This is a genomic window from Kitasatospora sp. NPDC028961, from assembly GCF_055564815.1.
Genome location: NZ_JBVHVO010000004.1, coordinates 115,212 through 169,340 on the forward strand (window position 1 = coordinate 115,212; position 54,129 = coordinate 169,340).

A 54,129-nucleotide genomic window follows, 5' to 3' on the forward strand; every position below is an offset into this window, starting at 1 on the left:
GAGCCCACCACCCCCCCCCCCCCCCCACCCCCACCCCCCCCCCCCCCCCCCCCTCCCCCCCCCCCCCCCCCCCCCCCCCCCCCCCCCCCCCGGCCGCCGGGGTCTCCCCGCAGGTGGGCGGTGCCCGGGCGGGCGGAACCACCCGGTAGCGTTCGGGCGACCTATCACCGTGGGCGAACCGACGCCTCACCGCAGACCAGGAAGAGGACGACCACCGTGGCAGCAGCACACCCACCCCGCCGAGGGCCCCGGGCGGCGGCGCGCGGATCCGCCGTCGCCGTCCTCGGCCTGCTCGTGGCGCTGGCCGGGTGCGCGACCCCCGGGGAACTGCGGGACGCGGGGGCCGCCCGGCCCGTGACGCCGTCCCCCAAGCCGCAGCCGCTCTGGCCGGCGCTGGCCGCGGCGCCGTCGCCGACCTCCCCCGCCGCGTCCGAGACGGGCCCCGCCGAGCCGCCACCGGTACCGGTGCCGGGTGTCGCCGTGCCCGGCCCGGACCTCACCTCGGTGGACCTGGGCGCCCTGCTGGCCAAGGACCCGGCCCTGTCCGCGGAGGAGCGGCGCGCCCTGACCGGCTGTCCGGACTGCGGGGTCCGCGACCCCGAGTTCCGCGATCTCACCGGTGACGGCCGCCCCGAGCTGATCGCCGCGGTCGCCACCGGCGGCTCGGTCGTCCTGCACGTCTACACCCTGGGCGGCGGCGGGGTGGTGCCCGTCCTCCGGGTGGCGGTGCTCCGGGCGTTCAGCGCCGAGACCCTCGCCGCCGACCTCTGGCTGAACGAGGCGACCACCCCCTCCTCCCGCACCATCAGCCACTACGGCTGGAACGGCACCCGGCTCGTCCTCCTGGAGCAGCGGGTCGAGGCGATCGGTCCGGTCACGGCGCCCGGCCACGGCCCCACCCCCGCCGACCGGCCCTCCGAGCCGGCCGGAGCCGCCCAGCCGAGTGCCGCGCCGTTCTCCGCCAAGCCCGCGGTCTCGCCCTCCAGCGGGGTGGGCCAGCCCCGCCGCCCCGACCAGGCGGTCCCGGTCCCCGCCCCCCGCCCGGGCACGGCAGTGCCGACCACGGCTCCCCCGACCCCGGCCGCCCCGGAAGCGAAGCGATGACTCCCGCCCCCGTCCACCCGCACATCCTGATCGTCGAGGACGACGAGGTGATCCGCGAGGCCACCCGGATGGCCCTGGAACGCTACGGATTCCCCGTCAGCACGGCCGCCGACGGGCTGGAGGGGCTGGAGGCGTTCCACACCGCCCGCCCCGACCTGATCCTGCTCGACGTGATGCTGCCGCTCCTCGACGGGGTCGGCCTCTGCCGGCGCATCCGCGAGGAGAGCCAGCTGCCGATCCTGATGATGTCGGCGCGCACCGACCCCGTCGACGTGGTGTCGGGGCTGGAGGCCGGGGCGGACGACTACGTCGTCAAGCCGTTCGAGAGCGCGGTGCTGGTGGCCCGGATCCGCACGGTGCTGCGCCGGGTCCCGGTGGCACCGGCCGGAGCGGCACCCGCGCCCGAACCGGCGGCCGGCACCGGAGCGCCGGCCGCGACACCCGCCGGACCCGCCACGCCCACCGCCACGCCCACCGCGACACCCGCCTCCGCACCCGCCGACGCCGAACCGGCGCCGGCGGCCCGCACGGTGCGCGCCATCGACGGACTGGAGGTGGACACCGACAGCATGGAGGTGCGGGTGGACGGCCGCCTCGTCCCGCTCACCCCCACCGAACTGCGGCTGCTGCTGGAGTTCACCGCCGCGCCGGGCACCGTGCTGGAACGCTCCGGTCTGCTCGAACGGGTCTGGGACTACGACTGGGGGGCCGACACCAGGGTGGTCGACGTCCATGTCCAGCGGCTGCGCGCCAAGATCGGCTCGGGTCGGATCGAGACCGTCCGCGGCTTCGGCTACAAGCTGCGGCGCCCGGCATGACCCTGCGCCGTCAGATCGCCACCGCCGTCGCCGCGATCTCCGTCCTGGTCGCGTTGAGCGTCGGTCTGCTGGTCCACCAGGCGATGGTGCGTCAGCACGTCGACCAGGCCCGCCGGTCCGCACTCGGCGCGCTGGACTCCGCCCTCATCGCCTACGGCCGCAACGGCGAACCCGCCCGCCCCGGCGTCACGCTGGACGATCCGGCGCTGCCGCCCCGGCTGCGCGCGCTCGCGGCGGACGGCCGCCAGGGCTCCGTCCTGGCCACCGGCCCGCAGGGCGAGGCGATGTGGGCGGCCGCGCCCGTCGACGGCGCGGTGCTGTCCGTCCGGGTGGACTTCACCGCGGACCGCGGCGCCATCGGCGACCTCGACCGGATCATCCTGATCACCGTCACCGCCTCGGTCTTCACCACCGTCCTGGCGGGCGTGCTCGTCGCCGACCGGATCAGCCGCCGGCTGCGCACCGCCGCGACGGCCGCCCGCGAGATCGCCGCCGGGCGGACGGACACCCGGATGGGCGAACTGGGAGACGGCCGGGACGAGGTCGCCGACCTCGCCGCCGCCGTCGACTCGATGTCCCAGGCGCTGCACCGCCGGCTGGAGGACGAGCAGCGGTTCACCGCGGACGTCGCGCACGAGCTGCGCACCCCGCTCACCGGTCTGGTCACCGCCGCCGAACTGCTCCCGCCGGGGCGGCCCACCCAGTTGGTCCGCAACCGGGTCCAGGCGCTGCGCTCCCTGGTGGAGGACCTGCTGGAGGTCTCCCGGCTGGACGCGGACGCGGAGACGCCGTACCTGTCCCCCGTGCCGCTCGGCCGGGCCGTCCGGCGGACGGTCACGATCACCGGCCTGACCGTCGGCCTGTCCGTGCGGGCGGAGGGCGACGCCCCGACCGACCCGGCACCCGGTGCCGACGGACCGGTGGTGCGCACCGACCTGCGCCGGCTGGACCGGATCCTGGCCAACCTGCTGGTGAACGCGGACCGGCACGGCCGGGGCCCGGTGCTGCTGAGCGTCGACGGGCTGCGGATCACCGTCCGCGACCACGGCCCCGGCTATCCCGACGACCTGCTGCGGCACGGACCGCAGCGCTTCCGCACCAGCGTGCGCGAGCGCGGGCGCGGACACGGTCTCGGCCTGACCATCGCCCAGGGCCACGCCCGGGTGATCGGCGCGGAACTGACCTTCGCCAACCACCCGGACGGCGGCGCCGTCGCCTCCCTTGTCCTGCCGGCCGGGAGCGCCGGTGAGCCCCTCGCCGAGGAGCTCGGCCCCGGCGAGCAGACCGTCCCCGGCGAGCAGACCGCCCCCGCCCAGCCGGACGGCGCGCACCCGTAGGCAGCGGCACGACGCCGGGCGCCCCGGCCGCTCGATGCGGCCGGGGCGCCCGGGTGTCGGGAAGCCGTCGGTCAGCCGTTGCTCTTGCTGAACGCCTCCAGCCAGCTGAGCTTCGGGCCGAAGAGGCCGACCGAGGCCGCGCCCGCCGCCAGACCCGACGACGACGACGGCTGGGGCTCGCTGTGCGCCAGCGCCGCGGTCGGCACGGCCACTACGGCCGCGGCGGCCAGAACCGCGGTGACGACGAACTTGCCAAGGTTTCCACGCACGGACATCTCACGCCTTCCAAGGTCATCACTGCTCTGCCACCCGCCCTCACGAACGGGCCGGGCCCGGAACGGGCCCCAGAGGCACCCGGTGAGGGGCACCCGCGAAACGTTTGCACACGAACGCGGGCAAGTCGCCCTTTTCGCCACCCGAGCGGTACGAACGGGTGACAGACATGCCCCGGTCGGGTGAGCCGCCCCGGCGAACGGCCCAGCGCCCGGCGCGACGCGACCGCCCGTCGGTCGGCACGCAGGCGGCGGCAGGCAGCAGCACGCGGCGTCAGCGCGCGCACGGCGGTGCGGTGAACCGGCGGGTCGAGGCCAGCGCCCGGGCGATGCCGTGCGGCCGACGAACGACGCGTTCGGCTCCGGCAGTCCCGCCAGGGCCGGGTCCTGGGGCGCCGGCAGCTGGATGGTGACGTTCCGGCCCTGCACCACCGCGTGGAAGAACGTCCCGCCGTTGACCGTGTTCCGCATGCCGCCCCCGGCTCGCACCGTTGCCCGCCACCCCGCCGGCCGGTCGCCGTAGCGGGGTCCCCGCGGGCCAGGCTACGACGGAGGGGGCCGCCGGGAGGGCGGTTGCGGTGTCCGGCGCGGCCGGGTCGGTCGCCGGCTCAGGTCCGCGGCGGCGCCAACAGGGCCCGGGCGGCGGCGATCTCGGCGCAGGCCGCCTCCTCGACCGCCGTCAGGTGCTCGGCGCTGCCGGGCCCGACCGGTATCCGCACCGGGAGCGGTCCGGAGGCCTCGACGATCCGGAGCACCTGCCGGGCGAAGTCCTCGGGCCGGCCGACCCCGGGCACCTCGGCCAGCGCACCGAGCGCGCTGCGCATCGGGCCGGTGAACTCCGCGTAGTCCGGCGAGCGGCCGGCCGCGTCGGCGAGCGAGGAGCCGTACCGGGTGGCGTAGCCGCCGGGCTCCAGCGCGGCGACCCGGATGCCGAACGGGGCCGCCTCGGCCGCCAGCGCCTGGGTCATGCCCTCCAGGGCGTGCTTGCCGGTGACGTACGCGGCCAGGCCGGGGAAGGCCGTCCGGCCGGCCAGCGAGGAGACGTTGAGGATGTGTCCGCCGCGCTGCGCGCGCATCACGGGCAGCGCCAGGCGGGCCAGCCGCCACGGGCCCACCACCAGGATCTCCAGCTGGTCCCGGAGTTCGTCGTCGCCCACCTCCTCGACCGCTCCGAAGAGCCCGCAGCCCGCGTTGTTGACCAGGACGTCCAGCCCGCCGAGGCGGTCGACCGCCACCGCGACGGCCTCCGCGCACTGCCCGGGGTCGCGGACGTCCAGGGCGACCGGGACGACCCGGCCCCGGTGCTCGCCGACCAGGCCGTCCAGCGCCACCGGCTTGCGGGCGGTCGCCACCACGGTGTCCCCGGCGGCCGCCACCGCTCTCGCCAGCGCCAGTCCGAGCCCGGACGAACAACCCGTGACCAGCCAACGTCGTGCCATGACGGCCCCCCTGACCTCGTGTGCGGTGTGTCCCGCCACGGTCCCAGAGCCGTCCGCCGCCGCCCAGAGCCGGGACCGACCGCCCTGCGGCGCGCGGTGGCGCGAAGGGGCGTGGGAATCCGCCATGCGCCCCTCGGCCGGAGCGCCGCCCGGCCCCGAAAGGGGCCCCGGGGCCGGGCGGCGCTCCGGCCTCAGCGGCTCGCGAGGCCGTCGGCGCGGAGGGCCTCCAGGGTCTGGCGCCCGGTCGGGTCCGCGAGCGCGCGGCGGCCCCGGGTGTCTGTCACCCGTCATTTCCAGCAGTTCGGCCGCCTGACCGGCAAGTGGCCCGCGGGAGTCGGGGGCGCCCCGTGGCGGACCGCCGAGCAGTCTCACCCGGTGGCGCGAAGTCGCCTGCTCATGTCACACACCGTTGACAGTCATCACACATCCCCCTCAGGATTCACCCGCCCCACACAACTAACGGCACCTCACTCACCCGTCGGAGCCCAGCGGACCCCGTCGGGCCCGTGCAGCCCTCGCGCGCCACCGCCACCCTCGGAAGGACTCCCCATGCGCCGCACCACCTCCCTGCTGCTGACCTCCCTGCTCGCCTCCGCCGCCGCGCTGGCCGCCCCGACCGCCGCCGAGGCGCGGGCCGGCGCCGACAGCCCGACCACCGGCTCGTGCGTCGCCTACCCCTCGGGCCCGTTCGGCGTCGGCGTCTGCTCCGGCCTCGAACCCCGCCGGGCCTGGTCCGTCTCGGCCAAGTGCATGTCCGGCATCACCGTCACCAGCGGCCTGCGACTCGGCGACGGCACCGCGACCGCCAACTGCGGCAACAGCCGGGTCTACACCACCCAGGTCTCGATCGGTCCGATCCTCCCGTAGGGCCGGTCTCCGGACTCCGCCGGCCGAGCCGGCGAGCCGCCGGGCGAGGGTCACGGCCGGGCCGCGTCGGCCCGGCCGTGACCCTCAGGCGTGCGGCTCGGCCGGTCGACCCGCCGGGTGGGCCATGCCGAGCGGGGCCAGCACGGTCGCGGCCGCCGTCACCGCCTCGGCGACCAGCGCCGCGGTGCGGGCCGCCTCGTAGAGGTGCTCGCGGGCGTCGCGCGCGGCCCGCAGGGCCTCGTGGGCCCGCTCCCCGTCGAGCCCCTCGCCGCGGGCCGGGCCGACGCGCCCGGCCGCCTGCTCACTACTGAGGAACGAGGCGAGCTGGTCGAGGAGTTCGGGCAGCCGGGCGGTCACCCCGGCCAGCGCGGCGACGGCCTCGACCGCGTCCCCCGGGAGGACCAGGCCGGGCGCTCCCCCGGGTGCGCCGCTGCGCACCGCGGCGCTGAGCAACTCGGCCGCCTCCGAGGACAGTTCGGCAACGGACAGCGAGGGCGAGGGCGGTACGGCATCACTCACGGCGACTCCTCCTTGGCGATCGGCAACCGGGCCCGACCCGGGTGCCCGGGGCTTCTCTCCGGGTCCGACTGCCCCGTCGGCGCGCAGTCAGGCCTGCGCCGGCCGACCGTGGCAGGAACCGGTCACCACCGGCCGGCCAGGGCGCGGCGTGACCGCCGGCCAGGCGGCGGCACCCCGCACCACGGCCGGAACGGGCCGACCCTGGAGGAGCCCGGCCGACGCACGGTGGCGGCGGCCGACCGGGACCGGGCGGGCGACGGCACCGGTCGCGATCGCGTCGTCACCGCCCGGGAGAGACCCGCGACCGGCGGCATGGCCCCGAACACCGCAGCGGTCTCACCCGCGCCGCACCGCAACCTCCTGGGCGCCGCCGCCCCCGGACCGGCGGTGCGCCCGCACCCGGCCGCGCCGGCGGCGGACCCCACCCATGAGGCTCCGTCGGACCCGGCACGAACGGCCGGCGGACGTTCACCGGGACATGGCTCGGCGCCATTCTTTCCCACCGCCACCGACGTCAATCCGGCGACGGCGGACATTCTTCGGCAGCGCGGCTTCGTTCACCATTCGACCACACCACGGCGCCGCAATATCCTCAACAGCCATTGTGACACCGCATGTTCGAAGGTAGAGTCCCGGTCCGCCGAGCGCAAATGAGCGCTTGCGAGCATTCTTTGGGGCGGGCATGTCACATGACAACAGCACCACTGGAGTTCCTTCCGACTTACTTGACGCGTTCACGGAAACCGTTGGCCGCTTTCCGGAGCGCCCGGCGATTGTCCGGCACGGCCGGGCCATCGGCTACGCCCGTCTGCACGCGGCGGTGAGCGACCTGGCCAGGCGCCTCGGGCCCGATCCGGGGGTGGTCGCCGTGCAGGCGCACCACATTCCGGAAACGGTTGTCGGGCTGCTCGGCATCCTCGCCGCGGGCGGGGTCTACTGCCCCACCGATCCGGCATTCCCGGCCCACCGGTCGCAGACGATGCTCTCGGCGGTCGGCTGTCGCACAATGGTCGCGGCCGATCCCGGATCGGCACACCGACTCGGCCTCGATTGGATCGCCCCGGCCCCCCTGCCGGAATTCTCCGCAAACCTGGGGAGAACGGCCCGGGCGGGCGTTCCGAATTCGCCCGGCACCGCGCCGGACGCCGTTCCCGGCACCGCACCGGACACCCTTCGCCCGCCTCCGGCGGAGCCGGGCCGGAACGCGGACTCCGGCCGGAACACGGACACCGGCCCGAACGCGGACTCCGGCCGGAACGCGGACACCGGCCACAGCGATGCCCGCGACGGCGCCGGGAGCCGGAGCGGGACCGGCGGCGGGGAACCGGCCTACCTCCTCTTCACCTCCGGCTCCACCGGAGAGCCGAAACCCGTACTCACCCCCCGCCGGGCCCTCGCCGCCGTGGTGCCCTCGCTGCGCGAGCTCTTCGGCCTCACCCCCGACGACCGCGTGCTGCAGTTCGCCTCCCTCAACTGGGACACCTGCTTCGAGGAGATCCTGCCGACGCTCACCGCGGGCGCCACCCTGGTGTTCGACGACGAGGCGCACCGCGGGTCCTTCCCGCGGTTCCTGCGGATGGTCGAGCGCGAGCGGATCACCGTCCTCGACCTGCCGACCGCCTTCTGGCACGAGCTGGTGCTCCACCTGGCCGAGGAGGCCGCACCCCTGCCCGACTGCGTACGGGTGCTGGTGATCGGGGGCGAGCCGGCGAGCCCCGCCCGGCTGGCCGACTGGGCCGCGCTGGAAACCGGGCGGATCCGCCTGGTCAACACCTACGGCTGCACCGAGACGACGCTGATCACCCACGCCGTCGACCTGCACGGCCCGCAGGCGCCCCCGACCGGCTGGGACTGGCCCGGCGGCGCCCGGGCGCCGATCGGCCGCCCGCTCCACCATGTCGTCCAACTGATCAGCGAACAGGGTGAGTTGCTGATCGGGGGGCCGTCCGTGGCGCTGGGCTACCACGGCCTGCCCGCGGCCACCGGCGCCAGGTTCACCGTCGTCGACGGCGTCCGCTGCTTCCGCACCGGCGATCTCGTGAGCGGGTCCCCGGACGGCCTCCTCACCCACCGCGGCCGGCTGGACGGCGAGGTCAAGGTCCGGGGCGTCCGGGTGGACCCGGCGGAGGTGGAGGCGCACATCGCGGGCCACCCCGGGGTGCACGCGGTGGCGGTGGCCGCGGCGACGCTCGCCGGCCGGTCCGCCCTGGTCGCCTATGTGGTGGCGCGGGCGGACGCGACGGGAGGAACGCTGGACACCGACGTCCTGGCGTACCTGCGCGCGGAGGTGCCCGGCCATCTCGTGCCCAGCCGGATCACCGTGGTCCCCGAACTGGTGCGCACCACGAGCGGAAAGGTCGACCGGGCCGGCTCGCACCGGCGGTACGCGGCCCCCGAACAGGTCAAAGGAGACCTTCGATGAACGTTGACACCACCCTCTCCACCGCCGTCCACGGCATACCGGCAGCCGCCGCGGAGCGTTCCGCCGCCGGGGTCGACGGCCTGGTGGCCGTCTTCCGCCGGGTGCTGGAGACACCCGAGGTCGCGGCCGACTCCGACTTCTTCCAGCTCGGCGGCGACTCGCTGATCGCCACCCGGGTGCTCAGCGCGATCGCCCGCGACCACGGCGTGGAGCTGTCCTTCGACGACTTCCTGCTCGCGCCGACGCCCCGGGCGCTCGCCGAGAAGATCGCGGCCGGCAGATGACCGACCCCGACGACGCCGCGGCGGCACCCCCACCTCGGGAGCCCGGCCCGGTCAGGACCGCCGTCGTGGTCGGCGCCGGGCTCGCCGGCCTCACCGCCGCCACCGGGCTGGCGGCCCGGGGCATCGACGTCATGGTGCTGGAGGCCCGGACCCGGGTCGGCGGGCGCACCCGCGGCCTGCCGGTCGCGCCCGGCTGCCAGGTCGACGCCGGAGCCGCCTACCTGGGCGAGCGGCACACCGAACTCCTCGCCCTGGTCAAGGAACTGGGCCTGGACACCACGCCGACCACGATGCGGGGCGCCAGCCGGTTCGTCCTCGGCCCCGAGGGCACCACCCGGGACGGCCGGTTCCCGCCGCTCAACGCCGTGGCTCTCGGCGACCTCTTCGACCTACTGGACGAACTCACCGCGGCCGTCCGCCCCGACGCGCCGTGGCTCACTCCGGACGCCGAGCGGCTGGACACCCTCACCGCCGCCGAATGGGCCGACCGACGGCTGACCCACCCGGACGCCCGACTCTTCTTCCCGCTGTTCCTCGGCGAGATGATGGCCGCCGACCCGGCCGACGTCTCCGTGCTGCACATGGCGTTCTACCTCCGCTCGGGCGGTGGCGTCCGCTACCTCAACGCCTTCGAGGGCGGCGCCCAGCAGGACCGGATCACCGGCGGCGCCCACCAGGTGTGCGAGCGGCTGGCCGGCCGGCTGGGCAGCCGGGTCCGGCTCGGCGAGGCCGTCCGCGCGGTCCACCAGGACGACGCCGGGGTCACCGTCCACACGACGGCCAGCGCCCACCGGGCGGATGTCGCGGTGCTTGCGCTGCCGCCGCTGCTCGCCGACACCGTCGAGCACCGGCCGGCGCCGGCGGTGCCCCGGGCGGGCGACCGGACGGCGCGGGGCTGCGCCGTGAAGGCGACCCTGGTCTACCCCGCGCCGCTCTGGCGCGCGCACGGCCTCTCCGGCTGGTCGGTCAACGCCGAGGGCCCGCTGCTGTCGACGGTGGACGACTCACCGGCCGACGGCGGGGTCGGCGTCCTGACCGGCTTCGTCACCGGGGCCGAGGCCCGGCGGTTCGGCGCGCTGAGCCCGCGGCGGCAGCGCGCGGCCGTGGTGGAGCAGGCCGCCCGGATCTTCCCGATGCTCCCGCCGCCGACCGGCCTGCACATCACCGACTGGGTCGACGAGCGGTACAGCCAGGGCTGCTACGCGGCGCTGCGGGGGCCCGGCGACTGGCTCCGGTACGGGCCGACGCTGATCGCACCGCACGGGCGGGTGCACTGGGCCGGCACCGAGACCAGCACCGAGTACTTCGGGCTGATGGAGGGCGCCGTCCGCTCCGGCCACCGGGTCGTCGCCGAGATCCTCGCCCGGGACTGACCCCGCCACCCAGCCGGGTGCCCAGCCCGGCACCCACCGCGGCCCCGCCCCGGCCGGGCCGTTCACGGAGGCGCACCGGCAGCCGTCCCGCCCCGGGGCACCGCCACCCGGCGCCCCGTCGTACCCGCACGCCCGCACCACCCGGTCCGCGCCGCAGCGCGGGCCGGCCCCCCGCCCTCGCCCGGCCCGGTTCCACAAGGACCCCGCCGGGCCACTCCCCCAGGAGACCGCCATGAGCGACCGGAGTCCCCTCGCGCCCCTCGCCGCCCGGGAACGGCTGATGACCGAACCCGCCCTCGGCGCGGGCAACTTCCTGGACCACGCCCTCGCGGTCAACCCGAACCGCGCGGTCCCGTTCGCCTACAGCCACCACACCGACCACCGCGGCGCGGTCGTCCTGCGCGGCCACAGCCTGCTCGACCTCGCCGCCCTGCGCGACTGCTACGCCAGCTGGTACTGGGCCAACGGCGTGCGCCCCGGCGAGCCGGTCGGCATCGTCGTCGGCGAGGGCCTGGAACCACTGCTGCACTTCCTCGCGCTTACCGCCCTCGGCGCCGTCCCCGCCCTGGTCAACGATGCCATGCGGCACGACGTCATGGTCCGCTACCTCGACCACGTGGGAGTGGTCGGCATCGTGGCGGACGATCCCACCCGCCTCGCCTCGGCCTACCGCGAGACCCCGAGCCGCCGCCCCCGGTTCATCGTGCCGGCCGCCGAGATCCGGGCCTTCGACGCCGGCGCGGCCCGGCTCCCCGAGGTCTACCCGTACCGGCACGCCGACGCCGACGTGGTCGCCCTGATCCACTCCTCGGGCACCACCGGCACGCCGAAGTCCACGATGCTGGCGCACCGTCAGTTCTGGGACGGCAAGCAGCCGCGGATGGTGCGCTTCCCCGCGGAGCCGTACGACCGGCTGATGTCGATGATGCCGCACACCCACGCGGGCGGCCTCAGCTACTTCCTCACCGCCACCCTGCTCGGTCTGCCGACCGTGGTGATGTCCGACTGGCGGCGGGCGGTCGTGGAGCCGGTGATGGAGGCCTTCCGGCCCACCATGGTCGCCTCCTTCCCGCGCACCTTCGTCGAGCTGGCCACCGGCGAACCGCCCACCAGGGGCGCGGCCGAGGTGCACTCCTGGTTCAACACCGGGGACAGCGCGCACTACGGGCACATCCGGCGGCTGGTGCGGCTGGGGCGGCGGCCGGCCGGGCTGATCCGGCCGTGGCTGCTGCCCCGGCAGCGGGCCGAGCAACCCGACCTGCCCGGTTCGCAGTTCATCGACGGCCTGGGCTCGTCCGAGATGGGCATGGCGCTGTTCGGCCAGGTGACCACACCGGAGAGCGCCCGCGACGACCGCTGCGTCGGCAAGCCGCTGGAGGTCGTCCGGCGGGCCTCGATCCTCAGCGAGGACGGCGAGGAACTCCCGGACGGCACGGTCGGGTTGCTCGGTGTCGTCTCCCCCTCGCGGACCCCGGGGTACTGGAACGACCCCCGGCTCACCGCGAGCTTCGAACTGGCCGGCCACTGGCTCACCGGCGACGTGGCGCGCCGCGACGCCGAGGGCAACTTCTACCACCTCGACCGGACGGTGGACGTCATCGACACCGCGGCCGGCCCGGTCTACAGCCTGCCGATCGAGGAGGTGCTGCTGGCCGACTGCGGCGAGCTCGTCCAGGACTGCTCGGTGATCGGCGTGCCCGGGGCGCCGGGCGAGGGCCAACGGCCGCTCGCCGTCGTCCGGTTGCAGGCCGAGGCCGCGGCGGCGACCGCCGAGGAGGTCCAGGAGGCCGCCAACAAGGCGCTCGCCGGCGCCGGACTGGCCACGCTCGCCGCGGTGAGCATCGCCCGGACACCGGAGGACTTCCCGCTCGGGCCGACCGGCAAGGTGCTCAAGCGCGAACTGCGGACCCGCTTCGCCACCCGCTTCACCGGCCAGTAGCGCCCGATGGACCGCCAACCCACCCGGCAGCCCTACCGGTACGTCCGGACCGCGCTGGCCGAGCCGGACTGGCGCCGGCTGCCGGGCTGGCGCCACGTCACCGCGGCGCAGTGGCGGGACGCCCAGTGGCAGCGGGCGCACTGCGTGCGCAGCGCCCGGCAGCTGCGGGGCGTCGTCGGAGCGCTGCTCACCGACCGCTTCTACGACGAACTCGCCGCCGACCAGGCCGGGTTCGCCACCATGTCGATGCTGCTGCCGCCGCAGATGCTGAACACCATGGCGCCGCACGCCCCGACCGTGCCGCAGGCGTTCACCGAGGCCTTCCTGGCCGATCCGGTCCGCCGCTACATGCTGCCCGTCCGCGCGGACCGCCACCCGCGCTGGCCGAGCCACCCCAAGGCCGAACGCGACTCCCTGCACGAGGCCGAGATGTGGGTGGTGGAGGGGCTCACCCACCGCTACCCCACCAAGGTGCTGGCCGAACTGACCGCCACCTGCCCGCAGTACTGCGGGCACTGCACCCGGATGGACCTGGTCGGCAACTCCACCCCCCAGGTCACCAAGACCAGGCTGGCGCTGCGGCCGGTGGACCGGCAGGAGCAGATCCTCGACCACCTCAAGCGCACCCCGTCGGTGCGCGACGTGGTGGTCTCCGGCGGGGACCTCGCCAACGTGCCCTGGCCGCAGTTGGAGACGTTCCTGCTGCGGCTGCTGGAGCTGGAGTCGGTGCGCGACATCCGGCTGGCCAGCAAGGCGGTGGTCGGCCTGCCGCAGCACTGGCTCCAGCCGCGGATCGTCGAGGGGCTGGGCCGGGTGGCCGCCGTCGCGGCCCGCCGGTCGGTCAGCCTCGCCGTGCACACCCACGCCAACCACGTGCAGTCGGTGACGCCGCTGGTCGCCGAGGCGGCCCGGGCGCTGCTGGACGCGGGCGTGCGGGACGTGCGCAACCAGGGCGTGCTGATGCGCGGGGTCAACGCCACCCCCGAGGACCTGCTGGACCTCTGCTTCGCCCTCCAGGGCGAGGCGAACATCCTCCCCTACTACTTCTACCTCTGCGACATGATCCCGGGCGCCGAGCACTGGCGCACTCCGGTGCACCGGGCCCAGCGGCTCCAGGAGGCGATCATGGGCTACCTGCCCGGCTACGCCACCCCGCGGATCGTCTGCGACGTCCCCCAGCTCGGCAAGCGCTGGGTGCACCAGGCGGTCGCCTACGACCGCGAACGCGGTATCTCCTCCTGGACGAAGGACTACCGCACCGCACCGGAGGCCCGCGAGAGCACCGACCTCGACGCCGTGCTCGACCGGCGCCACCTGTACTACGACCCGGTGGACACCCTCCCGGAGCCGGGCCGCCGCTGGTGGTCCGAGCAGCCCGGCGCCTCCGCGTCCGCACCCCCTCGGAAGGACACGCCGTGACCCCACCCCCCACCGCGCCCGGCGCCGGGCCGCTGCGCCGGATGTGCTGGATCTTCCCCGACCGGGAGTCGACCAGGATGGCGGCGACCTGGCACCCCTTCTTCTGGGACCTCTACGCGGAGGTCGCCGAGAGCCTGGGGATGAGCTGGACCAGGCACGCCCCCGACGCGGTCACCGTCGACGGCACCGTACGCGGGCGGCCGGTGGTCTACGTGGACGACGAGGCGGTCTCGCCGCAGGACACCCTCTTCGTCACCGCCCTCTACTCGCTGCCGTACCAGTCGATGGACGTCTTCAACCAGTACGCGCTCTACGCCGTGCTCGAACAGGCCGGCTTCTACCTGCCGTTCCCCCCGCTGATGTCGCTCATCGGCAACGACAAGCTGGCCACCCTGCTGCACCTCGCCGACTCCCCCGTCCCCCCGGTCCCGACCGTGCGGATCGGCACCGGCCGCGACATCGCCAAGCACCAGTACGAGGTGGCGCTGGGCGGTATGACCTACCCGGCCATCGTGAAGCCGGCCGGCTGGTGCGGTGGTGGCGGGATCAACCTGGCCCGCAGCGCCGAGGACCTCCGGGGCCTGGCCAGCCTGGCGCAGGGCGGGGACACCACGCTCGTGGTCCAGCCCTACCTCGGCGACGGCACGGTCGACTACCGGGTGTACGTGGTCGACGGCGAGCCGTACGCCGTGATGAAGCGGATCCCGGAGCCGGGCTCGCCGGTGGCCAACGCCAGCCGGGGCGGCGCCATGGAGTTCCCGCCCGTCCCGACCGAACTCGCCGCCGCCACCGCCTACTTCGCCGAGCGGCTGCCGATGCCGTTCTTCTGCGTCGACTTCCTCTTCGACGGGGAACGGTACTGGTTCTCCGAACTCGAACCGGACGGGGTGATCGCCCCGGACCTCGACGACCCGCAGCGCACCCTGCAACGGGACATCACCCGCGCCCGGTTCACCGCCTACCGGAACGCCCACGCCGCCTGGCTGGCCGGCCGCGGCGGCGAACCGGCCACGCCCACCTCGGAAACGGAGACCCGGACGCGATGACCGAGCTGTTCTCACTCCCCCCGGACGCGGCCGAGCCGCGGCTGCACGTCGCCCGGCGCACCCTCGAACATCTGCGCGGCGTACCGGAGTTGGCGCGGCGCTACGCGGACTGCACGGCCCCGCGCACGCTCGACGGGCTCGCCGCGCTGCCGCCACTGGACAAGGACGGCCTGAACGCCGCCCTCGCGCACCTCGAACCCCGGGCCGCCCCGGGCGCCGGGGCGACTTGGCTCTTCCAGAGCGGCGGCAGCACCGGAGCGCCCAAGGTCGGCCACGCCCCCACCGGCTTCTACATGGCCGGGGTGCACGCGCGGTGGCGGCCGCTGGAGCGCGACGACGTCTTCGTCAACGCCTGGGGCGCCGGCCGGATGTGGGGCGCGCACTTCCTCGCCGCCGCGCTGGCCGACCTCGCCGGGTGCCGGATCCTCGCGGTGGGCTCGGTCGCCACCGACGAGTACGCCGACTGGCTGCGGTTCTTCGCGACCGCCCGGGTCACCGCGATCGGCGGGACACCCAGCGTGCTCCGGCTCTGGTTCGCCCGGGCGCGGGACGCCGGGCTGGAGTTGCCGGCGCTGCGCAAGGTGCTCTGGCTCGGCGAGGCGTGGCAGCCGCAGCTGGAGGCGGACCTGGCCGCGGTCGCCCCGCGGGCGCGCCGGTGGGGCATGTTCGGCAGCACGGAGACCTGGGTGGTCGGGACCAACACCCCGGACTGTCCGGCCGACACCTTCCACCCGCTGCCCGAACAGCTGGTGCACGTCGGCGCGGCGGAGCTGCTGGACTTCACCACGCTCGACCCGGCGGTGCTCAACCCGGTGCTGCGCTACCGCACCGGTGACGCGGGGACGCTGCTGGCCTGTCCGTGCGGCCGGCCGGGCTCCGCGATGCGGGTCCTGGGCCGCCGGGACAGCGTGGTGCAGGTCCGCGGGCTGGGACTGCACGTGGACGACGTCATCGCACGGGCGGAGCGGGAGCCGGGGGTGTCCCGGGCCCAGGTGGTGATCACCGAGGAGCACGGCCGGGCCGCCACGGTCGAGCTGCTGCTGCTCGCCGGCCCGGGCGGACCGCCCGACACCGAGCGGCTGCGCAGGGCCGTGCTGTCCGCGACCTTCACGCTCAGCACCGCCTTCCAGCACGATCCGGAGTCCTTCCGGGTGCGCCGGGTGGACGAGCTGGTCAGCAACGGCCGGACGGGCAAGACGGCCGGCCTCGTCGTCCGGGAGGGCTCGTGAAGCCGCGGAAGCCCGTGAAGCCGGAAGGGCCCGTGAAACCGGGAGGGTCCGTGAAGCCGCGCAGGCCCGTCTCGCTCGGGCGCGGGTTCAACCTGTTCTGGGCCGGCCAGACGGTCAGCACGGTCGGCGACCGGGTCACCGTGTTCGTCGTCCCGACCCTGATGATCTTCGTGCTGCACGCGAGCGCCCTCCAGGTCGGCGTCGTGGCGATGGCCCAGTACCTGGGCATCCCGCTGCTCGGCCCGGTCGCGGGCGTGCTGGTCGACCGCTGGGACAAACGCCGGACGATGCTGGTCTGCGACCTCGTCCGGCTGCTCGCCGTCGCGGCCGTCCCGCTGGCGTACTGGCTGGACGCGCTCTCCACGCCACTGCTGGTGGGCTGCGTGGCGGTGATCAGCGGCGCGACGATCTTCTTCAACGTCGGCTACCTCGTCGCCGTCCCCGCCGTCGCGCCGAAGGACCAACTCGTCCGCGCCTACTCCAGACTGGAGGGCAGCGGCTCGGTGTCGGAGGTGGCCGGGCCGTCGATCGCGGCCGGCCTCTACAGCGCGCTGGGCGTCGCCGCCCTGCTCGTCGACGCGGCCAGCTACCTGGTCTCCGCCGCCTGCTTCCGCCGGATGCCGGCCTGGGGCGAACGGACGGTCGCCACCGGCTCCGTGCGGGAGCGGCTGACGGCGGGCTTCCGGCTCAACCGGGCCGACCCGGTGCTGCGCCGGGTGGTGGCAGCCGCGGTGACCCTCAACTGCGGCGGGCCGATCTTCGTCACGGTGCTGCCCGTGCTCGCCTACCGGGGCCTCGACGTCTCGGTCGGTGTCTTCGGCGCGGCCATGTCGGTCGCCGCGGTCGGCGCCCTGGCCGGCGCGGTGGTCGCCCCGAGGATCAGTGAACGCCTCGGCCTGGGCCGGACACTGGCCTGGTCGCTGCTGCTGCACTGCCTGGTCGGCCTCGGGGTGCTCGCCGCACCCGCGCTGCCGGCCGGACCGGTGATCGCCGTGACGATGGGCTGCTACGGCTTCTTCATGTCCTGCATCAACGTCTGCAGCGCCCCCACCCGGCAGTCCCGGATGTCGGCGCGGCACCAGGGGGTGATGCACGCCGCCTTCCGGACCGTCACCTGGGGCGTGATCCCGCTCGCCGCCCTGGCCGGTGGGCTGGCCGTCTCGCTGCTCACCGGTCCGCTGGGGATCCTGGACGCGGCCCGGACGGTGATGGCCGGCGGCACCCTGCTGGCGGCGCTCTCCTTCCTGCCGGCACTCGGCATCCAGCCGCTGCTCGACGCGACCGAGCGGGAAGGGGCGCAGGAGCCGCCCGCCGACGCCGGACCGGCCACCGCCACCCCGCCCGCCCCGGCGGAGCAGACCTCATGACGCCGGACCGGGGTGTCCTGCTGGTCACCGGGGCGTCCTCGGGCATCGGGCTGGCCACCGCCGTCACCGCGGCCGGGGCCGGGTTCCGCACGGTCGCGACCGTACGCCAGCCCGGCCGGGCCGACGCCCTGCGCGCGGCCGCCGGCCGCGCCGGCGTCGCGGTGGACGTCCGCCGCCTCGACGTGACCGACGCCGACTCCGTGACCACCTGCCTCGACGAGGTGCGGGGGGCGTACGGCCGGCTGGACGCGGTGGTCAACAACGCCGGTGTCTCCAACTCCGATCCCACCCTGGAGATGTCGACCGCGGCCGCGCTGCGGGCCAACCTGGAAGTGAACTTCTTCGGCGTCGTCGCGGTCAGCCGGGCCGCGATGCCGCTGCTGCGGGCCGCCCGCGGACGCCTGGTCACGATCGGCAGCGTGCACGGCGTCGTCGGCCAGCCGTTCAACGAGGCCTACTGCGCGGCGAAGTTCGCCGTCGAGGGGTTCATGGAGAGCCTGGCCCCGGTCGCCGCGGCGCACGGTGTGCGGGTCTCGGTGGTCGTACCGGGCTTCGTCCCGGACACCGCGTTCGGCGTGTTCCCGGACATCGACCGCTCGACCCTGCTGGCCGCCTCCGGCCCGTACGCGGGCACCTTCGCCGACTACCTCGACGGGCTCGGCGCCCAGGGCTGGGAGGCCGCCGGCCAGCCCGCGCGGGAGGTGGCCGAGGTGGTCGTCCGGACCCTGCTCGCCGAGCGTCCGGCCTTCCGCGTCCCCACCAACGCGTGGTCCGCCGCCCACCTGGACCACAAGCTCGCCGACCGGGACGGCTCAACCGTGCAGCGCCTCGCCCACAGCTGGATCGGGCACCCGCACCTCCCGGCCTGAAACCGAACTGACGGACCATCAGCAGCTTCCCGGAACCACCGATCGACAGGAGGAGCAGTGCCCGCGAAACCGCTTCAGGAGCTGGTCGACTTCGCCCGCGGCAACTCGCCGTTCTACGCGGAGGCGTACCGCGACGTCCCCCGGACGATCTCGCACCTCACCGAACTTCCCCTCATCGACCAGACCGCGTTCTGGGCCGCCAACACCTGGCCGGACAACCGGCTGCTGACCGGCCCGCTCACCGACGCCGGCGTCTACAAGACCGGCGGCACCACCGGCGTCCCGAAGTTCTCCCCCTGGTCGCGCACCGAGCACGCCGACTCCGTCACCGCCTTCGGCGCGGGCATGGTCCGGGCCGGTCTGAAACCCGGCCACCGGGTGGCCAACCTGTTCTGCGCGGGCGAACTCTACGGCGGCTTCCTCTACATCGAGAACGCGCTGCACCACGCGCCGGTGGAGAACGTCCGCCTGCCGGTCGGCTGCGCCGCGCCGGACGACTACGTGGTCGACCTGATCACCGGCTTCGGCGTGCACGTCCTCGCGGGCGAGCCGATGAAGCTCAGCGCGGTGGCCGAGTGCCTGGTCCGGCGCGGGCGCAGCGCCGACTCCGTGGAACTGCTGCTCTTCGGCGGCGACCTGCTCTTCGCCGACCTGCGGCCGATCCTGTCCCAGGCCTTCCCGAAGGCGGCCGTCTCCTCGGTCGGCTACGCCTCGAACGACGCCGGCCTGGTCGGCGCGCCGGTGCCGGGCGACGACGTCCGCGTCCACGAGGCCTTCCCGGACCGCACGGTGGTGGAGCTGGTCGACGAGGTGACCGGCGAGCCGGTCACGGCCGCGGGCGTGCCCGGCCGGGTCGTGGTCACCAATCTGTTCCGCACCCTGATGCCGATCCTCCGGTACCCGACCGGGGACCGCGCCGAGTGGGTCGACCCGGAGCGCGGGACGTTCCGGCTGGTCGGCCGGTCGAACGAGGGCGCCCGGGTGGGCACGGTGGCCCTGCCGACCGAGGAGATCCGCGCGGTGCTGCTCGCCGCCGACCCCGACCGGGTCATCTCGGGCCTGCAGCTGGTGCAGCGCCGCTGGGACGGCCGGGACGGCCTCGTGCTGCGCCTCGGGTACACCGGGCCGCCGCCGGCGGCGCCGGGCGGGCTCGGCGAACGGCTGGTCGCGGCCGTATACGCGGCCGTGCCGCTCTACCCGGCCGAGGTGGCGTCCGGCGCGATCCACCACCTCGCCGTCGAGTGGGTGCCCCGCGCCGAGCTGGCGACCAACCCCCGGACGGGCAAGCTCCGTCAGGTGGTGGACGAGCGGCCCCGGGACTGAGCAGCACGGGCGGCCGCGGGACTCGGCGCCGCGGGCGGGGCCGCCGGTCTGTCGCTGGTGGGCCGCCGGGTGGGCCGGTCAGCCCACCGGTGGCCGGCCGGCGATGACGACGCTCTGCCCGCGGAACTCCGCGACGACCTTGCCCGTCGCCTGCCGGACGGTCACGTCGTAGATCCCCTGCCGCCCGGCGCGGGCCCGCTCCACCGCCTCCGCGACCAGCTCGTCGCCGGCCTCGGCCGGGGCCAGGAAGGTCACCTGCGCGGCCTGGGCCACGGTCACCGGGCCGTGGCTGTTGCACGCGTAGGAGAACGCCGCGTCGGCGAACAGGAACAGGAAGCCGCCGTGCGCCGTCCCGTGGCCGTTCACCATGTCCGGGCCGACCCGCATGCGCATCAGCGCCCGTCCGGCGGACACCTCGTCGAGGGTGATGCCCAGCGCGTGGCAGGCCCGGTCCCGGGCGTACAGCGCGTCGATCGCCGACTCCCCGGCCGGGGCCGCTCCGGTGTCCGCGTCCACGACGTCCCGCCTTCCCCGAGGGCCCGGCAGGTGGCCGAACCAGCACCGCCCGTCATCCTGCGCTCCGGATTAGACCGAGCCGCGGCACCGCCTGTCAATGACCCTCCTCCCGGACCGCGCGTGGCACACCGGCGGCCCCGGGGGCGCCTTCCCGCCCGGACGACGGGACGCTACTGTTCGGTAACCATGGCCGGGCGCGGCCCCCGGCACGCCCCGCCGGCCGCGTCCGGGGCACCACATCGTCCGAGGAGTGACCGTGAAGCGATCGAGACTCTCCACCCGGCTCCTGAGCGGTCTGCTGCTCGGCGCCGGGGTGCTGCACTTCGCCGCGCCCCGCCCGTTCGAGGCGATCGTGCCCAAGCGGCTCCCGGGCAGCCGCCGGGGCTGGACGTACGCGAGCGGCGTCGCCGAACTCGCCATCGGCGCGGCGGTCGCCGTACCGCGCACCCGGCGGGTCGGCGCCCTGGCCGCGGCGGGCCTCTTCGCCGCCGTGTTCCCGGCCAACGTGAAGATGGCCTACGACTGGCGGCACCGGCCGGCCCCGCTGCCGGCCCTCGCCGTGGCACGGCTGCCGCTCCAGGTGCCGCTGATCCTGTGGGCCCTGCGGGTCGGCCGGCGACCGCGGGGCTGACCGGCCCCGGCACCCCGGCCCACCGGGTCTGCCCGGCGGCGGTGCGGCGCCCCACCGGCCCCCGCCGGGCCGGGACACGGGACACCACCCGATCGACCGAGTCGGCGGCCGCCGTCCGGGTGGCGCGCGGCGGAAACGGTCCGCACACGCATCGCCCGCTCGTTCTGCCGTACATGCCCACACAGACCGATCCACCGAGGTCCCGGTGCGCCTGATCGGACGGACCGCTTCGGCGGTCCTGTCCCTGACGATCCTGGTCCTCCCGGCGGTGGCCGCCGGCGGCGACCGGCCGGCCGACGCGGACCCCGTGCCCCGGCCGCCCGAGAACGGCCGCACCGGCTGGGAGGTCGCGGCGGGCGCCGCCAACGTCCGCCGCGACCACTCGGTCAACGACACGGTGCTCGGCCTGACGCACTGCGGCGACCGGGTCGAGGTCCTGGACACCTGGGCCTCCCCGCTCGGCACCCGCTGGGGCAAGGTCGCGGTCACCCGCACCGGGGTCACCGGCTGGGTGCTCTGGTCCCTGCTCACCCGCCACGAGCCGGCCGCCGCGCCCGCCGCGGACTGCCCGCCCCGGGAGTGCCGGCGCGCCGCTCCCCCGTGCGCCGGCGGGTCGACCGAGATCGGGCCGGCCCCCCGCTGATTCCGCCGATCCCCCGGGCCGACCCGGTCGGCCCGGAGCTCGCTGGCCCGGAGCTCGTCGGCTCAGGGCTCGTCGGCTCAAATCTCGTCGGCTCAGAGCTCGTCGGCCATCGAGGCGCCCCCGAACAGGGCGAGCCCGGCCATCACGACCAGCAGGACGACGGCCACCGTGCGGTCCGCCGGATCGGGGCGCGGGCCGAGTCGGGGGTCGACGGTGCCTCGCGGGTCCACGGTCACCTGGAGCCGGTCACCGAGCGCGGCGCGCCTGCCCCCGGTCCCGATGCCGGTGACCTCGGTGCCGTCGGCCAGCCGCACGTCGACCCCGGTCACGGACGGCCCCTGACCGGCCATCGGGTCCGAGCCGACGACCGTCCGGACCACTTCGGCCTCGGAGGTGACCCCCCGGTCGTGCAGCAGCTGCTGCTCCTGCATCCCGAACCCGCAGACGAGGAGGCCGATCCAGGAGGCCAGCAGGCCGAACAGGGCAGCCGCCGTCCGCTCCGCGTTCCCCTTGGCCAGCCGGACCACGGCGGCCACGCAGCCCAGCACGACCGCCGCGAAGCAGCCCGCGGCCACCAGCCCCGAGCCGTGGTCCCGCAGTTCGAGGATCCCCCAGGCGCTCAGCACCGCGGGCACCAGCCAGCAGACCCCCGACACCACCACGAACGACGCCCCCGCCGCACCCCGCATGGACTCACCCCCGGCTGCTCCCCTACCCGGCGAGGAGCGCGGCGACGCCCGCCGCGCCGGCGCACCTCGCCGACCGTCCTGGCGACCTTCCCGGGGCGCAAGGTCGAGGGCGTGGAGTGCCCGCCCCCACACCACGGCACCGTGCTCGGCACCGACGACGGGGCCCTCGGCGGCCACCTCCGCGCCCTCCCGCTCCGCCCTCCTGACCGCGACTCCCCACCGCACCCCACGGCTCCACCGGTCGCGGCCGAGCCTCGCCCCTTCGGCCGCGCCCCGCCGGGCCGGTCAGCGGCGACCGAACAGCTTGCCCAGCCAGCCTCCGGCGGCCCGGCCGCCGTCCTTCCCGCATGCGCAGCGGTCGGCCCGGGGCACCCCGGCCAGCACCTGGTCCACGTGCATGCCGCACCCGGCGTAGCCCGGCTTTCCGCAGGACCGACAGACGACGCGTCGACACATGACGCCCTCCTTCTTCTTCGGGGCGGCCGGACCGGCCGCCCTCCCGAATATACCCGAGGGGGTATTTCTCCCGGCCGGCGCCGATCCTACCCCCCCACCCCGCCCGAGCCGCTCCGCCCGACCCGGCCGTTCCGCGCCGCCGTTCCAGGCCGCCGCGTTCGCGCAGGTCAGAGGCCGAAGAACGTTCCAGCGTCCCGAATCGGCGGCTGGCCCTGGCGGCCGGAACGACCCCCGGGCCAAGGTCGTACCCAGACCCGGCAGACCGGGTTCCGCATCGCACCACAGACACCGGGGGCCTCCCATGCGCACCACTCACCGCCGACGCACCACCGCCCTGGCCGCGACGGGCACCGCCGCGCTCGCCCTCGTCCTCACCGCCTGCGGCGGGAACCCCGCGGACAGCGGGACCGCCGCCGCACCGGCGCCCACGACGGCCGCGAAGTCCACGCCCGCCGCCACCGGGGCCACCACCACCTCCGCCGGTACCGCCGCCGGCACCGCGCCGAACACCGCCGCCCCGTCCGGCGCCAAGACCGGTGCCGGTACCGGTGCCGGCGCCGGGACGAGCACCCCCTCCGCGCGGCCGACCGGTGCCACGCAGGCACCCGCCGATCCGGCGGCGGCGTCCGCGCCGCTCTGCGCGGTCAAGGATGTCGCCATCAGCGCCGCCCTCCAGGACGGCCCGCCCTACACGCACCTCGTCCTGACCGCGAAGAACACCTCCGGCCACAGCTGCCGGCTCAGCGAGTACCCCCGGATCCGGTTCCTGGAGAGCCACCGCGAGAACGTGCCCGCCGTGGCCAAGAGCAGGCCCGCCGCGCCCGTCGTCCTCACCGCCGGCGCCCCGGCCTACGCCCTCGTGAAGCTGTCCGACGGCGGCGTGCACGAGAACAACGAGCCGGTGACCGCCTTCTCCGTCGCCCTCGACGGCGGCAGCGGCCCGGCCACCGTCAAGGCCCCCGGCAACGGCGGCATCGCCGTCGACCCGGCGGCCTGGGCCACCGGCTACTGGACGTACGAGCTGCGCAACGGCGCCGACGATTTCTGACCGGGCCCGCCCGGCTCCCGGGGCCGGGGGCGGCTGCTAGGTTCGCGAGGGCGGCTCCCGGTCGAGCCGACGCCGGACGGGGGCGGGTGGCGCACCCGGCCGGTGCGAACGACACCGACGGGAGACCGCATGACCTCCGGCCCGCACCCGACCGCCTGCACGGACCCGGCCGGCCCCCCGGCCCCGGTCGGCTCTCCGGCCCCGATCGACTTCTCGAACCTGGCCGAGCACGCCGCCGGGCGCTCCCTGGACGTGCGCTGGATCCACGGTTCGGAGTCGGCGAAGCACAACACCGACCCGGAACTCCAGGTCCACCACTACGACGAGCACACCGTGATCCTCCGGCAGAACATGGCCGTGAACTACGAGGCGCCGTTCCTCTTCCTGCTCTTCGGCAGCGAGCGGGCGGTACTGATCGACACCGGCGCCACCGCGTCCCCCGAGCTCTTCCCGCTCCGCCGCGTGGTCGACGAGCTGGTCGCGCGGTGGCTCGCCCGCCACCCCCGCACCGGCTACCGGCTGCTCGTCCTGCACAGTCACGGCCACGGCGACCACGTCGCGGGCGACGCGCAGTTCGCCGACCGGCCCGACACCGTCGTGGTGGACGCGGCCGCCGACACCGTCCGGGCGTTCCTCGGGCTGGGCGACGATCCCGACCTCCCCGCCCGGCTCGACCTCGGCGGGCGGACGCTGACCTGTCTGACCAGTCCCGGCCACCACGAGGCCGCCCTCACCTACTACGACCCGTTCACCGGCTTCCTGCTCACCGGCGACACCGTCTACCCGGGGCGGCTCTACATCGCCGACTGGGACGCCTACGTCGCGACGATCGACCGGCTGATCGCCTTCGCCGCCGACCACCCGGTCAGCCACGTGCTCGGCTGCCACATCGAGATGACCGACCGGCCGGGGGTGGACTACCCGATCCGGTACACCTACCAGCCCGACGAGCCCCCGCTGCAGATGACGGTCGCCCAGCTCCACGACATCCGGCGTGCGCTGGACGAGGCGGCCGCCCGCCCCGGCCGGCACGCCTTCGACGACTTCGTGCTCTCCTACCGCACGGGCTGACCGGGGCCGACAGGGGTCCCGGAGGTCCGGCGCGACCGGCGGTCGGGCGCGGCGGAGCGGAACGCCCGCTGCCCGCCCGGCCGTTCGCCCCCGGCGTGCCGGCCGTGCTGGCAGACTGACGCCATGGCAACCACCTCCGCGACGGTCCGGCACCGCCCCCGCGCGTTCCTCTCGGCGGCCGCGCTCCTGCTCGCCGGGGCGGCCGTCACCGCGTGTTCCTCCGGCGGCGACGCCCGGCCCGGTCCGCCGCCCGCCCCGTCGACCGCCACACCCACCGGCCGGACCGTCGCCGTCTACACCCCCGACCACCCGTTGGACGAGGGGCAGCTGAAGCAGGCGGCCGAACTGCTGCGCGAGCGCGCCGAGGCGCGCGGCCTGCCGGACGCCCGGGTCGAGCCGGCGGCCGCCGCGCTGCGGCTCTCGGTCGCCGGACAGGTCGCCGGGGACCGCCTCGCGGCGCTCGGCCGCCGGGCCGCGCTGGACTTCCGCCCGGTCCTGGCCGTGGCGGTGGCCGGTACCCCGTCCCCCGGCGCGGCGGACGTCGCCCCGACCGGCACGGTGCCGCCCGAACTCGCCGCCGGGTTCGCCGCGCTGAGCTGCGGCGCACCGGCCGCCGCCCTCCCCGCCGCCGTCGATCCGGGCACCACCGTGGCGATCTGCGGCACCGCCACCAAGGCGGCCCCGGTGGTGATGAAGTACGCGCTGGCCCCGGCCGCCCTCCAGGGCACCGACGTCGCGAAGGCCTCGGCGGTGCTCGACAGCCAGACCGTGGGCCGCTGGCAGGTCCAGGTGGACTTCACCCCGCAGGGCGGCACCGCCTTCGCCGCCCTCACCGGGAGGATCGCCCCGCAGCCGGAGCCCACCAACCAGATGGCCGTCACGGTGGACGGCACGGTCCTCTCGGCCCCCTACGTCGCCGAGGCGATCACCGGCGGATCGGCCGTGATCAGCGGCACCTTCACCGAGGACGAGGCCAAGGACCTGGCCGCCGCCCTCACCGCCGGCAGCCTGCCCGCCCATTTCACGGCCGCGCTCTCCACCCCGACCGGCTGACCCGGGTGCCGTCCCGCCGTCCGCGCACCCCGCGGGTCGGCGTGGCGGCGCCCGCGGCCGGGCCCTCGAACGCCCCGGGCGGCGGCGGCGCCCCGCAACGGGGATGTCACATCGTGTCCGTAGGATCTCCGGCGGGGGGATTGGCGCGACCGCACTGCCAGTGCTCCCGCGGCTGCACACCACGGTGCAACCGGTCCGGTGACCAGGAGATACGCAGTGATTCGCACCGAACGCGCAGGCCCCAAACTCGTCGGCGCCCTGGCGGCGCTGACACTGGCGCTGTTGCCCGCCGGCCTCGGGGCCACATCTGCCGCGGCCGCGGGTGGCACCCCGTCGGCGTCGCCGAGCCTCACCGCTTCGGGGAGCTTCGCTGACTCGTTCGCGTTGGCTCCGAACCGGAACTCCGCCCCGCTGTACGGGCTCAACGTCGATCTGAAGGAGCGCCAGACGGGCGGGACGGCGGGGCGGCCGGTCTCGTACACCCGGGTCTCCGGCAGTTGGGACACCACGACCCCGCCGAGCCGCTCGGCCGCCCAGGTCGGCACCGCGTCGGCCCCGGGCAGGCTCGTCCTCGCCTCCGGCCCCTCCGCCGTGATGCTCGGCGCCCCGGCCCTCGCCGATGCGAACGGCCGCTACACCGTCGCCACCACCATCGACCCCGTGGTGGGCGACACCGCCAGCAGCGACTGGGGTTCGATCGTCCTCAGCCGCAGTCACCGCAGCACCGGCTACGTGACGAACGGCGACGTCGACCTCGGCCTCACCGTCAGCTCCCGGGGCGACCTCGCCCTGTTCCACGGTGGCACGACACCGTTCTGGACCGGACACACCGCCCCCGGCGCGGGCGCCTTCGCGGTGAGCCTGACCGTCTCCACCGGCACCGACCGGCTGGTCACGCTGACGGTCGACGGGACGACGGTCGCCGTGCCCGCCCCCGCCGGTGTGACCCGCTGGCCGGGCAGCCCGTTCGTCTACCTCGGCACCTACCTCGGAAACGCCGACGAGCGGACCGCCTTCGGGGACGGGCACGGCCACGGGCTCACCGTGAGCGGTGTCGACACCGGCGCCACCGCGAGTGCGAAGACCTTCGTCGACACCTTCGACAACGCGCCGGGCGCCACCGCCGACTTCGGCCTCAACGAGGAGCTGAGCGCCCGCCAGCCCAGCCTGGTCTCGGCCGGCTACACGGCCGTCTCCGGCCGCCCCGGGCTGCCGAGCACCCCTGCGGCGGGCGCGGTCCGGGTCGACGACCCGGCCCACCCGAACACCCTCTCGCTCACGCACGGCCCGGCGGCGGTCCGCCTCGACAAGCCCGCGACCTCCGACAACTCCGGGACGTACAGCGTCCAGGCGACCCTGGCACCGGCGGTGGGCGACCGGACCAGCGGCGACTGGGCCGCGCTGGTCGTGAGCGGCGCCTCCCAGGGCACCGGCTGGGTGGAGGGGGCGGGGGTCGCGCTCGGCCTGCGGGTGCGGGCCAACGGCGGCCTCCAGGTGTTCCAGGGGGGCACCGCCCTGTGGTCCGGCGAGCAGAGCGTCCCGGCCGCGGACGCGTACCGGGTCTCCGTCACGCTGGACACCGACTCCGGTCACAGCGCCGGTGTGACCGTGAACGGCCGGACCTTCTCCGTCGTGACGCCGGCCCCGCTCCCCCGCGACGGCTACCTCTACTTCGGTTCGAACCAGTCCGCCTCCGGCCGGAAGGCCACGGTGGACGACCTGCGCGTCTCGATGCTCGGCGGCCTGGACTACACCGGGTACTACGCCGTCGTGGCGCCCGAGGACAAGGTCGACCACACCGCGGCGGTGGCGTCCTGGACCAATATGAACGAGTACGGCGCCGTGGACCCGGCCACCGGATTCCTGGACACCTGCGGACCCGCCTCCTGCATCGTCGACGCGGGCGAGTACCTCCAGGACGGGACGACCTGCCTGGTGGCCGACGGGCCGGGTGCGCTCAGGACGTTCGCGGCGTCCATCGGATCGAACATCGACAAGGTCTCCGCGATCTACATGATCGACGAACCCTACTGGCGCCACCTCAGCCCCGAGCAGGTGCAGACGGCGGTCACCTGGATCCGCGCCGCGTTCCCGGACAAGATGATCGTCCTCACCATGGACGCCGCCAGCCTCCGGGATCCCGCCGCCACCATCCCGTCCGAGGTCGACGTGGTCGGTTTCGACGACTACTGCCAGGGGCGCTCCGCGGTCCTCGACAGGCTCGCCCGGACCAAGGCCAAGCTCTCGGCGAACCAGCACCTGCTGCTCTTCCCGGAGTCCGTCACCAACGCCGGCCTGGCCGGCTGCGAGAGCGCGACCGACGCCACGATGGCCGCGGCCAACAGGGAGTACCACGCGATCGCCGCGAGCGATCCCCGCGTCGTCGCCGTGCTGAACTTCCGCTGGGTCGGCCCGCGCAACACCGCCGAGATGCCGCAGACCGTCCGCGTCCAGCAGGAACTCGGAAGAGCTGTGATCAACGCGACGCCGGCCCGGCCGGCCTCCTCCGTCGGCGTCTTCCGACCGGGTGGCGCCGGCAGCCCGGCGGTCTTCGCCGAGAGCACCCGCGGCGGGGCGGCCATCGGCTCGGCGCCGTTCGGTGCCGCCGGTGACGTCCCGCTGGTCGGCCACTGGAACGGGCCCGGCGTCGACACCGTCGGCGTCTACCGCCCCGGCACCCGGACCTTCCTGCTCGGTGACGGCGACACGACCACCACCGTCACCCCGGACTTCGTCGAGCCGAACGACATTCCCGTCGTCGGCGACTGGACCGGGCAGGGACGCACCACCATCGGGGTGTACCGGCCCGGCACCCAGACCTTCCTGCTCAGCAACGACAACGTGACCGTCGCCACCGGCTTCAGGTTCGGCGACCCCGGCGACGTCCCGCTGGTAGGCAACTGGAGCGGCAACGGCACCACCACCGTCGGGGTGTACCGCCCAAGCACCCGGGGCTTCTACCTGAGCGACCGCAACGACAGCACCGCCGCGGCCGACCACAGTGCCGTCTTCGGCGACCAGAAGGACATTCCGGTCAAGGGCGACTGGGACGGCACCGGCACCGACTCCATCGGTGTCTACCGGCCCAGCACCCAGAGCTTCTACGGCGCCGCCTCCACCCGCGATCCCGCCACCATCGTGTTCGCCGTCCGGTTCGGCGACCCCGGCGACACCCCGCTCGTGGGCAACTGGGGCTGACCCGTACGCATGCCGGGGCGCGCGGTCCGCGCGCCCAGACGTGCCGGCCCCGGGCGGGGCGTCAGGCGCCGCTGTGGCGGAGCATCTCCTCGCGATCGACGACCTTGACGCGGTCGCGGCCCTCGGCCGCACCGAGGGCGCGCTCGTGCGCGTCGAGTTCCTTCCAGCCGTCCCAGGTGGTGAAGCGGACGCCCTGGCCGCGCAGGTGGGCCACCACCGCGTCGGGCTCGGGCGCGACGGCGCCGGGGAGGCGGCCGGCGGCGTGGTCGGCCAGCAGGCAGGCGACGGTCTCGTTGGCGTCGCCCTTGGTGTGGCCGATCAGACCGACGGGGCCGCGCTTGATCCAACCGGTCACGTAGGTGGCGGCGAGGTGGGAGCCGTCGGCGGTCAGGACGCGGCCGGCCTCGTTGGGGACGGTGCCGCTGATCGGGTCGAAGGGCACCTTCGGCAGCTCGTCGGAGTAGTAGCCGATGGCGCGGTAGACGGCCTGGACGTCCCAGTCGGTGAACCGGCCGGTGCCCCGGACGTTGCCGGTGCCGTCGAGTTCGGTGCGCTCGGTGCGCAGGCCGCTCACCCGGCCGTCCTCGCCGATCACCTCGACGGGCGACTCGAAGAAGTGCAGGTGGACGCGGTGCGGGCGGTCGCCGACGTCGCGAATGGCCCAGTTCTCGATGGTGGAGGCGACCATGTCGGCGTGCTTGCTGGCGCGGCGCTCGGCGATCGAGCCGTCGTCGTACTCGATGTCCTCGGGGTCCACGACGACCTCGATGGTCGGGGAGTGGTCGAGCTCCCGCAGCTCCATGGGGCTGAACTTGGCCTGGGCCGGGCCGCGTCGGCCGAAGACGTGCACCTCCAGCGCCTGGTTGGCCGTCAGGCCGGCGTGGACGTTCGGCGGGATTTCGGTGGAGAGCAGTTCGTCGGCGGTCTTGGCGAGGATGCGGGCCACGTCGAGCGCCACGTTGCCCGCGCCGAGCACGGCGACCTTGCGGGCCTCCAGCGGCCACGTCCGGGGGACGTCGGGGTGCCCGTCGTACCAGGAGACGAAGTCGGCGGCGCCGTAGGAGCCGTCCAGGCCGACGCCGGGGATGTCGAGTGCCCGGTCGGCCGTCGCACCGGTGGCGAAGACCGCCGCGTCGTAGAAGCGGTGCAGGTCGTCCAGGGTGAGGTCGTTCGGGTAGTCGACGTTGCCGAACAGGCGTATGCCGGGCTTCTCCAGGACCTGGTGCAGCGCGGTGACGATGCCCTTGATCCGGGGGTGGTCGGGAGCGACGCCGTAGCGGATCAGGCCGAACGGCGCGGGCATCCGCTCGAACAGGTCGATGGAGACGCCCGGGGCCTGGGCGGCGTCGGACTTGAGCAGGGCGTCTGCGGCGTAGATGCCGGCGGGGCCGGCTCCGACGATCGCGATGCGGATCGGGCGGGACATGGCGGGCGTTCCTCCGGACGGGCGAGCGGCAGACGGACGTTCGTTAGCAAACCTCTGCAGTCTGCACTGCTGTAGGGGGTCCGGAGCTATGACCTCATAGAGCCAACCTATGGGCGGGGCGCGGAGGCCTCTGGTACCGGGCTCCGCCGCACCGGCCGCCACCCGGGGCTGCCCGCGATGCCCGGCCGCCACCCGGGGCCGCCCACCCGCGCCGCGGAGTGTGAGAGGCTCCGGGGACTCCGGCATGCCCCCGACCGACCCGTCCGAACGGGCGCGGCACCGGCGCGGCGGCAGCGGAGGGCACGGCGGGACGCGGGCTCACCGCGCTTCGTACGGGGGTGTCCGACCACTGCGGACGATGAACGGGAAGGAGGTCGACCCACTCCTTTCCACTCCCAACTTATAGCGCACCGGGGGGCTTGCGGCAAGGCCCCCGTCGTACCGCAGAATTGTCCGCCGAGGCCGGGACCTGCGGATATGGAGGCGCAGCGGCCCGGATTCGCGCCCCCGCGGCGCTCGGCGGCACCGGCTTCCGGGTCCGCCGTTTCCCAAGATCATTATCCTGAGTGTCCCCGTCCCGGGCCGCCGGCCGAGCGCAGGCGCCGGCCCCGGGCCTTCCCGTGTCGCACACGGCGGTCCTCGCACCGCCACCCTCGGTCGCCCGGTCGGTCGAGGACCCCTGAGTCAATGGAGCTGGCCATGGTCCCCACGTCGTCGTCCTCGTCCGAACGTCCCGCCGGTGTCGATGCCGGAGCCGGGACCGGGGCGGACCCGGGCGCCGCCCTGCCCTCCGACGACTGGCGGGCCCGGGAGCTGCGGGCGGAGAACGCCTACGTCGGCCGGCTCTACGACCGGCTGGAGACCCGGCGCGAACTCGCGACGGCCCGGCTGCGCGCGGTCCACCGCCAGGAGCAGGGCGGCACGCTCCAGTCCCGCCTGGAGCGCGACACCATGGAGCTCCACCACACCCGCCGGCTGGCGGAGCTGTACGCCGCGGAGTACGGGCTCTGCTTCGGCCGGCTCGACACCGCCGACGGCGAGCGGCAGTACATCGGCCGGATCGCCCTCGCGGACGACGACCACGAGCCGCTGCTCACCGACTGGCGGGCGTCGGCCGCGGAGCCGTTCTACCGCGCGACGCCGGCCGCGCCCGGCGGGGTGACGGGGCGACGGCACCTGCGGACCAAGGGACGGACCGTCGTCGACTTCGACGACGACGCCTTCGCCATGGGTGCCCTGGAGGGCCGGGACGGCTCCGCCCTCAGCGGGGAGAGCGCCCTGCTCGCCTCGCTGACCGCGGCCCGGACCGGCCGGATGGGGGACATCGTCTCGACCATCCAGGCCGAGCAGGACCGGGTGATCCGCTCCGAGCTGAGCGGCGTGCTGGTCGTCCAGGGCGGCCCGGGCACCGGCAAGACCGTGGTCGCCCTGCACCGCGCCGCGTACCTCCTCTACACCCACCGCGACCGCCTGGCCAAGCGCGGTGTGCTGGTCATCGGGCCGAACAGGACGTTCCTGCGCTACATCGACCAGGTGCTCCCCGCGCTCGGCGAGAGCGAGGTCGTGCTGAGCAGCATCGGCGCCCTCTACCCCGGCGTGACCGGGACGGACACCGAGACGCCGGAGGCCGCCGCCGTGAAGGGCGACGCCCGGATGGCGCGGGTGCTCGCCACCGCGCTGGAGGGCCTGCGGCAGCTCCCGGAGGAAGAGGAGCCCTGGACCATCACCGTGGGCCGCAGCTCGCCGCACCAGGAGGAGCTCGTGATCGGCCGGGCGCTCTGCGAGCGGGCGCACGCCGCCGCGCACCGGACCGGCGAGCCCCACAACGCGGCCCGGGCCGCCCTGGTGGAGCGGCTCTCCTCCGAGCTGGCCCTGCGGATCGCCAGGGACCGGGGCGGGGAGATGGCGCTGGACGACGTGGTGGACCTCGCCGACGCACTCGTCGTCGAGCGCGACTTCCAGGCCCTGGCCGAGAAGCTGTGGCCGCTGCTCGGTCCGGAGCAGCTGCTCACCGCGCTGTTCGCCTCCCCGCAGCTGCTCGCGGACGCCATGCCGGACTTCTCCGAGGCCGAGCGCGCCGCCCTGCTGCGCGAGCGGCCCGGTCCGGACGAGCCGGCCGCTCCCTGGACCACCGACGACGTGCCGCTGCTCGACGAGGCCGCCGAACTCCTCGGCCCGCTGCCGGGCAGCGCCGTCACCCGCCGGGCCGACGCCGCCGCCGAGGCCGAGCGGCTGGAGTTCGCCAAGGTCGTCCTGGAGGACTTCGGCGCGGGGCTGGCCGAGATCGACGCGGAGCTGCTGACGCGCCAGTACCAGGGCGAGGGCGAGTTCCGGCCGCTCTCCGAGCGCGCGGCCGAGGACCGGACCTGGGGCTTCGGGCACATCATCGTGGACGAGGCGCAGGAGCTCTCCCCGATGGCCTGGCGGCTGCTGACCCGCCGCTGCCCCGGCCGGTCCATGACGATCGTGGGCGACCTGGCCCAGACCGGCGCCCCGGCCGGGCTGAACTCCTGGGGCGAGGCGCTCGACGAGTACACCGCCGGGCGCTGGCGCACGGTGGAACTCACCATCAACTACCGGACCCCGGCCGAGATCATGCGGGTCACCGAGGGCGTCCTGCGGGCGGTCGACCCGGCGCTCACCGCCCCGACCGCGGTGCGCGGCGGCGGGACCGTTCCGTGGAGCCTGCGGATCCCCGAGGAGAACCGGGGCGCGGCCCTGCGCGCCGTCGTCGAGCGGGAGATCGCGGAGCTGGACGGCCGCCGGATGGCGATTCTGCACGCCCCCGGCTTCCCGGTCGAGCTGGTCGACGAGCTGGCCGGGCTGGCCGGTGTGGCGCGTGCCGACGGCCCGGCGTCGCTGGACTCGCCGGTCGTCCTGATGACGGCGGCGCAGTCCAAGGGGCTGGAGTTCGACGCCGTCCTCGTCGTGGAGCCCGACGAGATCCTCGCGGCGCACTCCCGCGGCGGGAACGACCTCTATGTCGCCCTCACCCGTGCGACGAAGAGCCTCGGGGTCGTGCACAGCCGGGAGCTGCCGGCGATGCTGGAGGGCCTGGAGGCCCGCTGAGGCGCGGCTCCCGCGCAGGCGTGTGCCGCCCGGTCGGGTGGCACACGCCTCACCGGCGGGAGGTCACCAGCGCTCGTGGACCTGGGCGCGGATCCGGCGGTCGTAGAGGTCCCGGACGGCGGCGAGGGTCGCCCCGGGCAGCGGCGGGAGGTCGGCCGCGGCGGCGTTCGCCCGGGCCTGCTCGGGGTTGCGCGCACCGGGGATCACCGTCGTGACGCCCGGCTGCTGGATGATCCAGCGCAGGGCGGTCTGCGCCGGGGTCGCCTCCCCGGGCGCGAGAGCGGCGAACTCCTCCGCCGCCTCGACGCCGGTCGCGAAGTCGACGCCGGAGAAGGTCTCGCCCTGGTCGAAGGCCTCGCCGTGCCGGTTGTAGCTGCGGTGGTCGTCCGCGGCGAACGCGGTCCGCGCGGTGTAGCGGCCGGAGAGCAGCCCCGAGGCGAGCGGCACGCGGGCCAGGATGCCCACCCCGGCGGCCGCGGCGGCGGGCAGGACCAGCTCCAGCGGCTTCAGCCGGAAGGCGTTCAGGATGATCTGGACGCTCGCGACACCGGGCCGGGCGATCGCGGTCAGCGCCTGCGCGCAGGTCTCCACGCTGACGCCGTAGGCGGCGATCCGCTCCTCGGCGACCAGGGTGTCCAGGGCGTCGTACACCTCGTCGTCGGAGTAGACCGGCGTCGGCGGGCAGTGCAGCTGCACCAGGTCGAGCCGGTCCACGCCCAGGTTGGAGCGGGAACGGTCGGACCAGGCACGGAAGTTGGCGAGGTTGTAGTGCTCCGGGCGCTGCTCGGCCCGGCGGCCGAACTTGGTGGCGACGAAGACCCCGGCGTCCGGGCGGCCCTTCAGGTAGCGGCCGATCAGCTGCTCGCTGCGGCCGTCGCCGTAGACGTCGGCGGTGTCGAAGAGGGTGACGCCGGCCTCGACGGAGGTGTCCAGGACGTCGAGCGCGTCCTCCTCGCGGACGTCACCCCAGTCCGCGCCGAGCTGCCAGGTACCGAGCCCCACGACGGAGACGGGTCGGCCGGTGCGGCCGAGTACACGCTGTTCCATGGGGCGAGCCTCTCACAGGGGCACCGCGCCGGCGGCGAGGCGGCGCGATGGCCGCCCGGCCCGGCCCGCCCCGACGTGTCGGGGCGGGCCGGGCGGGCGGTGCGTACGGCCGGCGGCGCGTACGGCCGGCGGTGCGTACGGCCGGCGGTGCGTACGGGCGCTACTCGCCGACGGTCAGCACGACCTTCCCGGTGACCCGGCCGGTGTCACCCAGGTCGTGCCCCTTGGCGGCGTCGGCGAGCGGGAAGACGGCCTCCACGACGGCCCGCAGCTCACCCGCCTCGACCAGCCCGGCGATCGCCCGCATACCGGCCTGGTCGGCCTCGACCAGCAGCGGGACGGCCTCGACGCCCCGGGCCGCGGCCTGCTCGGCGAGGTCGGCGGGCAGCGCTCCGAGCGCGATGCTGATCAGCCGGCCGCCCGGCTTCAGGGTGTCCAGCGAGCGGATCGCGGTGTCGCCGCCGATGGTGTCCAGGACGAGGTCGACCGGGGCGATCCGGGTGAAGTCCTCCGTGCGGTAGTCGATCAGCTCGTCGGCGCCCAGTTCGCGCAGCAGCGCGTGCTTGGGGGCGCTGGCCGTGCCGACCACGTACGCGCCGCGGGTCTTGGCGATCTGCACGGCGAGGTGGCCGACACCGCCCGCCGCCGCGTGGATCAGGACGCGCTCGCCGGGCCGGACGCCCGCCGCGTCGACCAGCACCTGCCAGGCGGTCAGCGCCGCCAGCGGGATCGCGCCCGCCTGGACGTGGTCGACCCCGGCCGGCTTGCGGACCAGCGCGCGGGCCGGGGCCACCGCGTACTCGGCGAACGCGCCGACGCCGTAGGGGTAGGGCAGCATCCCGAAGACCTCGTCGCCGGGGCGGTGGATCGTCACGCCCGGGCCGACCGCCTCGACGACGCCGGAGACGTCCCAGCCGAGGACCAGCGGGAGGCGGTCGAGGAAACCGGGGTTCTGGCGGTGCTTCCAGTCGGTGGGGTTCATGCCCGCGGCCCGGACGCGGACGAGGACCTCCGACGGACCGGGCTCCGGGCGCTCGGTCTCGACCTCGCGCAGGACGTCACTGCCGCCGTAGGTGTACTGGGTGATGGCTTTCATGGTGCTCATGCATCCAGGATGCTCCGGCCGCGACCAGCGCGGATAGCGGCCCGAAGGTCATGCTGTGCAAGAATTGGGCCATGCACCGCATCGTCGTCCTGGCCCTGGACGGAGTCATCCCGTTCGAGCTGAGCCTCGCCTCCCGGCTCTTCGGAGCCGCCACGGACACCGAGGGCCGGCCCCTCTACGAGGTGGTCACCTGCTCGCTCGACGGCCGGCCCGTCCGTACCTCCGCCGACTTCTCCATCAGCGTCGAACACGACCGCAGCGCGCTCGCCGGGGCCGACACGCTGGTGATCCCGGCCTCCGAGGAGTTCGCCGACGTCGTCGACCGGGACTCCCTGCCGCCGCGCGTCGCCGAGGCACTGGCGCTGCTGCGCCCCGACGCACGGATCGCCGGGATCTGCATCGCCACCTTCGTGCTCGCCGCGGCCGGTCTGCTCGACGGCCGGGCCGCCGCCACCCACTGGCGGCACGCCGACCGGTTCCGGCGGTTCTACCCGGAGGTCGACCTCGCCCCCGACGTCCTGTTCGTCGACACCGGGCGGATCCTCACCTCGGCCGGCGCCGCGGCCGGCATCGACCTGATCCTGCACCTGATCCGCTCCGACCACGGCAGCGCCGTCGCCAATCTGGTCGCCCGGTGCTGCGTCGTCCCGCCGCAGCGCGAGGGGGGCCAGGCCCAGTACGTGCAACGGCCCGTCCCGGAGAGCACGGACGCCGGGACGTCCGCCACCCGGGCGTGGGCCCTCGACCGGCTGCACGAGCCGCTCCAGCTGACCGACCTCGCCGGCCACGCGGGCATGAGCCGGCGCACCTTCACCCGGCGCTTCCGGGCCGAGGTGGGGCTGAGCCCGGGCCAGTGGCTCACCCAGCAGCGCGTCGACCTGGCCAGGCACCTGCTGGAGAGCAGCGACCTACCGGTCAACCGGATCGCCGAGCGGGTGGGCTTCGGTACCGGCGCGTCCCTGCGCCAGCACCTGCACTCCGCGATCGGCGTGCCGCCGGGCGCCTACCGGCGCACCTTCCGGGCCTGACGCCGCAGGCGCAGGCGATCGCCTTCGCCGAGGCCGCCCCAGACCCCGTACCGCTCGTGCGCCTCCAGGGCGTAGCGCAGGCACTCGCGCCGTACGGGGCAGCCGGCGCAGACCTCCTTCGCGGCGCTCTCACGCGAGTCGTGGTCCTCGCCGCGTTCGCCGACCGGGTGGAAGAAGAGACCGCTGTCGGCGGACCGGCAGGCACCGTGCCGCTGCCAGTCCCACCGGTGGTCGAGGGCCCCGGGCAGATGTGCGATGTTCGTCATGGCGCTGACTCCGTCCCTTCGGAGTGTTGTCGGGTGGTGTCGGGCGGTTCCGAGACGTGTCGGGTGGTACCGAGACGTGTCGTGCGGTTCGTTCGGGATGGCGACGGGTGGGCGGGCGGCGCGGTGGAGCGCTCAGTACCGCCCGCCGTAGTACGGGCCGTAGTAGGCGCCGAAGGTCTCCAGGTAGGCGATGTCCTCGTCGTACCCGATCGGCTCGAACGTCGGGCCGTTCTTGATCTCGTCCTTCGTCCGGTCGACGTAGACCTTCTTCTCGTCCTGCTCGACGCGCAGCACCGTGCCCGCCGGCAGCAGGACCTGGCGGCCGAAGATCCACGGGCCGGTGTCGACAACGAGGTACTGCGAGCCGGCCTCCGGCGAGTGCCGGTCGACCTTGCCGATCGGCCCGTCGGTCGCCTCCACGTGAAAGCCGACCAGATCGCCGTCGGCGACGTGGCCGGAGGTCGACCGGAACGCCCAGATGTCGATGTCGCTCGTGTCGCTCATGCCGGATTCCTTCCGCTCGGTGCCGCCCGGACCCTCCCGGGCGGCGCGTCCTCGCACCCCGGCTGCCCCGGACGCGCCGCTCCACACCCTTGGGGCGGACATCCGTCCGATCCGGGCCGAGGGTCCGTCAGGCGTGCCCCTCGGCGGCCGCCGCGGCGAGGTTCAGCAGGACGACGGCCTGCTCGCGCATCTCGACCTTCCGGATCTTTCCGGTGACGGTCATCGGGAACTCGTCGACGAGGTGCACGTAGCGCGGGATCTTGTAGTGCGCGATCCGGCCGGCGCAGAAGGCGCGCAGCCCCTCGGCGGTCAGCTCGGGGGCGCCGGGGCGCAGCCGGATCCAGGCCATCAGCTCCTCCCCGTACGTGGCGTCGGGGACGCCGATGACCTGGGCGTCCAGGACGTCCGGGTGGGTGTGCAGGAACTCCTCGACCTCCCGCGGGTAGATGTTCTCGCCGCCGCGGATGACCATGTCCTTGATCCGCCCGGTGATGGTGAGGTAGCCCTCCTCGTCCATCACCGCGAGGTCGCCGCTGTGTATCCAGCCGTCGGCGTCCAGGACTTCGGCGGTCCGGTCGGGCTGCTCCCAGTAGCCGATCATCACCGAGTAGCCGCGGGTGCACAGTTCGCCGGGGGTGCCGCGGGGCACGGTGCGGCCGGTCCGCGGGTCGACGACCTTCACTTCGAGGTGCGGGCCGACCCGTCCGACGGTGGAGACCCGGCGCTCCAGCGGGTCCTCCGTCCGGGTCTGGACGGACACCGGGGAGGTCTCGGTCATGCCGTAGCAGATCGACACGTCGCGCATGCCCATCCGCTCGACGACCTGCTTCATCACCTCGGTGGGGCACGGCGACCCGGCCATGATCCCGGTGCGCAGGGTGGAGAGGTCGTGCTCGGCGAAGGACGGGTCGTTGAGTTCGGCGATGAACATGGTCGGGACGCCGTAGAGCGAGGTGCAGCGCTCGGCGGCCACCGCGCGCAGGGTGGTCGCGGGCTCGAACCCGGCGGCCGGGATCACCACGCAGGCGCCGTGCGAGAGCGCGGCGAGGTTTCCCATCACCATCCCGAAGCAGTGGTAGAACGGCACCGGTACGCAGATCCGGTCGTGTTCCGCGTAGCCGCACAACTCGCCCACGAAGAAGCCGTTGTTGAGGATGTTGCGGTGCGACAGGGTCGCGCCCTTCGGGAAGCCCGTGGTGCCCGAGGTGTACTGGATGTTGATCGGGTCGTCCGGGCCCAGCGCCGCGGCGGCGGCGTGCAGCGGGCCGCGGTCGGCGTGCTCGGCCCGGGCGAGCAGGTCGGTCCAGGCCGGCGAGCCGATCAGCAGGACGTCCTTCAGCGCGGGGCAGCGCGGGGCGGTCTCGGCCAGCATGGCCGCGTAGTCGGAGGTCTTGAAGGCGGCCGCGGCCACGATCGTGCGGATGCCCGACTGCCGTAGGACGTACTCCAGTTCGTGCGCCCGGTAGCCGGGGTTGACGGTCACCAGGACGGCGCCGATCCGCGCGGTGGCGTACTGGGTGAACACCCACTCCGCGCAGTTCGGCGCCCAGATCCCGACCCGGTCGCCCCGGCCGACGCCGAGCGCCAGCAGCGCCAGCGCGACCCGGTCCACCTCCTCGGCCAGCTCCCGGTACGTCCACCGACGGCCGGACGGCAGGTCGACCAGGGCCTCGCGGCCGGGAAAGGCGCGGACCGCGCGGTCGAGGCTCGCGCCGATGGTGTCGTCCAGCAGGGGTGTGGCCGAGGTGCCGACGGCGGAACTGGGGGACGGGTTGGTCATGCGCTGACTCTCCTGGACTCGCCCGGACGAATGGCGACCGAGTCTATGCAAGGCCGCGTCCGGCGTCATCGCCCCTTCCCGCCCGCGACGTGACGGGACGTCACCCTCGCGCCTCGTCGGAGGGGACCGCAGGACAGGCCGGTTCGACGCCGCGGTCGAGGGGCCGGGACCGCCTCGACGGCACGGGGAACGGGCCGGGGATCGGCGGTCGGCGCGGCTGCCCCCGGCCGCCGATCCCCGGTCCGACCTGCACTTTCGGGCAAAGATCACCCCGGATCGTCAGGATGGACACGGTCAATTGTGTACATTCGGCATTGACTGAACTTCTGTCAGCGGGGGGCGCTGCATCCGGGGCCGATCCTCGGGCCCTCCGTTCCCGCACACGCCCGAGACAGGACCGCCCATGCCCCACCCGAAGCCCGCCGTCACCCGGCGCACCCTCGTCACGGCGATCGGTGCCACCGCCGCCGCGCTCGCCGTCACCCCCGCCGCGTCGGCCGCCGCCGCCGGCAACGCCGCGGGCACCGGCGCGGGTGGGGCCCAGCCGCTCGCCGCCCGGACGGCCCGCGTCCCCGAGACCCGGGCGCTGTCCGCGGTGGGCCGCGAGGCCACCACCGTGCGGGCGGACTTCCCGATCCGCTACGTCGGCGTCAGCTGGGACGGCCCCGCCCGCGGCGCCGCCATCCGGCTGCACCGCGACGACGCGACCCGCGGGGCGTGGCAGCCGCTGCCCGCCGGCTGCGCGGGCGGCCCGGACGGCGCCGACCGCTCGGTCGGGACCGCCACCGCGCTGATCGCCGCCGACGGCGCGCCCGGCTACGACCTGCGCCTGCCCGACGGGGCCGCCAACGTCCGCTCCGCCGCCATCGACACCGTGCACGGCCCGGCCCGCACGGTCTCGCTCGCCCCGACGACGCCCGTCACCTTCTGCGGGGTCGAGTACCTCTCCCGCGCGGCTTGGGGCGCCGACGAGTCCAAGCGCTTCAAGAACGGCGTGGAGAACTCCCCCGCGAAGTACTACCCGCTGCAGACCCTGACGGTGCACCACACCGACACCGCCAACGCCGACCCGGACCCGGCGGCCACCGTGCGGGCGATCTACGAGTACCACGCGATCACCAACGACTGGGGCGACATCGGCTACCACTTCCTGATCGACGAGGCCGGGCGGATCTACGAGGGCCGCTGGTCGGGCGACGACGGCATCCCGGCGCACGACGCGGCCGGGAACGCCGTGACGGCCTTCCACACCGCCGGCTTCAACTCGGGCAACATCGGCATCGCCCTGCTGGGCACCCTCAGCGGCCAGGCGCCGACCGCCCCGGCCCGCACGTCGCTGACCGCGCTGCTCGCCGTGCTGACCCGCGCGCACAACCTGGACCCCCAGGCGCACGTCACCTTCGTGAACCCGGTCAACGGCGTGACCAAGCCGGTCGAGATGATCAGCGGCCACCGCGACTGGCTGGCCACCGACTGCCCCGGCGGCACGATGTACGCCGACCTTCCGGCGCTGCGCGCCGACGTGGCGGCCGTCCCCACCCCCGGGCACTGACCCGGCCGGCCGGGGCGGTGCGGTGGTGTCCCCCGCACCGCCCCGGCCGCGTCGCTAGGCTGTGGGCATGCCCCTGGATCCGCTGCCCGAACCGCCGGCGGTCGGCGCGACCGACCCGACGGACGACGCCCTGGGCGAGGTCGCCCGGCTGCTAGCCGGCCGGAGCGTGGCGGTGCTGACCGGCGCGGGGCTGTCCACCGAGTCGGGCATCCCCGACTACCGGGGCCCCACCGGGAGCCTGCGCCGCCGGACGCCGATGACCTACCAGGAGTTCGTCGGGAGCCCCGAGGCCCGGCGCCGCTACTGGGCGCGCAGCCACGCCGGGTGGCGCTCGATCGCCGGGGCCCGCCCCAACGCCGGGCACCTGGCCGTCGAGGAGCTGCGCCGCCGCGGGCTGGTGTCGGCGGTGATCACCCAGAACGTGGACGGCCTGCACCGGGCGGCCGGCACCGTGGACGCGGTGGAACTGCACGGCGGGCTCGACCGGGTGGTCTGCCTCGGCTGCGGGCGGGGCAGCGCGCGGGAGGACCTCGACCGGCGCCTGCGCGCGCTGAACGGCGCCTTCCCGGAGGACGGCGCCCTGCGCAACGCCGACGGGGACGTCGAGCTGCCCGACGCCCTGGTGGCGTCCTTCCGGGTGGTGGCCTGCGGGGCGTGCGGCGGGATCCTCAAGCCCGATGTGGTCTTCTTCGGCGAGAGCGTGCCCACGCCGCGCGTCCGGCACTGTTTCGACCTGGTCGACGGGGCGCGCGGGCTGCTCGTCCTCGGCTCGTCGCTGGCGGTCATGTCCGGGCTGCGCTTCGTGCGGCACGCCGCCCGGGCCGGGAAGCCCGTCGCGATCGTGAACCAGGGCCCGACGCGCGGCGACGACCGCGCCGACGTCCTGGTCGACCTCCCGCTCGGACCGGCCCTGACGGCGCTGACCGAGCGGCTCGCCGCCGCGCCGCCGGCCTGAGGGAGCGCCCGGGCGCCCGGCGTCAGCAGTGGCGCAGGAAGCGGTCCAGGACGCGCGTGCCGAACTCCAGGGCCTCCACCGGGACCCGCTCGTCGACCCCGTGGAACAGGGCGGCGAAGTCCAGTCCCGGGGGCAGCCGGAGCGGGGCGAAGCCGAAGGTGCGGATGCCCAGGCGCTGGAACGACTTGGCGTCGGTGGCGGCGGACAGCATGTAGGGCAGCACCCGGGAGCCCGGGTCCTCGGCCGCCAGCGACAGCGCCATGGCGTCGACCAGCCGGCCCTCGAAGGCCGTCTCGACGGCCGGCAGGCTGTTCCACTCCTGCTCGATGCCGGGCCCCAGGAGCGCGGCGACCTCGGCCCGGAAAGCCTCCTCCCGGCCCGGGATCACCCGCGCGTCGATCTCCGCGTGGGCGGTGGAGGGCACCACGTTGGCCTTGTGGCCGGCATCGAAGCGGGTGGTGTTGGCGGTGTCGCGCAGGCTGGCCCCGATCAGCCGGGCCGCGTGCCCGAACCGGGCCAGCGCCGCCTCGGGGTCGTTCTCGTCGAACGGCACCCCGGTGATCTCCGCGGCCCCTTCGAGCAGTTCGCGCACCGCGGGGGTGAGGACGACGGGGAACCGGTGCGACTCCAGCCGGGTGACGGCGGCGGCGAGCCTGGCGATCGGGTTGTCGTCGTGCAGCAGCGAGGCGTGGCCGGCCGTGCCCCGCGCCTTGAGGCGCAGCCAGACCGCCCCCTTCTCCGCCGTCCCGATCAGGTAGGCCCGGGTGGCGTCACCGAAGCTGACGGAGAATCCGCCGACCTCGCCGACCGCCTCGGTCACGCCCTCGAAGAGTTCCGGCCGGTGGTCGACCAGCCACCGGGCGCCCTGGAAGCCGCCCGCCTCCTCGTCGGAGACGAAGGCGAAGACCAGGTCGCGCGGCGGCAGGACGCCGTCGCGCCGGTGACCGCGGGCCACGGCCAGCATCATGGCCACCATGCCCTTCATGTCGACCGCGCCCCGGCCCCACAGGTAGCCGTCGGCGACCTCCCCCGAGAACGGGTGCACGCGCCATTCGGCCGGGTCCGCCGGGACGACGTCCAGGTGGCCGTGGATCAGCAGGGCGCCGCGCTCCCGGTCCGCCCCGGGCAGCCGGACGACGACGTTGCCCCGGCCCGGGGCGCCGGCCTCGACGTAGGTGACGTCGTAGCCGACCTCGGCCAGCTTGGCCGCCACGTACTCGGCCGCCGGGCGTTCGGTGCCCACCCCGCCCGCGTCCGCGGTGTTGGTGGTGTCGAACCTGATCAGGTCGCTCGCCAGGGCGACCACCTCGTCCCACGGCCGCGGCGACGAACCGCCGGGGCCGGTCGGGGCGTTCGCCGGCGGGCCGTCAGGCGCGCCGTGGGCGGGCGGCGGTGAGGGCGAGGTGGTGCGCGGCGCCATGCTGGGGCTTCCTCCCTGCTGGGCGGGCGAGCGGGCGGCCGCTCCCCCGGTGACCGGTACCCGTCGATCAGTACCACAGGACCGGGCGCTCCCGGGGCCGATCGTTCACTCCGGCCACCGGCGCGAACGGATCCGCCGACGCGCACGGATCCGGCGACGCGGCGGGAGCCGGCGGTGCGACCGGATCCGGCGGGCCCGGCGTGCCCGGCGTCAGAAGACGGACCAGCCCGTGGCCGTCGTCAGCGCGTCCAGGGCCGCGACCCCCAGCACCGAGTTCCCGGCCGCGTCCAGGCCCGGGCCCCAGACGCAGACCGTGCCCCGGCCCGGCAGCACCGCCAGCACGCCGCCGCCGACCCCGCTCTTGCCCGGCAGCCCCACCCGGTAGGCGAACTCCCCTGCCGCGTCGTAGGTGCCGCAGGTGAGCAGCACCGCGTTGATCCGCTTGGCCTCGCTGCGCGACAGCAGCCGCGAGCCGTCGGCGCGGGTCCCGTGCCGGGCGAGGAAGAGCCCGGCCAGCGCGAGGTCCCGGCAGCTCGCCTCGATCGCGCAGTGCGCGTAGTAGTGCGCGAGCACGCTGTCGACCGGGTTGCGCAGGTTGCCGTAGCTCGCCATGAAGTGCGCCATCGCGGCGTTGCGGTGGCCGTGCTGGGCCTCGGAGGACGCCACCGAGTCGTCCACCGCGACGGTCGGATTGCCGGACTCCGCGCGCAGGAAGTCCCGGACCGCGCCGACGGCGTCGCCGGTCAGCTTCAGCAGCCGGTCGGTGACGACCAGCGCGCCGGCGTTGATGAAGGGGTTGCGCGGGATGCCGTTCTCGGACTCCAGCTGGACCAGCGAGTTGAACGGGTTGCCGGACGGCTCGCGGCCGACCCCGCGCCACAGCTCGTCGCCGCCGTCCGCCAGGGCGAGGGCCAGGGTGAACAGCTTCGACACCGACTGGATCGAGAACGGGTGCTCCCAGTCCCCGGCGCCGAACACCGCGCCGTCCACGGTGGCGATGGCCATCCCGAAGGCCGTCGGGTCGGCCTGGGCGAGGGCCGGGATGTAGTCGGCGACCCGCCCCCGGGCGGGCGCCCGCCGGGCCGCCTCCATCGCCTCCTGGAGGAGCAGCTGGTAGTCCATGTCGTTCACGCTGCCATTGTCGGCCACCCCGCCGGCCTGGGCCGACCCGGCCCCCGGGGCCGGGGCCGGGCCCCGATCCCGGGTGTCGGCGGCTGCTTCTAGAGTGGCGCCATGACGCGCCCCAATCCTGTGACCGCCGACGACGGCCGGACGCTTCGACGGCTGATCGGCGACGCCGGCCTCGGCCCCTGGGAGGGTGAGCTGATGGGGCTGGCCGAGCACGGCATCGCCCTGGGCCCGCGCCCCGCCGGCCACCGGGGGCCGGAGCCGTTCTCCCGGTGCGGCGGCGTACCGGCCGTGCCGCCCGGCTTCGTCTGGCCGGGGGCGGAGCCGGGGCCGGACGCGCTGCCGGACTGCTTCGTCGCCCAGATCGACCTGGCGGAGGTCGCGCCCGCGGACGCCAACCACCTGCTGCCGCCCCGCGGCCTGCTCTACTTCTTCTTCCCCGGCCACGACGGCTTCGGCGGCCGGGACGCCGTCACCGTGCTGCACTTCCCGGACGCCACCGCCGACGGCACCGCGCCCTACGACGTGGCCTCCGATCCGGCGTTCGCCGATCCCGAGGCCGGCTGGGGCGCCCCGCCGTGGGAGTTCACCGGGCCGCCCGCGCCGCTGTACGCCGCCGGCAAGGCCATGCTGGCGCAGGCCGTGCGGTTCCACGACGATCCCCCGGTCGACCTCCCGGAGGAGGCGGTGGACCGGCTGACCGCGCTGCCGTCCGCCGCCCTGGACGTCGCGCCGCGGCACGGTGCCTGGATGGTGCTGCTCGGCCCCGATCCGGAGACGGACCAGTACGTGGTGCCGCCGCGCGGCCGCGGTCCGGAGCGCATCCTGCTCGCGGCGGGCCGCCCGGAGTTCACCGGGTGCCCGCTCTACTACGTCATCCGCGACGAGGACCTGGCCGCCGCCGACTTCAGCCGGGTCGAGGCCGTCACCGTCCAGCACTGACCGGTCCGGGGGTGAGGCGGTGGACGCGGCGGAGCGCCGGTCAGCGCGGGCGGACCGCCTCGGCGAGCAGGCGGTAGGAGTCGAACAGCGCCGCGCGGTCGTACGTGCTGGTGGTGACGAGGAACTCGTCGGCCCCGGTGCGGGCCACCAGCGCGGCGAGCTCGGCGGCGGCCTGCGGCGGGGTCCCGGCGATGTGGCCGCGCAGCGACTGCTGGTAGGCCGCGCGCTCGCGCGGGCCCATCTCCCGGCCGAGCACCTCCTCGGCGGGGGCCAGCGGCGGGAACTCCCCGTGGGTCCGCGCGTGGGCGCTCGCCCAGGCCTCGGCGACCAGCAGCCGCTCGGCCTCTTCGGCCGTTCCGGCGACCGCCACCGTGCCGGAGACCACCACGTACGGCCGGGCCGCCTGTGCGGAGGGGCGGAAGCGGGCACGGTAGCGGTCGATCGCGGCCAACATCCGGTCCTCGCCGCGGACGGCCCCGATGACCAGCGGCAGCCCGGCCTCGGCGGCGATGTCCGCGCCCGCGCCGGTGGCCAGGACGAAGGCCGGGACGTCCAGGCCCTCGGCGGGGCGGGCGTGGACGTCCCGGTGGGTGCGCCCCGACCCGTCGAAGTAGCCGAGCAGCTCGGCCAGTTGCTCGCCGAAGCGGTCCGCGGCGTCCTTGTCCCGGCCGAGCGCCCGCCGGACGCCGTCGGTGAAGGCCACCGAGCGGCCCAGCCCCATGTCGATCCGGCCGGGGAAGAGCGCGGCGAGCACCCCGAACTGCTCGGCCACGACCAGCGGCTGGTGGTTGGGGAGCATCACGCCGCCCGTGCCGACCCGGATCCGGTCGGTGGCCGAGGCCACCGCCGCGGCGAGCACGGTGGGCGCCGACCCGGCCACGCCGGGGACGCCGTGGTGCTCCGACACCCAGAACCGGTGGTAGCCGAGCCGCTCGGCGTGCCGGGCGAACGCCACCGTGTCCCGCAGCGCCCGAGCGGGCTCCTCCCCCCGTCTCGTCCGGGAACGGTCGAGCACCGAGAGGCGGATCGCAGGCGCGGCAGTAGTCACCTCAGCGGCAACCACCACCGTCCGGGACCGCATTCCCGGCGCGCCGGCGCCGCGGTCACGGCGGGCGGGCTGAGGACGGCGGGCTCAGGACGGCGGGGTCATGGCGGCGGGCTCAGGACGGCGGGCGGGGCTCAGGCCGGCGGGTCGGCCGCGCGGAGCTCGCCGGTGCGGACCACCTCCGCGTACCAGCGGGCGCTGTCCTTGGGCGTGCGGCGCTGGGAGGGGAAGTCCACATGGACGATGCCGAACCGCTTGCCGTAGCCGTACGCCCACTCGAAGTTGTCCAGCAGGGACCAGAGGAAGTAGCCGCGCACGGGCGCGCCGGCGGCGATCGCGCGGTGGACGGCGGCCAGGTGGGACCGCAGGTAGGCGATCCGCTCCGGGTCGCGCACCGCGCCCGAGGGGTCGCCGTAGTCGTCGTAGGCGGCGCCGTTCTCGGTGATCAGCAGGGGCAGGCCGGGCAGCTCGTCGCGGAGCCGGGTGAGCAGCTCGTACAGGCCCTCGGCGTCGACCGGCCACCCCATCGCGGTGCGCTCGCCCTCGGCCGGCAGGAAACGGATGCCGTGGTCGGCGGGCCAGGGGGAGCGCTCGCCGCCGTGGCCGTCCTGGCGCGGGGCCGGGTCGGCCGGGTCGTCGGCGGCGACCACCGTCGGGGTGTAGTAGTTGATGCCGAGCGCGTCGAGGGGGCGGGAGATCTCGGCGAGGTCGCCGTCGCGGACGAAGGACCAGTCGGTGACGCCGGCGGTGTCGGCGAGCACGTCGGCCGGGTAGCGGCCGTGGAACACCGGGTCGAGGAAGATCCGGTTGGCCAGCCCGTCGATCCGCCGGGCGGCCTCGCGGTCGGCCGGGTCGTCGCGGTGCGGGCGCACGGCCGCCAGGTTGAGGGTGAGCGAGACCCGGGCCGTGGCCGGGAGTTCGGCGCGCAGCGCGCCGACGGCGAGGCCGTGGGCGAGCAGCAGGTGGTGGTGGGCGGTGAGGGCGGCGGCCGGGTCGGTGCGGCCGGGGGCGTGGACGCCGCTGCCGTAGCCGAGGAAGGCGCTGCACCACGGCTCGTTCAGGGTGGTCCAGGAGTCGACACGGTCGCCCAGCCGGGCGGCGGCCAGGGCCGCGTACTCGGCGAAGCGCCGGGCGGTCGACCGGTCGGTCCAGCCGCCGCCCGCGGCGGGGCCGCCCCCGGCCGGGGTCTCCAGCTCCTGCGGCAGGTCCCAGTGGTAGAGCGTGGCCACCGGGGTGATGCCGTGCTCCAGCAGCCCGTCGACCAGCCGGTCGTAGAAGTCGAGCCCGGCCTTGTTGACCGGGCCGCTGCCGCCGGGCTGGACGCGCGGCCAGGCGATCGAGAAGCGGTAGGCGGGCAGGCCGAGTTCGGCCATCAGCGCGATGTCCTCGCGGAACCGGTGGTAGTGGTCGGTCGCGATGTCACCGGTGTCGCCGTTGCGGACCTTGCCGGGCGTCCGGCTGAAGGTGTCCCAGATGGACGGGGTGCGGCCGTCCTCCCCGGCGGCGCCCTCGATCTGGTAGGCGGCGGTGGCCGCGCCCCAGAGGAAGTCGGCGGGGAACACGAGGGGTCGGACGTGGTCGGTCATGTCACCTTCCGGTGGTGTGGGTCGGGGTCAGCCCTTGACGGCGCCCTGCATGATGCCGCCGACGATCTGCCGGCCGAGGACGCCGAAGACCAGCAGGACGGGGAGCGTGCCGATCAGGGTGCCGGCCATGACGATCGACTGGTCGGGAACGTACCCCTGCCCCAGGGACTTCAACGCGACCTGCACGGTGGGGTTCTGCGAGCTGAGGGCGACGACCGGCCAGAAGAAGTCGTTCCAGGTGGCCATGAAGGTCAGCATGCCCAGCACCGCCATGCCCGGGCGGGCGGCCGGGAGCACGATCGAACGGAAGATCCGCAGTAGCGAGGCACCGTCGACGCGGCCGGCCTCGACCAGTTCGTCCGGCAGCGCCTGGACCAGGTACTGCCGCATGAAGAACACCCCGAAGGCCGAGACCAGCGAGGGCAGGATCACCGACGGCAGGGTGTTCTGCAGGTCGAGCCGGACGATCACCATGAACAGCGGGATCACGCCGAGCTGCGGCGGGATCATCATGGTGGCGACGGTGACCGCCAGCAGCAGGCCGCGGCCGCGGAAGCGCAGTTTGGCGAAGGCGAAGCCGGCCAGCGTCGAGGAGAGCACCACCCCGGCCGTGACGGTGGCCGCGACGATCAGCGAGTTCAGCAGCGCGTCGCCGATCGCCGCCTGCTCCAGGGCCGCGCCGATGTTGTGCAGCAGGTTCGGTCCGGGGGTCAGCGCCGGTGAGGCCGAGCTGAGTTCGGCGTTGGAGCGGCTGGCGGCCACCAGCGTCCAGTAGAAGGGGAAGGCGAACACCAGGGTGGCGGCGATCAGCACCACGTGGACGAGCGGGCCGCCGTGCAGCGGGGAGCGCGGGTTCGGTCGCATGCGGGTCACCGGTCCGTACGGTTGCGCCGGGCGGCGATCGCCGCGTTCAGCAGGGCGAGGACGACGATCAGCAGGAACATCACCCAGGCCACCGCGGCCGCGCGCCCGAGGTGGAAGAAGCTCCAGCCCTGCTCGTAGAGGTAGAGGCCGAGGGTCTGGTACTGGTGGGAGATCCCGCCGCCGGCGTTCCCCTCGTAGAGCAGCGGTTCGCCGAACAGCTGGGTGGCGCCGATGGTCGACACCACCACGGTGAAGACGATGGTGGGGCGCAGGCCGGGGACGGTGACGTGGCGGAACTGCTGCCACCGGGAGGCACCGTCGACCGCCGCCGACTCGTAGAGCTCGCCGGGGATCGCCTGCATGCCGGCCAGGTAGATCAGCGCGTTGTACCCCGTCCACCGCCAGGTGACGATCGCGGAGACGCCGAGCTGCGAGGCCCAGGTGCCCGCCTGCCAGTCCACCGGGCTCAGGCCGGCCTGGCCCAGCACCCAGTTGATCAGGCCGTAGTCCCGCCCGAAGAGCTGGGCGAAGACCAGCGTGGCGGCCGCCACCGAGGTCGCGTACGGCATCAGCATCGCGACCCGGTAGAAGGACCGGCCGCGCAGCCGGTAGTTGAGCAGGTGGGCCAGGCCCAGCGCCATCAGCAGCTGGGGCACGGTGGAGAGCACCCCGATGGTGAAGGTGTTGCGCAGTGCGTTCCAGAAGAACGGGTCCGCCAGCAGGCGGGTGTAGTTCTGCGCGCCGACCCAGTCCATCCGGTCGGTGGTCTGCAACTCGACCCGGTGGAGCGAGACATAGGCGGTGTAGAGCAGCGGGAAGAGCCCGAAGGCGGCGAACAGGACGAAGAACGGGGCGAGGAAGCCGTAGGGCGCGAGCCGGCCGGCCCGGCGGGCCCGGGGCTTCGCCGGGTCGGCCGCAGGCAGGCGGGCGGCGGAGGTGATGGCCATCGTGGTAGTCTGCCGATGCTCCGTCAGTTTCCGTTGGCCTTGGCGATGTTGTCCATCGCGTGCTTCCAGGCCGCGTCCGGGGCGGTGCCGGTCCGCTCGACCTCGCCCAGGGCGTCGGTGAAGGCCTTGCCGATCACGCCGTCGTCCACGCCGAGCACCTGGGCCGGCATGGCGGCCGCCGACTCGCTGAAGATCCGGCCGATCGGCGCGTTGTTGAAGTACGGGTCGGTCACGTCCTTGATGGCGGCCTGCGCGCCGGTGGACGACGGGAAGGAGCCCTGCTTCGTGAAGAGGGTGGTCTGCTGCTCCTTGGCGGTCAGCCAGGCGATCAGCACGGCGGCCTCCTTGGGGTGCTTGGCCGTCCTGGGCACGGTGAGGTAGGAGCCGCCCCAGTTGCCCGTCCGGCCGGGGCCGGGGGCGACGTCCCAGCTGCCCGAACCGGCCTCGCCGGCCTGGCCCTTGATGTAGCCGAGCATCCAGGCGGGGCAGCTCAGGGTGGCGAACTTCCCGGTGCTGAAGGCCTTGTTCCACTCCGGGGTCCACTGCGGGAGCTTCGCGCTCAGCCCGTCCGCGACCAGCCGGCCGGCGTCGGTCCAGGCGGTCCGCACGGCCTGGCTGCTGTCGAAGACCGGCTTGCCGCTCTCGTCGGCGTAGCGCACCTTCTGCTGGCCGACCTCGGCGGTGAAGAGCCCGGCCGCACTGTCCGTCCAGGTGTTGCCGGCGCCGGCCGCGGCCACGTACTGCTTGCCGAGGTCCAGGTAGCCCTGCCAGGTCGACCAGCGCTGGGCCAGCTCGGTGCGGTCGGTGGGCAGGCCGGCCGCCTTGAACAGGTCGGTGCGGTAGCAGATCGCCTCCGGGCCGATGTCGGTACCGGCCCCGAGGACCCGGCCGTCGGCGGTCTTCACCGCGGCGCCCTTCCAGGGCACCAGTTCGTCGTTGACCGAGCCGAGCCCGAGGGTCTTCAGGTCGGTGAACTTGTCGGCCTGCTTCTGCAGCACGCTCGCCACCCGGCCGACCTCCAGCCCCTGGATGTCGGCCAGGCCGCCGCCGCCCGCGAGCTTGGTCTGCAGGGCCTGCCAGTACTGGCCCTCGTCCTGGGTGTCGGTCTGCTTGACCGTGACGTTGGGGTGCAGCTTCATGTACTCCTCGTAGAGGCCGCTCTCCTTGAAGCCGAAGGTGCCGAAGAGGTCGACGGTGATGGTCACCTTGCCGTCGGCGGCGTCGGCCGATCCGGCGGAGCTGCCGCAGGCGGTGAGCAGGAGGGTGGCGGCGAGGGCGGTACTGCCGAGCACGGCGGCGGAGCGGCGCATGAGGACTCCCTGGCGGGGCGGGTGGGGTGCGGTTCGGGTGGCGCGGGGCGAGCGGGGGGTGTGGGGATGCGCGGACGAGGGGCGCGGGGCGGTGCGTCGAACGGGTTCTGAGAGCGCTCTTGAGAGCGCTCTCAGTGCGTTGAGAGGAGAGTGCCGTGCGGGCGGCGCGGCGGTCAAGAGGCCGAAACCCGAACGTAATCTCCGGGATACCGTCGACCGGCGTTCAGGCCTTGAACGCGGGGACGGAAAGGGCTACTCCGGCGGGACGGCGAGGCGCCCGACCGCCCGAGCCCCGGCCGGTCAGGTGCCCGCCGGTCAGGTCCAGCCCGTCCGGCCGAGGCCGGTCAGGCCGAGGCGCGCAGGACCAGCCGGGTGGGGGTGATCACGGAGGTGGGGCCCCCGGGGCGCAGACCCGACGGGAGGCCGCCCGCCGCTCCCCCGGCCGCCCCGGGCCGCGCACCGGCACCGGCACCGGCACCGGCGAGCCGGCGCAGCAGCAGCCCGGCCATCAAGCGCCCCATCTCCTCGATGTCCTGGCGCACCGTCGTCAGCGGCGGCTCCGTCCAGGCCGCGATCGACTCGACGTCGTCGAAGCCCACCACGGCGACGTCCTCCGGCACCCGGCGGCCGGCCTCGCGCAGCACCCGCAGCGCGCCCGAGGCCATCGCGTCGGAGGCCGCGAACACCGCGTCCAGGTCGGGCCGGCGGGCCAGCAGTTCGGCCATCGCCCGGCCGCCGCCGTCGGGGGTGAAGTCCCCCTCGGCGATCAGCGCCGGGTCCCCGTCGGGCAGCACGTCCCGATAGCCGTCCAGCCGGTCCATGGAGGAGGTCTGGTCGAGCGGGCCGGTGACGGTGGCGATGGCCGTGCGCCCGAGGGCCCGCAGGTGGCCGACCGCCAGCCGGGCGCCGCCCCGGTTGTCGCTGTCCACGTAGACCAGGTCGTGGTCGGACTCGGCGCCCGGCCAGCCCGGCCGGCCGCCCACCACGAAGGGCAGCCCGACCTTGCGCGCCATGTCGGGCAGCGGGTCCGGCTGGTGCAGCGAGAACAGCAGCGCGCCGTCCACGTGCCCGCCGGCCAGGTAGCGGCCGACCCGCTCGTAGTCGTGCTGGTCCTCGACCATCATCAGGACCATCTGGTGGTCGGCGGCCGACAGCTCGCGGCCGATGCCGCGCAGCTGCTGGGCGAAGAACGGGTCGGAGAAGAGCCGGCTGCCGGGCTCGGCCACCACCACGGCGACCGCCCGGTTGTGCCGGGTGACCAGCGTCCGGGCGGCCGGGTTCGGGACGTAGCCGAGCTCGTCGACGGCCCGTCGGACCTTCTCCCGCAGGGCCTCGCGGACGCCCTCCCCGCCGTTCACCACCCGCGACGCCGTGGCCCGGGAGACCCCGGCCCGTTCGGCGACCGACTCCAGCGTCGGACGCGGCGACTGCTCCGGCACCGTGGGCTCCTCTCGCGCGTGAACGCTTCGTCCCCAGAGCCTAGCGGGTCGGCCGCCCGTCGCTGAGAGCGCTCCCAGAACCCCGGGGCGGGCACGCCGGAGCGGTGGCGGGCGACTGCCGTCCGCCACCGCCCGGCAACCCCGGGTCAGGTGGTGCTGAACGTGAACCAGTTGACGTTGACGAAGTCGGCCGGCTGCCCGCTGGTGAAGGTCAGGTAGACGTCGTGCCTGCCGGTGGTCGCGGCGATGTTCGCCGGGACGGTCGTCCAGCTCTGCCAGCCACCCGTGTTGGCCACGGCGAAGGAGCCGATCGGCGCGGCGGTCCGGCTGTCGAGGCGGACCTCGACCAGGCCGCTGACGCCGCCCGCCGCACCCGAGGCCACCCGCGCCTTGAACTGCCGGGCCGGGGCCGTCCCGAAGTCGACGCCCGGGTACAGCGCCCAGTCGCCGTTGGCGAGCGCGGCGAGGTTCTGGCCGCCGCCGCTGTCGGTGGTGGCCTCCCGGGCCGTCCCCGACTGCCCGCCGTAGGCCTCGGCCTGGATGGTGCCGTACGCGCTCCCGGTGCCGCCGGGGGGCGGCGTGGTCGGCGGTTGGGTCGGCGGCACGGTGGTCGGCGGGGGCGTGGTCGGCGGCGTGGTGCCGCCGCCCGAACGGTAGACCGCGACGTAGTCGACCAGCATCGGCACGCCGGAGGCGGTCGCGGCGGTGGGCGTCCGGTGACCCGCCACCGGGTCGGGGAAGGCCCCGCCCATCGCGACGTTCAGCAGGATGAAGTGCCCGTGCGCGGTGGCCGCGTCCCAGGTGGCGGCGTCCATCTGGGCCGAGGTGACGGAGTGGAACTGCACGCCGTCGACGTACCAGCGCAGCTGCTGCGGGCTGACGCTGCGGTCCCACTCCAGCGCGTAGGTGTGGAAGTTGCCCTGGCAGGCCGAGCCCGGGCAGGCGTGCACGGCGCCGAGGCCGGTGGTCTCGTTGCACGGGCCGCCCGGGTTGCCGCCGCAGTGCAGGGTCCCCCAGACCTGGTTGACGCCGTTGACGTTCTCCATCAGGTCGAACTCGCCGATGGTCGGCCAGTTCCAGTAGTTGCCGCGGTACGGCGCGCCCAGCGTCCAGAAGGCCGGCCAGTAGCCGTCGGCGGCCGGGCCGGTCACGTTCGGCATCTGGATCCGGGACTCGATCCGCAGCTTCCCGCCGGCAGGCGGTTCGAAGTCGCTGCGCCTGGTCTCGATCCGGCCGGAGGTCCAGTTGCCGGCGGCGTCCCGGATCGGGGTGATGCGCAGGTTCCCGGCGCCGTCCTGGCGGAGGTTGGCGGTGTTCGCGGTGTAGCTCTGGACCTCGCCGGTGCCCCAGTTGGCGGCGCCGCCGGGGTAGCTGGTGCCGGTGTCGACGATCCAGTCGGCGGCCGCCGGCAGGGTGTCGGCGGCGCCGCCGAAGTCGTCGCTCCAGACGGTGGTCCAGCCGGCGGGCGTGGGCGGGACGGCGGCCGTGGCGGTGCCGAGCAGCGCCGCGCAGAGCGCGGTGGCCGCGCCGGCGGCGGTCAGCACGGTGGTCAGTGCGCGGCGCGGGCGCCGTCTGCGGGTGGCGGTGGTCGCGGGTGGGGTGTTCGTTCCGGACACGGTGGTGCACCTCCGTGGGGGGACGGTCGTGGGGGTGACGGTGCGGTGGGAGCGTCGGGGCGGGGCCGCGGGGGCCCCCCCCCCCCCCCCCCCCCCCCCCCCCCCCCCCCCCTCCCCCCCCCTCCCCCCCCCCCCCTTCCTCCGCACCCCTCCTACCCACCCCCCTTC

46 protein-coding genes are annotated in these 54,129 nt (G+C 75.0%); 25 read left to right on the forward strand and 21 right to left on the reverse strand.

The window, feature by feature from the left end:
• The first annotated feature begins 216 nt into the window (after window positions 1-216).
• The 3 genes from ACZ4UX_RS10850 to ACZ4UX_RS10860 are packed head-to-tail and all read left to right on the forward strand — an operon-like array spanning window position 217 to window position 3,259.
• Window positions 217-1,104: a hypothetical protein gene (locus ACZ4UX_RS10850; protein WP_465706372.1), complete on the forward strand. Its 888-nt coding sequence runs from the start codon at window positions 217-219 to the stop codon at window positions 1,102-1,104.
• Window positions 1,101-1,922: a response regulator gene (locus tag ACZ4UX_RS10855; RefSeq protein WP_465706373.1), complete on the forward strand. Its 822-nt coding sequence runs from the start codon at window positions 1,101-1,103 to the stop codon at window positions 1,920-1,922. The genes ACZ4UX_RS10850 and ACZ4UX_RS10855 overlap by 4 nt, the downstream gene beginning before the upstream one ends.
• The gene (locus ACZ4UX_RS10860; protein ID WP_465706374.1) at window positions 1,919-3,259 is read left to right on the forward strand and encodes a sensor histidine kinase; all 1,341 of its coding nucleotides are present in this window, start codon (window positions 1,919-1,921) and stop codon (window positions 3,257-3,259) included. The genes ACZ4UX_RS10855 and ACZ4UX_RS10860 overlap by 4 nt, the downstream gene beginning before the upstream one ends.
• A gap of 71 nt (window positions 3,260-3,330) precedes the next feature.
• Here ACZ4UX_RS10860 and ACZ4UX_RS10865 read toward each other — a convergent pair whose 3' ends face one another.
• Entirely contained in the window at window positions 3,331-3,534 is a 204-nt protein-coding gene (locus ACZ4UX_RS10865) for a hypothetical protein (RefSeq protein ID WP_465609919.1), read from the reverse strand.
• 605 nt (window positions 3,535-4,139) lie between these two features.
• Window positions 4,140-4,970, reverse strand: coding sequence for an SDR family oxidoreductase (locus ACZ4UX_RS10870; RefSeq protein WP_465706375.1), 831 nt, complete (start codon window positions 4,968-4,970; stop codon window positions 4,140-4,142).
• A gap of 549 nt (window positions 4,971-5,519) precedes the next feature.
• Between ACZ4UX_RS10870 and ACZ4UX_RS10875 the strand changes: the two genes are divergently transcribed.
• Entirely contained in the window at window positions 5,520-5,837 is a 318-nt protein-coding gene (locus ACZ4UX_RS10875) for a hypothetical protein (RefSeq protein ID WP_465706376.1), read from the forward strand.
• A gap of 84 nt (window positions 5,838-5,921) precedes the next feature.
• On the opposite strand, the gene ACZ4UX_RS10880 is transcribed toward ACZ4UX_RS10875, so the two are convergent.
• Window positions 5,922-6,356 carry a hypothetical protein gene (locus ACZ4UX_RS10880; RefSeq protein ID WP_380387283.1) on the reverse strand — a complete coding sequence of 145 codons (435 nt, stop codon included), beginning with the start codon at window positions 6,354-6,356 and terminating at the stop codon, window positions 5,922-5,924.
• 682 nt (window positions 6,357-7,038) lie between these two features.
• On the opposite strand from ACZ4UX_RS10880, the gene ACZ4UX_RS10885 reads away from it, so the two are divergent.
• The 10 genes from ACZ4UX_RS10885 to ACZ4UX_RS10930 all read left to right on the forward strand — a co-directional run bounded on the left by ACZ4UX_RS10885 (window position 7,039) and on the right by ACZ4UX_RS10930 (window position 19,627).
• Window positions 7,039-8,778 (forward strand): AMP-binding protein, encoded by a 1,740-nt coding sequence (locus tag ACZ4UX_RS10885; protein WP_465706377.1) that lies wholly within the window; start codon window positions 7,039-7,041, stop codon window positions 8,776-8,778.
• On the forward strand, window positions 8,775-9,062 hold the full coding sequence (locus ACZ4UX_RS10890) for an acyl carrier protein (protein ID WP_465706378.1): 288 nt from the start codon (window positions 8,775-8,777) through the stop codon (window positions 9,060-9,062). Before ACZ4UX_RS10885 ends, ACZ4UX_RS10890 begins: the two co-directional genes overlap by 4 nt.
• Window positions 9,059-10,435: a flavin monoamine oxidase family protein gene (locus ACZ4UX_RS10895; RefSeq protein ID WP_465706379.1), complete on the forward strand. Its 1,377-nt coding sequence runs from the start codon at window positions 9,059-9,061 to the stop codon at window positions 10,433-10,435. The genes ACZ4UX_RS10890 and ACZ4UX_RS10895 overlap by 4 nt, the downstream gene beginning before the upstream one ends.
• A gap of 232 nt (window positions 10,436-10,667) precedes the next feature.
• Window positions 10,668-12,374, forward strand: coding sequence for a class I adenylate-forming enzyme family protein (locus ACZ4UX_RS10900; RefSeq protein WP_465706380.1), 1,707 nt, complete (start codon window positions 10,668-10,670; stop codon window positions 12,372-12,374).
• Window positions 12,375-12,380: 6 nt separating this feature from the next.
• Window positions 12,381-13,793, forward strand: coding sequence for a KamA family radical SAM protein (locus tag ACZ4UX_RS10905; protein WP_465706381.1), 1,413 nt, complete (start codon window positions 12,381-12,383; stop codon window positions 13,791-13,793).
• Window positions 13,790-14,839: an ATP-grasp domain-containing protein gene (locus ACZ4UX_RS10910; protein ID WP_465706382.1), complete on the forward strand. Its 1,050-nt coding sequence runs from the start codon at window positions 13,790-13,792 to the stop codon at window positions 14,837-14,839. Before ACZ4UX_RS10905 ends, ACZ4UX_RS10910 begins: the two co-directional genes overlap by 4 nt.
• Window positions 14,836-16,068: an AMP-binding protein gene (locus tag ACZ4UX_RS10915; RefSeq protein ID WP_465706383.1), complete on the forward strand. Its 1,233-nt coding sequence runs from the start codon at window positions 14,836-14,838 to the stop codon at window positions 16,066-16,068. The genes ACZ4UX_RS10910 and ACZ4UX_RS10915 overlap by 4 nt, the downstream gene beginning before the upstream one ends.
• Before the next feature lie 50 nt (window positions 16,069-16,118).
• Window positions 16,119-17,435: an MFS transporter gene (locus tag ACZ4UX_RS10920; protein WP_465706384.1), complete on the forward strand. Its 1,317-nt coding sequence runs from the start codon at window positions 16,119-16,121 to the stop codon at window positions 17,433-17,435.
• Complete coding sequence (locus tag ACZ4UX_RS10925; RefSeq protein WP_465706385.1) at window positions 17,432-18,304, forward strand: SDR family NAD(P)-dependent oxidoreductase; 873 nt, start codon at window positions 17,432-17,434, stop codon at window positions 18,302-18,304. The genes ACZ4UX_RS10920 and ACZ4UX_RS10925 overlap by 4 nt, the downstream gene beginning before the upstream one ends.
• A 57-nt stretch (window positions 18,305-18,361) precedes the next feature.
• Complete coding sequence (locus ACZ4UX_RS10930; RefSeq protein WP_465706386.1) at window positions 18,362-19,627, forward strand: phenylacetate--CoA ligase family protein; 1,266 nt, start codon at window positions 18,362-18,364, stop codon at window positions 19,625-19,627.
• Window positions 19,628-19,705: 78 nt separating this feature from the next.
• On the opposite strand, the gene paaI is transcribed toward ACZ4UX_RS10930, so the two are convergent.
• Window positions 19,706-20,143: a hydroxyphenylacetyl-CoA thioesterase PaaI gene (gene paaI, locus ACZ4UX_RS10935; RefSeq protein ID WP_465706387.1), complete on the reverse strand. Its 438-nt coding sequence runs from the start codon at window positions 20,141-20,143 to the stop codon at window positions 19,706-19,708.
• 256 nt (window positions 20,144-20,399) lie between these two features.
• On the opposite strand from paaI, the gene ACZ4UX_RS10940 reads away from it, so the two are divergent.
• Window positions 20,400-20,774, forward strand: a complete 375-nt coding sequence (locus tag ACZ4UX_RS10940; RefSeq protein ID WP_359804847.1) for a DoxX family protein — start codon at window positions 20,400-20,402, stop codon at window positions 20,772-20,774.
• A 205-nt stretch (window positions 20,775-20,979) separates the two neighbouring features.
• Window positions 20,980-21,417 (forward strand): SH3 domain-containing protein, encoded by a 438-nt coding sequence (locus tag ACZ4UX_RS10945; RefSeq protein WP_465706388.1) that lies wholly within the window; start codon window positions 20,980-20,982, stop codon window positions 21,415-21,417.
• A 92-nt stretch (window positions 21,418-21,509) separates the two neighbouring features.
• On the opposite strand, the gene ACZ4UX_RS10950 is transcribed toward ACZ4UX_RS10945, so the two are convergent.
• Window positions 21,510-22,106 (reverse strand): hypothetical protein, encoded by a 597-nt coding sequence (locus ACZ4UX_RS10950; RefSeq protein ID WP_465706389.1) that lies wholly within the window; start codon window positions 22,104-22,106, stop codon window positions 21,510-21,512.
• Window positions 22,107-22,391: 285 nt separating this feature from the next.
• A complete protein-coding gene (locus tag ACZ4UX_RS10955; RefSeq protein WP_352295687.1) occupies window positions 22,392-22,562 on the reverse strand; it encodes a hypothetical protein in 171 nt (56 codons plus the stop codon).
• 301 nt (window positions 22,563-22,863) lie between these two features.
• On the opposite strand from ACZ4UX_RS10955, the gene ACZ4UX_RS10960 reads away from it, so the two are divergent.
• The 4 genes from ACZ4UX_RS10960 (at window position 22,864) to ACZ4UX_RS10975 (ending at window position 28,932) form a co-directional block, all read left to right on the forward strand.
• Window positions 22,864-23,610 carry a DUF4232 domain-containing protein gene (locus tag ACZ4UX_RS10960; RefSeq protein ID WP_465706390.1) on the forward strand — a complete coding sequence of 249 codons (747 nt, stop codon included), beginning with the start codon at window positions 22,864-22,866 and terminating at the stop codon, window positions 23,608-23,610.
• A 129-nt stretch (window positions 23,611-23,739) separates the two neighbouring features.
• A complete protein-coding gene (locus tag ACZ4UX_RS10965) occupies window positions 23,740-24,681 on the forward strand; it encodes an MBL fold metallo-hydrolase (protein WP_465706391.1) in 942 nt (313 codons plus the stop codon).
• A 123-nt stretch (window positions 24,682-24,804) separates the two neighbouring features.
• Window positions 24,805-25,734: a SecDF P1 head subdomain-containing protein gene (locus tag ACZ4UX_RS10970; RefSeq protein ID WP_465706392.1), complete on the forward strand. Its 930-nt coding sequence runs from the start codon at window positions 24,805-24,807 to the stop codon at window positions 25,732-25,734.
• 384 nt (window positions 25,735-26,118) lie between these two features.
• Window positions 26,119-28,932 carry a hypothetical protein gene (locus ACZ4UX_RS10975; protein WP_465706393.1) on the forward strand — a complete coding sequence of 938 codons (2,814 nt, stop codon included), beginning with the start codon at window positions 26,119-26,121 and terminating at the stop codon, window positions 28,930-28,932.
• Window positions 28,933-28,993: 61 nt separating this feature from the next.
• Here ACZ4UX_RS10975 and ACZ4UX_RS10980 read toward each other — a convergent pair whose 3' ends face one another.
• Window positions 28,994-30,358 (reverse strand): FAD-dependent oxidoreductase, encoded by a 1,365-nt coding sequence (locus ACZ4UX_RS10980; protein ID WP_329491479.1) that lies wholly within the window; start codon window positions 30,356-30,358, stop codon window positions 28,994-28,996.
• Window positions 30,359-31,057: 699 nt separating this feature from the next.
• On the opposite strand from ACZ4UX_RS10980, the gene ACZ4UX_RS10985 reads away from it, so the two are divergent.
• Window positions 31,058-33,427, forward strand: a complete 2,370-nt coding sequence (locus ACZ4UX_RS10985; RefSeq protein WP_465706394.1) for a HelD family protein — start codon at window positions 31,058-31,060, stop codon at window positions 33,425-33,427.
• Between the two features lie 63 nt (window positions 33,428-33,490).
• Here the strand turns inward: ACZ4UX_RS10985 and ACZ4UX_RS10990 are convergent, their stop codons facing one another.
• On the reverse strand, window positions 33,491-34,474 hold the full coding sequence (locus ACZ4UX_RS10990) for an aldo/keto reductase (RefSeq protein ID WP_465706395.1): 984 nt from the start codon (window positions 34,472-34,474) through the stop codon (window positions 33,491-33,493).
• 160 nt (window positions 34,475-34,634) lie between these two features.
• Window positions 34,635-35,570 carry an NADP-dependent oxidoreductase gene (locus ACZ4UX_RS10995; protein WP_465706596.1) on the reverse strand — a complete coding sequence of 312 codons (936 nt, stop codon included), beginning with the start codon at window positions 35,568-35,570 and terminating at the stop codon, window positions 34,635-34,637.
• A gap of 80 nt (window positions 35,571-35,650) precedes the next feature.
• Between ACZ4UX_RS10995 and ACZ4UX_RS11000 the strand changes: the two genes are divergently transcribed.
• Window positions 35,651-36,607, forward strand: a complete 957-nt coding sequence (locus tag ACZ4UX_RS11000) for a GlxA family transcriptional regulator (protein ID WP_465706396.1) — start codon at window positions 35,651-35,653, stop codon at window positions 36,605-36,607.
• On the opposite strand, the gene ACZ4UX_RS11005 is transcribed toward ACZ4UX_RS11000, so the two are convergent.
• The 3 genes from ACZ4UX_RS11005 to ACZ4UX_RS11015 form a co-directional block, all read right to left on the reverse strand.
• A complete protein-coding gene (locus ACZ4UX_RS11005) occupies window positions 36,583-36,873 on the reverse strand; it encodes a WhiB family transcriptional regulator (protein WP_465706397.1) in 291 nt (96 codons plus the stop codon). The two genes, ACZ4UX_RS11000 and ACZ4UX_RS11005, sit on opposite strands and share 25 nt — an antisense overlap.
• 132 nt (window positions 36,874-37,005) lie before the next feature.
• Window positions 37,006-37,377 carry a PRC-barrel domain containing protein gene (locus ACZ4UX_RS11010; protein WP_329491474.1) on the reverse strand — a complete coding sequence of 124 codons (372 nt, stop codon included), beginning with the start codon at window positions 37,375-37,377 and terminating at the stop codon, window positions 37,006-37,008.
• Window positions 37,378-37,504: 127 nt separating this feature from the next.
• A complete protein-coding gene (locus ACZ4UX_RS11015; RefSeq protein WP_465706398.1) occupies window positions 37,505-39,157 on the reverse strand; it encodes an AMP-binding protein in 1,653 nt (550 codons plus the stop codon).
• Window positions 39,158-39,560: 403 nt separating this feature from the next.
• Between ACZ4UX_RS11015 and ACZ4UX_RS11020 the strand changes: the two genes are divergently transcribed.
• Together ACZ4UX_RS11020 and ACZ4UX_RS11025 are read left to right on the forward strand one after the other, a co-directional pair.
• On the forward strand, window positions 39,561-40,709 hold the full coding sequence (locus ACZ4UX_RS11020) for a peptidoglycan recognition protein family protein (RefSeq protein ID WP_465706399.1): 1,149 nt from the start codon (window positions 39,561-39,563) through the stop codon (window positions 40,707-40,709).
• A gap of 67 nt (window positions 40,710-40,776) precedes the next feature.
• The gene (locus ACZ4UX_RS11025; protein WP_465706400.1) at window positions 40,777-41,664 is read left to right on the forward strand and encodes an NAD-dependent protein deacetylase; all 888 of its coding nucleotides are present in this window, start codon (window positions 40,777-40,779) and stop codon (window positions 41,662-41,664) included.
• A gap of 22 nt (window positions 41,665-41,686) precedes the next feature.
• Here ACZ4UX_RS11025 and ACZ4UX_RS11030 read toward each other — a convergent pair whose 3' ends face one another.
• Together ACZ4UX_RS11030 and ACZ4UX_RS11035 are read right to left on the reverse strand one after the other, a co-directional pair.
• Window positions 41,687-43,084, reverse strand: coding sequence for a M20/M25/M40 family metallo-hydrolase (locus ACZ4UX_RS11030; protein WP_465706401.1), 1,398 nt, complete (start codon window positions 43,082-43,084; stop codon window positions 41,687-41,689).
• 210 nt (window positions 43,085-43,294) lie between these two features.
• Window positions 43,295-44,206, reverse strand: coding sequence for a glutaminase (locus ACZ4UX_RS11035; protein WP_465706597.1), 912 nt, complete (start codon window positions 44,204-44,206; stop codon window positions 43,295-43,297).
• Between the two features lie 111 nt (window positions 44,207-44,317).
• Here ACZ4UX_RS11035 and ACZ4UX_RS11040 point away from each other — a divergent pair, with 111 nt between their 5' ends.
• Complete coding sequence (locus tag ACZ4UX_RS11040) at window positions 44,318-45,154, forward strand: DUF1963 domain-containing protein (protein WP_359804817.1); 837 nt, start codon at window positions 44,318-44,320, stop codon at window positions 45,152-45,154.
• Between the two features lie 40 nt (window positions 45,155-45,194).
• Here ACZ4UX_RS11040 and ACZ4UX_RS11045 read toward each other — a convergent pair whose 3' ends face one another.
• The 7 genes from ACZ4UX_RS11045 to ACZ4UX_RS11075 form a co-directional block, all read right to left on the reverse strand.
• A complete protein-coding gene (locus ACZ4UX_RS11045) occupies window positions 45,195-46,202 on the reverse strand; it encodes an LLM class flavin-dependent oxidoreductase (RefSeq protein WP_329491468.1) in 1,008 nt (335 codons plus the stop codon).
• Between the two features lie 131 nt (window positions 46,203-46,333).
• Complete coding sequence (locus tag ACZ4UX_RS11050) at window positions 46,334-47,785, reverse strand: GH1 family beta-glucosidase (RefSeq protein ID WP_465706402.1); 1,452 nt, start codon at window positions 47,783-47,785, stop codon at window positions 46,334-46,336.
• Between the two features lie 27 nt (window positions 47,786-47,812).
• On the reverse strand, window positions 47,813-48,649 hold the full coding sequence (locus tag ACZ4UX_RS11055; RefSeq protein ID WP_465706403.1) for a carbohydrate ABC transporter permease: 837 nt from the start codon (window positions 48,647-48,649) through the stop codon (window positions 47,813-47,815).
• A 5-nt stretch (window positions 48,650-48,654) separates the two neighbouring features.
• Window positions 48,655-49,596 (reverse strand): carbohydrate ABC transporter permease, encoded by a 942-nt coding sequence (locus ACZ4UX_RS11060; RefSeq protein WP_465706404.1) that lies wholly within the window; start codon window positions 49,594-49,596, stop codon window positions 48,655-48,657.
• Between the two features lie 23 nt (window positions 49,597-49,619).
• Window positions 49,620-50,906: an ABC transporter substrate-binding protein gene (locus ACZ4UX_RS11065; RefSeq protein WP_465706405.1), complete on the reverse strand. Its 1,287-nt coding sequence runs from the start codon at window positions 50,904-50,906 to the stop codon at window positions 49,620-49,622.
• A gap of 344 nt (window positions 50,907-51,250) precedes the next feature.
• On the reverse strand, window positions 51,251-52,345 hold the full coding sequence (locus ACZ4UX_RS11070) for a LacI family DNA-binding transcriptional regulator (RefSeq protein ID WP_465706406.1): 1,095 nt from the start codon (window positions 52,343-52,345) through the stop codon (window positions 51,251-51,253).
• 146 nt (window positions 52,346-52,491) lie between these two features.
• Window positions 52,492-53,961 carry a glycoside hydrolase family 16 protein gene (locus tag ACZ4UX_RS11075; RefSeq protein ID WP_465706407.1) on the reverse strand — a complete coding sequence of 490 codons (1,470 nt, stop codon included), beginning with the start codon at window positions 53,959-53,961 and terminating at the stop codon, window positions 52,492-52,494.
• Window positions 53,962-54,129 lie beyond the last annotated feature (168 nt).

What these genes read in the sequence shown, in the direction of transcription:
- ACZ4UX_RS11040 (WP_359804817.1), top strand. Translation starts at nt 44,318, where the DNA reads ATGACGCGCCCCAATCCTGTGACCGCCGACGACGGCCGGACGCTTCGA.
- ACZ4UX_RS10955 (WP_352295687.1), bottom strand. Translation starts at nt 22,562, where the DNA reads ATGTGTCGACGCGTCGTCTGTCGGTCCTGCGGAAAGCCGGGCTACGCC.
- ACZ4UX_RS11025 (WP_465706400.1), top strand. Translation starts at nt 40,777, where the DNA reads ATGCCCCTGGATCCGCTGCCCGAACCGCCGGCGGTCGGCGCGACCGAC.
- ACZ4UX_RS11055 (WP_465706403.1), bottom strand. Translation starts at nt 48,649, where the DNA reads ATGCGACCGAACCCGCGCTCCCCGCTGCACGGCGGCCCGCTCGTCCAC.
- ACZ4UX_RS11020 (WP_465706399.1), top strand. Translation starts at nt 39,561, where the DNA reads ATGCCCCACCCGAAGCCCGCCGTCACCCGGCGCACCCTCGTCACGGCG.
- ACZ4UX_RS11005 (WP_465706397.1), bottom strand. Translation starts at nt 36,873, where the DNA reads ATGACGAACATCGCACATCTGCCCGGGGCCCTCGACCACCGGTGGGAC.
- ACZ4UX_RS10950 (WP_465706389.1), bottom strand. Translation starts at nt 22,106, where the DNA reads ATGCGGGGTGCGGCGGGGGCGTCGTTCGTGGTGGTGTCGGGGGTCTGC.
- ACZ4UX_RS11065 (WP_465706405.1), bottom strand. Translation starts at nt 50,906, where the DNA reads ATGCGCCGCTCCGCCGCCGTGCTCGGCAGTACCGCCCTCGCCGCCACC.
- ACZ4UX_RS10985 (WP_465706394.1), top strand. Translation starts at nt 31,058, where the DNA reads ATGGTCCCCACGTCGTCGTCCTCGTCCGAACGTCCCGCCGGTGTCGAT.
- ACZ4UX_RS10885 (WP_465706377.1), top strand. Translation starts at nt 7,039, where the DNA reads ATGTCACATGACAACAGCACCACTGGAGTTCCTTCCGACTTACTTGAC.
- ACZ4UX_RS11050 (WP_465706402.1), bottom strand. Translation starts at nt 47,785, where the DNA reads ATGACCGACCACGTCCGACCCCTCGTGTTCCCCGCCGACTTCCTCTGG.
- ACZ4UX_RS11035 (WP_465706597.1), bottom strand. Translation starts at nt 44,206, where the DNA reads ATGGACTACCAGCTGCTCCTCCAGGAGGCGATGGAGGCGGCCCGGCGG.
- ACZ4UX_RS10970 (WP_465706392.1), top strand. Translation starts at nt 24,805, where the DNA reads ATGGCAACCACCTCCGCGACGGTCCGGCACCGCCCCCGCGCGTTCCTC.
- ACZ4UX_RS10965 (WP_465706391.1), top strand. Translation starts at nt 23,740, where the DNA reads ATGACCTCCGGCCCGCACCCGACCGCCTGCACGGACCCGGCCGGCCCC.
- ACZ4UX_RS10890 (WP_465706378.1), top strand. Translation starts at nt 8,775, where the DNA reads ATGAACGTTGACACCACCCTCTCCACCGCCGTCCACGGCATACCGGCA.
- ACZ4UX_RS10860 (WP_465706374.1), top strand. Translation starts at nt 1,919, where the DNA reads ATGACCCTGCGCCGTCAGATCGCCACCGCCGTCGCCGCGATCTCCGTC.
- ACZ4UX_RS10855 (WP_465706373.1), top strand. Translation starts at nt 1,101, where the DNA reads ATGACTCCCGCCCCCGTCCACCCGCACATCCTGATCGTCGAGGACGAC.
- ACZ4UX_RS10915 (WP_465706383.1), top strand. Translation starts at nt 14,836, where the DNA reads ATGACCGAGCTGTTCTCACTCCCCCCGGACGCGGCCGAGCCGCGGCTG.
- ACZ4UX_RS11000 (WP_465706396.1), top strand. Translation starts at nt 35,651, where the DNA reads ATGCACCGCATCGTCGTCCTGGCCCTGGACGGAGTCATCCCGTTCGAG.
- ACZ4UX_RS11060 (WP_465706404.1), bottom strand. Translation starts at nt 49,596, where the DNA reads ATGGCCATCACCTCCGCCGCCCGCCTGCCTGCGGCCGACCCGGCGAAG.
- ACZ4UX_RS11010 (WP_329491474.1), bottom strand. Translation starts at nt 37,377, where the DNA reads ATGAGCGACACGAGCGACATCGACATCTGGGCGTTCCGGTCGACCTCC.
- ACZ4UX_RS10895 (WP_465706379.1), top strand. Translation starts at nt 9,059, where the DNA reads ATGACCGACCCCGACGACGCCGCGGCGGCACCCCCACCTCGGGAGCCC.
- ACZ4UX_RS11015 (WP_465706398.1), bottom strand. Translation starts at nt 39,157, where the DNA reads ATGACCAACCCGTCCCCCAGTTCCGCCGTCGGCACCTCGGCCACACCC.
- ACZ4UX_RS10990 (WP_465706395.1), bottom strand. Translation starts at nt 34,474, where the DNA reads ATGGAACAGCGTGTACTCGGCCGCACCGGCCGACCCGTCTCCGTCGTG.
- ACZ4UX_RS10925 (WP_465706385.1), top strand. Translation starts at nt 17,432, where the DNA reads ATGACGCCGGACCGGGGTGTCCTGCTGGTCACCGGGGCGTCCTCGGGC.
- ACZ4UX_RS10905 (WP_465706381.1), top strand. Translation starts at nt 12,381, where the DNA reads ATGGACCGCCAACCCACCCGGCAGCCCTACCGGTACGTCCGGACCGCG.
- ACZ4UX_RS10870 (WP_465706375.1), bottom strand. Translation starts at nt 4,970, where the DNA reads ATGGCACGACGTTGGCTGGTCACGGGTTGTTCGTCCGGGCTCGGACTG.
- ACZ4UX_RS10875 (WP_465706376.1), top strand. Translation starts at nt 5,520, where the DNA reads ATGCGCCGCACCACCTCCCTGCTGCTGACCTCCCTGCTCGCCTCCGCC.
- ACZ4UX_RS10980 (WP_329491479.1), bottom strand. Translation starts at nt 30,358, where the DNA reads ATGTCCCGCCCGATCCGCATCGCGATCGTCGGAGCCGGCCCCGCCGGC.
- ACZ4UX_RS10900 (WP_465706380.1), top strand. Translation starts at nt 10,668, where the DNA reads ATGAGCGACCGGAGTCCCCTCGCGCCCCTCGCCGCCCGGGAACGGCTG.
- ACZ4UX_RS10865 (WP_465609919.1), bottom strand. Translation starts at nt 3,534, where the DNA reads ATGTCCGTGCGTGGAAACCTTGGCAAGTTCGTCGTCACCGCGGTTCTG.
- ACZ4UX_RS10960 (WP_465706390.1), top strand. Translation starts at nt 22,864, where the DNA reads ATGCGCACCACTCACCGCCGACGCACCACCGCCCTGGCCGCGACGGGC.
- ACZ4UX_RS10995 (WP_465706596.1), bottom strand. Translation starts at nt 35,570, where the DNA reads ATGAAAGCCATCACCCAGTACACCTACGGCGGCAGTGACGTCCTGCGC.
- ACZ4UX_RS11030 (WP_465706401.1), bottom strand. Translation starts at nt 43,084, where the DNA reads ATGGCGCCGCGCACCACCTCGCCCTCACCGCCGCCCGCCCACGGCGCG.